The organism is Arenibacter hampyeongensis, from assembly GCF_002909255.1.
GTDB classification, from domain to species: domain Bacteria; phylum Bacteroidota; class Bacteroidia; order Flavobacteriales; family Flavobacteriaceae; genus Arenibacter; species Arenibacter hampyeongensis.
The window spans coordinates 1-57,671 of sequence record NZ_PIOB01000010.1 but is presented as its reverse complement, the minus strand read 5'-3'; the positions used below and the strand labels follow the sequence as shown (position 1 = coordinate 57,671).

The 57,671-nt window shown below is 38.5% G+C and carries 32 protein-coding genes and 1 pseudogene (1 of these 33 running past the window's edge); 26 read left to right on the top strand and 7 right to left on the bottom strand.

From position 1 onward, the window contains the following. Positions 1-1,085: the start of a transcription-repair coupling factor gene (gene mfd / locus CWD91_RS19030; RefSeq protein WP_394335736.1), read on the bottom strand. It extends 2,299 nt beyond the left edge of the window; 1,085 of the gene's 3,384 nt are visible here — the first part of the coding sequence; its start codon is at positions 1,083-1,085; the stop codon falls past the left edge of the window. 452 nt (positions 1,086-1,537) lie between these two features. Here mfd and CWD91_RS19025 point away from each other — a divergent pair, with 452 nt between their 5' ends. The 6 genes from CWD91_RS19025 to CWD91_RS19000 all read left to right on the top strand — a co-directional run bounded on the left by CWD91_RS19025 (position 1,538) and on the right by CWD91_RS19000 (position 7,003). Next, complete coding sequence (locus CWD91_RS19025) at positions 1,538-1,972, top strand: c-type cytochrome (protein ID WP_103442562.1); 435 nt, start codon at positions 1,538-1,540, stop codon at positions 1,970-1,972. Positions 1,973-2,077: 105 nt separating this feature from the next. Then, positions 2,078-3,418, top strand: a complete 1,341-nt coding sequence (locus CWD91_RS19020; RefSeq protein WP_103442665.1) for a cbb3-type cytochrome c oxidase subunit I — start codon at positions 2,078-2,080, stop codon at positions 3,416-3,418. Positions 3,419-3,533: 115 nt separating this feature from the next. Then, entirely contained in the window at positions 3,534-4,367 is an 834-nt protein-coding gene (locus tag CWD91_RS19015; RefSeq protein WP_205164663.1) for a CbbQ/NirQ/NorQ/GpvN family protein, read from the top strand. A 37-nt stretch (positions 4,368-4,404) separates the two neighbouring features. Further along, a complete protein-coding gene (locus CWD91_RS19010) occupies positions 4,405-6,174 on the top strand; it encodes a nitric oxide reductase activation protein NorD (protein ID WP_103442561.1) in 1,770 nt (589 codons plus the stop codon). Between the two features lie 4 nt (positions 6,175-6,178). Continuing rightward, positions 6,179-6,760: a cytochrome c oxidase subunit 3 gene (locus CWD91_RS19005; RefSeq protein ID WP_103442560.1), complete on the top strand. Its 582-nt coding sequence runs from the start codon at positions 6,179-6,181 to the stop codon at positions 6,758-6,760. Positions 6,761-6,769: 9 nt separating this feature from the next. Continuing rightward, a complete protein-coding gene (locus tag CWD91_RS19000; RefSeq protein ID WP_103442559.1) occupies positions 6,770-7,003 on the top strand; it encodes a cytochrome C oxidase subunit IV family protein in 234 nt (77 codons plus the stop codon). 63 nt (positions 7,004-7,066) lie between these two features. Here the strand turns inward: CWD91_RS19000 and CWD91_RS18995 are convergent, their stop codons facing one another. The 4 genes from CWD91_RS18995 to CWD91_RS18980 all read right to left on the bottom strand — a co-directional run bounded on the left by CWD91_RS18995 (position 7,067) and on the right by CWD91_RS18980 (position 11,496). After that, the gene (locus CWD91_RS18995; protein ID WP_239985869.1) at positions 7,067-7,771 is read right to left on the bottom strand and encodes an SCO family protein; all 705 of its coding nucleotides are present in this window, start codon (positions 7,769-7,771) and stop codon (positions 7,067-7,069) included. 4 nt (positions 7,772-7,775) lie between these two features. Continuing rightward, on the bottom strand, positions 7,776-8,579 hold the full coding sequence (locus CWD91_RS18990) for a formylglycine-generating enzyme family protein (protein WP_394335735.1): 804 nt from the start codon (positions 8,577-8,579) through the stop codon (positions 7,776-7,778). 19 nt (positions 8,580-8,598) lie between these two features. Continuing rightward, on the bottom strand, positions 8,599-10,005 hold the full coding sequence (gene nirK / locus CWD91_RS18985; RefSeq protein ID WP_394335738.1) for a copper-containing nitrite reductase: 1,407 nt from the start codon (positions 10,003-10,005) through the stop codon (positions 8,599-8,601). Between the two features lie 228 nt (positions 10,006-10,233). Further along, positions 10,234-11,496 carry an alginate export family protein gene (locus CWD91_RS18980; RefSeq protein WP_103442661.1) on the bottom strand — a complete coding sequence of 421 codons (1,263 nt, stop codon included), beginning with the start codon at positions 11,494-11,496 and terminating at the stop codon, positions 10,234-10,236. 445 nt (positions 11,497-11,941) lie between these two features. On the opposite strand from CWD91_RS18980, the gene CWD91_RS18975 reads away from it, so the two are divergent. The 17 genes and pseudogenes from CWD91_RS18975 (at position 11,942) to CWD91_RS18900 (ending at position 49,959) form a co-directional block, all read left to right on the top strand. Continuing rightward, a complete protein-coding gene (locus CWD91_RS18975; RefSeq protein WP_205164662.1) occupies positions 11,942-14,287 on the top strand; it encodes a hypothetical protein in 2,346 nt (781 codons plus the stop codon). Between the two features lie 631 nt (positions 14,288-14,918). After that, positions 14,919-17,720, top strand: coding sequence for an NPCBM/NEW2 domain-containing protein (locus CWD91_RS18970; RefSeq protein ID WP_205164661.1), 2,802 nt, complete (start codon positions 14,919-14,921; stop codon positions 17,718-17,720). Between the two features lie 138 nt (positions 17,721-17,858). Then, the gene (locus tag CWD91_RS18965; protein ID WP_192877700.1) at positions 17,859-20,747 is read left to right on the top strand and encodes a two-component regulator propeller domain-containing protein; all 2,889 of its coding nucleotides are present in this window, start codon (positions 17,859-17,861) and stop codon (positions 20,745-20,747) included. 413 nt (positions 20,748-21,160) lie between these two features. Then, a complete protein-coding gene (locus tag CWD91_RS18960; RefSeq protein WP_192877699.1) occupies positions 21,161-22,285 on the top strand; it encodes an alpha/beta hydrolase family protein in 1,125 nt (374 codons plus the stop codon). Positions 22,286-22,395: 110 nt separating this feature from the next. After that, complete coding sequence (locus CWD91_RS18955; protein WP_103442555.1) at positions 22,396-23,673, top strand: alpha-L-fucosidase; 1,278 nt, start codon at positions 22,396-22,398, stop codon at positions 23,671-23,673. Positions 23,674-24,180: 507 nt separating this feature from the next. Continuing rightward, on the top strand, positions 24,181-27,384 hold the full coding sequence (locus tag CWD91_RS18950; RefSeq protein WP_103442554.1) for a SusC/RagA family TonB-linked outer membrane protein: 3,204 nt from the start codon (positions 24,181-24,183) through the stop codon (positions 27,382-27,384). A gap of 8 nt (positions 27,385-27,392) precedes the next feature. Continuing rightward, on the top strand, positions 27,393-29,201 hold the full coding sequence (locus tag CWD91_RS18945; protein ID WP_103442553.1) for a RagB/SusD family nutrient uptake outer membrane protein: 1,809 nt from the start codon (positions 27,393-27,395) through the stop codon (positions 29,199-29,201). Between the two features lie 311 nt (positions 29,202-29,512). Beyond that, a complete protein-coding gene (locus tag CWD91_RS18940; protein ID WP_103442552.1) occupies positions 29,513-31,972 on the top strand; it encodes a hypothetical protein in 2,460 nt (819 codons plus the stop codon). Positions 31,973-32,216: 244 nt separating this feature from the next. After that, positions 32,217-35,579 (top strand): VCBS repeat-containing protein, encoded by a 3,363-nt coding sequence (locus CWD91_RS18935; RefSeq protein ID WP_103442551.1) that lies wholly within the window; start codon positions 32,217-32,219, stop codon positions 35,577-35,579. 2 nt (positions 35,580-35,581) lie between these two features. Further along, positions 35,582-38,917: a VCBS repeat-containing protein gene (locus CWD91_RS18930; protein ID WP_103442550.1), complete on the top strand. Its 3,336-nt coding sequence runs from the start codon at positions 35,582-35,584 to the stop codon at positions 38,915-38,917. 222 nt (positions 38,918-39,139) lie between these two features. Then, the gene (locus CWD91_RS18925; RefSeq protein ID WP_157943843.1) at positions 39,140-41,233 is read left to right on the top strand and encodes a glycoside hydrolase family 172 protein; all 2,094 of its coding nucleotides are present in this window, start codon (positions 39,140-39,142) and stop codon (positions 41,231-41,233) included. A 30-nt stretch (positions 41,234-41,263) separates the two neighbouring features. Continuing rightward, a complete protein-coding gene (locus tag CWD91_RS18920) occupies positions 41,264-43,336 on the top strand; it encodes an alpha-galactosidase (RefSeq protein ID WP_103442548.1) in 2,073 nt (690 codons plus the stop codon). A 50-nt stretch (positions 43,337-43,386) separates the two neighbouring features. Next, entirely contained in the window at positions 43,387-45,825 is a 2,439-nt protein-coding gene (locus CWD91_RS18915; RefSeq protein ID WP_103442547.1) for a hypothetical protein, read from the top strand. 379 nt (positions 45,826-46,204) lie between these two features. After that, positions 46,205-46,533 (top strand): annotated as a pseudogene (locus CWD91_RS23220) (hypothetical protein). A 15-nt stretch (positions 46,534-46,548) separates the two neighbouring features. After that, complete coding sequence (locus CWD91_RS18910) at positions 46,549-47,313, top strand: SDR family NAD(P)-dependent oxidoreductase (RefSeq protein WP_103442546.1); 765 nt, start codon at positions 46,549-46,551, stop codon at positions 47,311-47,313. A 76-nt stretch (positions 47,314-47,389) separates the two neighbouring features. Continuing rightward, entirely contained in the window at positions 47,390-48,265 is an 876-nt protein-coding gene (locus CWD91_RS18905; RefSeq protein WP_103442545.1) for an SMP-30/gluconolactonase/LRE family protein, read from the top strand. A gap of 68 nt (positions 48,266-48,333) precedes the next feature. Continuing rightward, a complete protein-coding gene (locus CWD91_RS18900) occupies positions 48,334-49,959 on the top strand; it encodes a sodium:solute symporter (protein ID WP_103442544.1) in 1,626 nt (541 codons plus the stop codon). A 134-nt stretch (positions 49,960-50,093) separates the two neighbouring features. Here the strand turns inward: CWD91_RS18900 and CWD91_RS18895 are convergent, their stop codons facing one another. After that, on the bottom strand, positions 50,094-50,978 hold the full coding sequence (locus CWD91_RS18895; RefSeq protein ID WP_103442658.1) for a dienelactone hydrolase family protein: 885 nt from the start codon (positions 50,976-50,978) through the stop codon (positions 50,094-50,096). Between the two features lie 566 nt (positions 50,979-51,544). Between CWD91_RS18895 and CWD91_RS18890 the strand changes: the two genes are divergently transcribed. The 3 genes from CWD91_RS18890 (at position 51,545) to CWD91_RS18880 (ending at position 55,350) form a co-directional block, all read left to right on the top strand. After that, the gene (locus CWD91_RS18890; RefSeq protein ID WP_157943842.1) at positions 51,545-53,290 is read left to right on the top strand and encodes a sensor histidine kinase; all 1,746 of its coding nucleotides are present in this window, start codon (positions 51,545-51,547) and stop codon (positions 53,288-53,290) included. Further along, positions 53,283-53,708, top strand: a complete 426-nt coding sequence (locus tag CWD91_RS18885; RefSeq protein ID WP_103442542.1) for a response regulator — start codon at positions 53,283-53,285, stop codon at positions 53,706-53,708. The genes CWD91_RS18890 and CWD91_RS18885 overlap by 8 nt, the downstream gene beginning before the upstream one ends. Before the next feature lie 427 nt (positions 53,709-54,135). Continuing rightward, positions 54,136-55,350, top strand: a complete 1,215-nt coding sequence (locus tag CWD91_RS18880; protein WP_103442541.1) for a site-specific integrase — start codon at positions 54,136-54,138, stop codon at positions 55,348-55,350. Positions 55,351-55,483: 133 nt separating this feature from the next. On the opposite strand, the gene CWD91_RS18875 is transcribed toward CWD91_RS18880, so the two are convergent. Beyond that, positions 55,484-57,671, bottom strand: a 2,188-nt coding sequence (locus tag CWD91_RS18875) for a relaxase/mobilization nuclease domain-containing protein (RefSeq protein ID WP_157943841.1), incomplete at its 5' end; no start/stop codon positions are given.

Genomic DNA, 57,671 nt, shown 5'->3' with positions numbered 1-57,671 from the left:
GTGGCGCAAAAGAGATAATTAGTATACCCGTTTTTGTAATTATCGTTTAGGTTTTCAATTAACAAATCGAATTTTTTGTTAAAGGAAGGTTGTGGCTTTGAATTGAACACAATGGTTTCAGGATCGTTGGAAGATTTTGTGCTTCCATCGATTTCTATCAAACCAAAATCTGCCAACTGTTGTTTTAACAAATCGGAATTAGTGAACAATTCCTGGGGTTTGGCATGCTTTATTTCGTTGGACAGTTTTGTAAAGGACTCTTCGGCCTTTTCAAAAAATGAATCCAACCTAGCATAGAGCAAACTTAGGTTCTTGCTAAAAATTAGGGTGTTTGGTGATATGTATTTTAGGAAACTTTCCCGGTTCTCATCCAAAAATTTGTTTTCAACATTGGGGATGATGGTAATCTTTTTCACCTTTAGGGTAGACAATTGTGTTTCCACATCAAAAGTTCTAATACTCTCCACCTCATCCCCAAAAAATTCAATTCTATAAGGTTCATCGTGGGAAAATGAAAATACATCCATTATTCCTCCTCGAACCGAAAATTCTCCTGGTTCGGTAACAAAATCTACCCGTTTAAATTTGTATTCGAACAAAACCTCATTTAAAAAATCGATCGAAAGAGTATCTTCCAATTTAATTTTAAGGGTGTTTTTCTCCAGTTCCTTTCTGGTCACCACTTTTTCAAAAAGGGCGTCTGCATAAGTGACTATGATTGCAGGTTTTTTTCTTGAGTTAATACGATTAAGTACCTCGGCACGCAAAAGCACATTGGCATTGTCCGTTTCCTCTATCTGGTAGGGCCTTCTATAACTTCCTGGATAAAATAGTACGTCGCTATCCCCAATGAACTGTTCCAGGTCGTTCAAGTAATAGGCTGCTTCTTCCTTGTCGTTTAAAATAAACAAAAATGGAGATTCGGATGCACGAAAGATTTCGGCAATAACAAAGGATAAAGCGGAACCTGTAAGTCCTTTGATATTGGTTGGAGTCGGGGAAGTCGCAGAGGTGTTATCTTGAAAATCGGCAATACGGGACCTCAGTTTTCCCAGTTGGGGAGACTGTGCGAACAGTTGTAACATAGAAGATTTTGTCAACCGTAAATTTTATTGCAAATATAAAGCTTGGATAAGCTATTCACAAAATAAGCCTCAATTAATTGGATCCAAATGAATAATATAATCTGGGGGATAGATGTCCAATAGGCAATAATCTGCATTTCCACTTTGGGTCGGAAACTCATGGTGTCCTAGTCTATAGGTTCTCGGGGGATGTTGTGATGGGCCATTCTTTCCTGTTACATGGATTATAATTGCCACTAGAATGATATTTCTGCAGGCCTATGCTATGTAAGATGCATTGTAATAGTTCAATCTTTTTAAAAGTAAGGATTGAAGGTGTACTTTATTGCTCGGAATAAAGTGATAAAATAATACTTATAACATGACATAAATCATGTTTTGAAATCTTGTGATGCATTTATTTTGTATTTAATACAAAAAGGTCTTAAAATATTAATTTAACCAACTAAATTATGTTATCTAAAAAACAAGCACGAGCCTTTTTCTTGGGAGGCACTCTGGTCACATTCCTGGCATTTATAGGTTTGACTATTTATTCCTTTAGTGATCCCCAAGACCAAACCAACCATGCCGCAATCACCGAGCAGGTAGTTAGAGGGAAAGATTTATGGGAATCCAATAATTGTATGGGATGCCATACCATTTTAGGAGAAGGGGGATATTATGCCCCTGAATTGACAAAGGTATTGGACCGCAGAGGTCCTGGTTATGTCAAGGCTGTATTGATGTCCCCAATCCCTTGGGAACCCAATGGGAGAAAAATGGTGGCCTACGGATTCTCAGAGGAGGAAGCTGCAGATCTGATCGCATTTTTTGACTGGATAGATGATATAGATCTTAACGGTTTTGATAGGGTAGTATCACCATTGTCAAAAGATGATAAGTAGGATTAATCGAAATATGTAATGAACCGCATTTACTCATTTTTGGGATTCGCAGAAATGAATTTGGCAAATAAACTTCACCAACTAATTCAATTTAAATTTAAACAGATGAAATATAAATCACAAAAAGTGGCCTATTGGTTTTTTGCATTCTCAATGCTGCTATTAGTTTTACAGATTACCTATGGTTTTGTAATGGGCTTTGCGCGCATTGGTTTGGATGGTCTTCACGATTTTATACCTTTTAATACCGCCAGGGCAGTACATACCAACCTTTTGGTCGTGTGGCTCCTGTCAGGTTTTATGGGCGCGGCCTACTATATTATTCCCGAGGAAGCGCAGCGGGAATTGGTCAATGTTAAATTGGCGTATGTACAGTTAATTTCCCTGGCCATTGTGGGGGTCACTGCAATAGTTGGCTATCATTTTAATTGGTGGGAAGGCCGTAAGTTCCTTGAAATTCCCAGGCAATTGGATTATTTGGTGGTAATCAATGTTTTGTTGTTTTTAGGATTGATTTTGACAACGCTCTTTAAAGGGAAGCGCAAGACCACAACCGCTTTGGTTTTATCCATGGGATTGTTGTTTGCGGCCTTATTATACCTTCCGGGAATGTTGCCATTTGATAGTCAGGTTACAGATTCATTTTTTCGCTGGTGGGTGGTTCATTTGTGGGTAGAAGGTGTTTGGGAGCTCATTATGGGTGGTATCCTCTCCTTTTTATTGATCAAACTAACTGGGGTTGATAGGGAGGTCATAGAAAAATGGCTGTATGTTATCGTTGGACTTACCTTCCTTTCAGGGGTGTTGGGAACAGGACACCACTATTATTATATAGGGGTAAACAAAATTTGGTTGGTAGTTGGGGGTATTTTCTCCGCTTTGGAACCTCTTGCATTCTTGGCAATGGCCTTATTTGCAGTGAATATGTACAGAAAAGGTGAAAAGAAACATCCCAATACCCTTGCCTTATTCTGGACCTTGGGCTCTGCCATTGTATCTTTTATAGGGGCCGGACTATTGGGTTTTGCCCATACCTTGCCTCAAACCAATCTTTACACCCATGGTACCCTAGTAACCGCAATGCATGGACATTACGCCTTCTGGGGTGCCTATGCCATGATCGTTCTAGCCATAATTAGTTATTCATTGCCCAATTTAACCGGCAGGAAACTGTACGAAAGTGTAAGAGGTAGAGCTGCGTTTTGGTTATCCAATATAGGTATGTTGGGTATGACCGTGGCCTTTGGTGTTGCAGGAGTGGTACAGGTTTATTTGGAACGTAAGTTAAAAATGGAATTCATGGAGGTGCAAAATGAAATAAGCATTCACTTTGTGGTGCTGCTCCTATGTGCCACTTTGTTTACCACTGGAATTGTATTGTACATAATTGACTTTATAAAGCATGGTAGACCAAGTGATGAAGCTTTGGAAACTATTAAAAATTAATAATACGAAATATTTAAAAAAGGCCTAAGAAGAAATTGATGATATTAGTTTTGGCTATACATCGATACCCCCCGTTCCCCTGACTTTTTAGGCCTTCTTAATTAAATAAATTAACATGAATACTTTAACCCAAAACTCCTTGACAAAATCACAGACCGATATGCCGTTTTTAGGAGACGATATTCCCTTTTATAGACCAATAGCAAAAGAAGTTGATGTTTTTGTTCAAGCCTATAAATGTAAGATACCAATCCTCTTAAAAGGACCTACAGGCACCGGGAAAACCCGTTTTGTGGAGTACATGGCCCATCAGCTTAATAGACCACTTTTCACTATCTCCTGTCATGAAGAAACCTCCTCTACCGATCTAATTGGTCGTTTTATAATCAAGGGTGCGGAAACTGTTTGGTTGGATGGACCTTTGACCAGGGCAGTAAAGCAAGGGGCAATATTATATATGGATGAGATTGCGGAGGCCAGACCAGATGTAATCGTGGCAATACACTCCCTTACCGACCATAGGAAGGAATTGTATTTGGATAAGTTGGGGGAAACCATAAAAGCCGATAAGGATTTTATGTTGGTCGCTTCCTTTAACCCAGGGTACCAAAAAGGATTTAAGGAATTGAAACCGTCGACACGACAGCGCTTTGTAGCCCTATCCTTTAATTATCCCAGTCCAAAAGATGAGGCGGAAATATTGGTGAATGAAACCGATCTGGAGATGTCCGTTGCCAAAAAACTGGTAAATATTGCCAATAAAATTCGCAATTTAACAGAATTGGGCCTTACTGAAACTGTATCTACGCGATTGTTGGTGGATGCGGCCAAATTGATCCATTCCGGTTTGCCAAAACGCTTGGCCGTCAGGGTAGCCGTTGTAGAGCCCCTCACCGATGATCTTGAGATAACTGAATCGCTAGCTGATTTATGTGACCTAATGATTTAACGCAATTGCCACTTTCCAATCAAGAATTATCGTTCCTATGTTTGAACCGGATGAATACTTATTTAGTAAAGTAGCAGGATTCCTTAAACGTCGTAAAAAGAAATTTCTTGCGGCTGAAGGGCATGCCGTTAGGTTAAATGATATTAAACCTCGACTTGCCATTTTTGCTAGGGCAATTACAGGCAAACCAATAGAAATTTTTGAAGCGGAACGTGAGGGTGGCTATAAAAACAATAGTTTTTTTCTTCCGGGACGATTTGCGGAATTTCCTTCAGAAATTCAGAACAAAGCATTTTACCTTTTTCGGATTGTGTATTTATCGGTCCAGAAAAACTTGGAATCCAATTTTGAAAAGGCGGAGGAGCATACCTTGGAAATGGCAAGGGAAAACGCCTATTTGGCGGCAAAAGAAGTATTGCCAATTGTGTTTAAAGAGTTTCCGATGTCCGTTACCATTCATCAGGAACTTACATCGCATTTTGAATCCTTTAAAACGGAAAAAAAACCTACGGATTATTCCTTTATTTATGGGAAATGGATGTGTAATGAGGCTGAGTTAGTCTCTGATGAAGTTCTGAAAAATATTTCAGAATTGGCCAAAAAGGCTATACAAGAAGAGATAAATACTATTTTAAAGGCCAATGCGGTAGAGGAGGTCACCACATTGGAAATTGATAAAAAGGCCCAAGAGGATTACGTTCTGTTACATAATTTTGAAAAGGTGGAAACTGCGGAGGAATGGGAGGGTGGCTGGCGCGATTTTGATGGCGAGGATGAACTGGACGACCACTCCAACGCTCTGGAAGACTTAAATATGAAACATACGGTTCGGGTAGACGATCCCGTGCATTCCATTTATCAGGCCGATTTTATGGAGAATACAAATGTCTCGGAAAGTGTGGAATTGGACTCCAAGGAATTTCATATAGCCTATGATGAATGGAATTTTTCGAAGCATGCCTATAAGCCCAATTATTGCAAGGTATACCCTAAGGCGCAAATAAAGCAGGACAGTACATATTATAAAAATACGCTTCAAAATAATGCTTCCACCTTGTTGGGATTGCGAAAAATGTTGACTTCGGTAAATAATAAATACCAACAACAAAGAAGACAAACACAGGGAGATGAGTTTGATCTGGATGCCATTACGGATCTTTTTGTGGATATACATTCCAAAAAGACGCCTTCTGAAAAAATTTATTTATCCAATCGAAAAAAGGAAAAGGACCTTTCCATATTGATTCTTTTGGACATAAGTCTTTCCAGCGATGGCTATGCCGCGGGGAATAAGGTTATTGATGTGGAGAAACAGGTATCCATTATTTTCGGCGAAATACTGAACGAATTTGGAGTTGATTTTTCCATCAACAGCTTTTACTCCAAAACCAGGAATTATACAACGTATTTAGGCTTAAAGGATTTTGATGAGGATTGGAACAGGGCCAAACACAAAATAGGGGCGGTAGAACCCTCTGGATACACTCGTATTGGGGCGGCCCTAAGACATTCCGGTGCCTTGATGGACAAGCGGGACAGCAAAAACAAATGGGTTATCCTAATCTCGGATGGAAAACCCAACGATTATGATAAATACGAAGGGCAATACGGTGTCAATGACGTTAAACAGGCACTAAGGGAACTTAATCAACGCAATATCAATTCCTATGCCCTGGCCATAGAGGCCCAGGCTAAATATTATTTGCCACAGATGTTCGGGCAAAACCACTATCAAATTTTGACTACTCCGGTAGAATTGCTACAGTCTTTGGTAAAGCTGTATGAAAAAATAAAACACCAACGTTAATATTATGGACACACCTACAATAAACCCAAAAAACGTTTATTATCCTCCAGGGGGAATTTTAATGTGGATCATTATTTTTTTGGAACTGTTTACCTTTGGCATAGCACTTATTTTTATGACGATTTCTGGCCGACAAGAGCCGGAAGTGTTTCATGCCTCCAGAATACTCCTAAATCCTACCTTTGGGGCTATAAATACCATATTTCTGTTGACCAGTGGCTTTTTTATGGCGAGAACAGTTCAATTGTTAAAGGAGAAAAACATTCATAGAGCATCATTCTTTCTGAAATTAACGATGCTTGGCGGAGTACTGTTTCTGATTTTGAAGGGATTGGAATATTGGGATAAAATTGAAGCAGGGCTAATTCTGTCCTACAATACATTTTTCACCTATTATTGGATGTTGACCCTATTTCATGTGGTGCACGTGGTTGTAGGCTTAATAATTTTATGGACGGTACTGCACAGTATGTCCAGAAATCCACAGAATTTAGAATTGGAGGATGTTGAGGCAAGTGCTGCATTTTGGCATATGTGCGATTTAATTTGGCTACTGCTGTTCCCAATTATCTATTTAATTTATTAAGTTGAAAGTATGAAAAACACTTTTTTTATTACTTGGGTATTTTTGATGCTGTTTACCTTGACCTCCGCATTTATGGCGGGTTCCAACTTTCAATATGTGGCATTGGCCATCCTGGGATTGGCCTTTTTGAAATTTATGGCAGTAGCCTTTTATTTCATGGAACTCAAAAGGGCAAACTCCTTTTGGCAGACAAGCCTGGTACTGTTTTTATTGGTGTTTATGACCATAATATTAATCGTATAATTGGAGGTTATTTTTTAACGCTAAGTGCAGATAAAAACAAAATGTCGATAATACAACGGAAGTTTACTGCACCAATTCTATAATTTTGGATACAGTTTCTTTATTGTTTACTCCCAAGCCTTCTTGTTGATAGGCCAATTCCCCTTCCTGATCAAAAACGCTTATGATGTTGGAATGTGAAAAATCCATGGGAGATATTTTCTTGTAGTTGACCGCCAGTACTGCTGAAAATTCACGTGTGTCCGCTTCCGAACCTCTTAGAAACACCCATTTTTTAGAGTCCATTTGGTTTTCCTTGGCAAATTCCTTTAAACGCTGTGGTGTATCTGTTTCAGGGTCTATGCTAACAAAAACAAGGGTAACCTGGTCCTTTTTGTCCGCGGGGATTTGTTCTTCTATACCTCGCATGTCTGCAACCAATCTAGGGCATGCCGTCTGACAAGAGGTGTAGATCATGACCATGACCAATACATCTCCTTTCAGCGCCTTTAACTGTATTTCCGCATTGTTTTGATTGGTCCATTTGGATGGGAGATTATAAATGGATAACTCTGAGATTTCACCCTCCTTTTTGTTGTTCTTGGCCAGTAGCTGAAGATCCATTTTACAAACACTACATTTATCGGGCTGGTCATAGGTCTTGTCTCCCTCGCAATGCATGGGGCACTGGTATTTTTCTGCTGTTGTTTTGGTTGAATTTTTTGTATTGCACCCTATAAGATTAACGACCAAAAGGCATAGCAATCCGGCATTGAAAATTTTCTTCATATCCTTAGTAAGTTAGGTTTTTATTGTTGGATCCATTGGTCTTTACACATCGGAATCCTAAATTCCTTATGGCATAATTAGCTTTTAGACTGCCTCTAAAAGCATAGCGCATAAAAGCGGCATAGTTCATTAAGTCCGACGCTCCAACTGCAGCGCTTCCACAAAAAAGATTACTATCCTTGTCTACATCCTTTCTGGATTCACCGGAGATTAAAACGGAATTAAAGTCCATCGTCCATTCCCATACAAGGCCGTGAAGGTCATAAATGCCCCAGTAATTTTTAAAAGTGGAACCTATAGCATTGTTAAATGTTTTTGGAGCTTCGTACCAATCTAGAATTAGCTGATTATAGGACTCTTTTTTACGCGCATCTGGATTGCTTTTATCGGCCATTGCGGCATATTCCCACTCATCAACAGTTGGTAACCTTTTTCCTTGGCATTCGCAATATTTCCTGGCGGCAAACCAAGAAACGTTGGTAACCGCTGCATCGTCGGCCAATTGATTTCCAAAGGATTCATCACTTTCCCAATTCACTAAATAATTGCCGTCGGCAAACAATCGCTTAACCGTACTTTTTTTCCATTCGGGATATTCCTGTACAAACTTTAAATACTCCTTATTCGTTACCGGGTATACGTCCATCGAAAACTCCTCTACGGTGACCGCTGTTGAATCTACACCATATAGGGGAATATAAGTCCCTCCTTTAACGGTAACCATATGCTCTGATTGGGCAGAAACAATATTTACTGCTATGATTCCTATCAGTGTAAAAGCTACTTTAAAAAAGGGACTCAATATCATTTTTTAATTTGGATTGATTCTATTTATTTCTTACACTTTTAACCATAGCCGGAGTTACGTCCTTTTTGGAATTGCCCCAACTATTGTACACATAGGTAAGTACATTGGCAACCTCTTCATCTGATAAGGTCTGTGCTGTCATAACACTATTGTATTTTTGTCCGTTTACGGTTATTTCACCTGTTTTTCCGTGTAATACTATATCAATGGAGCGATTAACATCGGCATTAAGGTAGTCCGATTTTGCCAAAGGTGGAAATGCATTGGCAATACCCTGGCCCTCTCCTTGGTGACAGGCAAAACAGGTCTGCATATAGGTCGCTTTTCCAAATTCCATCTTTTCCTCCATGGATTTGGCCGGAATTTCAGATTCCACAACGCCGTTGTTCGAAGGCATTTTTTGAATACCACTACCTTCAGGTTGGTAAATACCGTCTTCAAGTTCTCCTGAATAGATAGTCTTGTTTTTTTCGCCTTCTACTTTTAACATACCCAATGCTCCCTTGTTAAAGGCCCTGAAAATGGAATGGTCTACCAGTATAAATGTTCCCGGAACATCTACCTTGAATTCTACAATGGCGGCTCCGCCAGCTGGGATTAGGGTAGTTTGTACATTTTCATTGATCAAATCGCCACCTTCAACATGTACCTTGTCGAAGATTTCACCAATAACATGAAAGGATGATACTAGGTTTGGTCCACCGTTGCCAACGAACAGGCGTACTGTTTCTCCTACCTTCGCAGTAATGGCATTATCCCCTGTCAAGGCTCCCATTTTCCCATTAAATACTACATAATCTGCCTTTTCATCAACTGCTTTTTGCATATCAAAAGGCTGCAAACCTCGTTCACCGTTCGATCCTTTAGTGTAAAAGTCGCCTTGCATAATGTAATATTCTTTATCTACCAATGGTAAACCTCCTTCGGGTTCTACCAATATTAAACCATACATACCGTTGGCAATATGCATTCCTACAGGTGCTGTTGCGCAGTGGTAAACATACAACCCGGGGTTTAGAGTTTTAAATGAGAATACTTTCTCGTGGCCAGGGGCTACAAAGGAGGACTCTGCACCACCACCGGGACCAGTAACGGCATGTAAGTCGATATTGTGGGGCAATTTGTTTTCAGGGTGATTTTTTAGGTGAAATTCTACTTCGTCACCAACCCTTGTTCTTATAAAGCTTCCCGGTACCGTACCTCCAAAAGTCCAATATATATATCGAACACCGTTGGTCATTTCACCTTCCTGTTCCAATATTTCCATATCCACTATAAGTTTTTTGGCCTTTCTTTTACCAACTGGGGTTGGTACATTGGGAGGGGATGTTAATTCTGCAATCATTTCACGATTAGCAGGAATATCAGCAGCGTCTTCATAAACTATCTTTTCCTTTTTTGCACATGAGAGGATAAGACTGCCCATTCCTACAGCCATAATTAGGGAGAGGAATATTTTTTTTGTCAATTTTGAATTCATAATGATTTGTTTAGGTTGCTTATTGAAATAATAAAGGATTTTCAGGTCTTTAATTCAGGCAAAAATAGTTTTGAAACTGCTACAAAAACATGATAACTGTCATATTGTAGAATTTCGTTCAAATGGATAAATTATGTCGGGAAACATCGTTCTTGGGTTAAGTTTTTCTTTGGATTAATCCTTATTTGTAAACAAAACAGGGTTTATGGTCAGCATTATCCAACCCCAATTATTGGTATTCCCATCGGAGTTACCTTTTATGGTTTCCATGCCTTGAGAGGCAAAAAGATGTGAATATCCTGCATTGATACCTATTTCTTTTTGAAGTTTATATCCGTATGCGATATCCAGTTCAGACCCCAATTGCTTTTCACTGTTTGGTCCTATTTCTGCTGCAGCTGAGAAGTTGTGAATAGCAATATTTAAATTGGATTTCTCATTCAACACCACCTTGGCATTGGCGTAAATATCCAAAAGCCCTACGCTGCTGGTGTGGTTCCCGACGTAGAAATAATCCATGAGTCCGTTAAACTTATGATTGGTTCCATAAAAGGGGTTAAAAGCTTTGTTTTCTTGGCTGGAAGGTAATCCATTGTCATTACCGCTTAATAGTTCCACCCCAAGTCCCAATGTGGATTTAGCTGTAACTGTATAGTTGCCCTCAAGAGATAGGAGAAATCCACTTAAATCATTGTTGGCTATGTCCTTACCGAATTGGTAATAGAGATTTGAGGTCAACTTCAAATTATTGGCCTTATAATTTAAATGGGTTCCGAGCGTTTGGCTAAACCTGGTTTCGTGGTTGTCGGGATTGATACCATCAATATATTGCAGACCATTGTTTAAGAAAAGAAAACTTGCCGAGAATTTGTTCCATTCATTATGGGCCCACAAATATTGTATGCTTTTATAAGTTCCTGGGGTGGTCAAGGTAGTGCCGGTTAAATTTTCATCACTTTGGTTAAAAGCAAAGCCCAGATCCAAATTGAAGCTGGAATTTTTATATTCCAGGCGGGCGGCATCGTGACTTCTGGCCTGCTGGGCCCAACCTACATCTCCAAAAATTCGGTGGTCGTCATAAATAATTTCTTGTCGTCCCACCTTCAGGAAAAAATTTGGATCTAGCTGAATTTCCCCCCATGCCTGATGTATTCCGACCCCATTTTTATCCGAGCTGTTAAGTTGAGGTACATCACCCCAGATCCGGACATCCTGTAGACTCAGGTAGAAGGTCAGTTTGTCAATTTCATAATTGGTATTCAGTCTGGTCCGTTGTGAAACAAAGGCGGCTGGGTCTTCATTATCAGGGAATAGGGTTTTAAAGCCATGTCTATATTCGAACCTTGGACGTAATTCGGCATCTATTGTCAACTGTGCCTGGGCTTGACTGCATAAAAGGATAAATAAAAGAATTTGAAGAGGTTTCTTTAGTTTCATAATTGCTTTGGTTGATTTTTCCGAGGCAAAATTCAGGCGGTAATAATTAACATAATATGACATATGTCATTTAATGGGATATTGGTGTTGGTTCCCAATGATTCAGTTTTAATGCTACATTCTTCCTTCCAATAATGGCCTCTGGCACTTGGAAAATTAATTGTCCCAATAATAATTGGGCCGTTGTTTTTATCAGAAATTGTCCTAAGTAATTTTTTAGGTCGATTAGTGGTGATACTTTCCTTATACTTGTGTGTAGCTTTTCGTGGAAAAGGTGATAAATTGGGGGCAATTAAAAATGAAGGTATGACATAGAAATTGGGAATATGAAATAAAAGTGAATGTCACAATCCCTGCCAATGCCTATTCGCAGTGGGCCATAGTGTGAGGGACAAAATAGATTTTGCCCAGTGTAATATTAAGTTTTCAGTAAAAAATGAAACAAATGAGCTTCAGTTTTGTAAACCAGAGTATTAGCTTTCTTTATTGTAAAAGGATTCATTCCATTTTGTTCAATAATAGAGGTAGTATCCTTTTAATACCCTTTTTGATTTTATTCTTAAGTTGTTCCAATAATGCCCAAACCAATTTTAAGACCAAGTATTTGGAGGTAAGTTTGAATGCCCAAGGGCGCATTTATAGCCTAAAGGATATTACAAAGCAACAAGCTCGGGAATTAAGTCCGTCTGATAAGACATCATCTTTGTTGTCCTTGTATAATAGTAAGCTAGATACCATTTACGAGCCACAAAGTGCAAAATATAACAAGTCTGAAAACACTATAAAGCTAACCTATCCCAATAATTCCGTAGCTGAGATCAAGGTTGAGCCCAAGGACAAGTACCTTAAATTTACCCTACTTTCATTGACTAACCGCGAGGATATTGAGGGAGTGCAGTGGGGTTCCATCCATACCAATATTACCAATCTTTTTGGAGAAATTATTGGGGTGGCACGTGACACTAGTGAAACTATCAATTATGCCATAGGGATGCTCGCCCTTAACGACAATACCCTTGGCGGAACTTCAAGGACCATTGCCGACGCGGCCCCTTTTCAATATGTCATTCACTCCCCTGATACTATCCAATACCCATTGCCCATGGACCTTCATGAAGGACAGGTTTTTACCCTGGGTGGTAATGGAATCAGTGATGTGGCCTTTTACGCCCATAAGGAGCCCTATTATAGGATTGTGTACGGCAATGCTGCTGAAGTAGATGATAAGGGAAGAATATCCATTACATATAATTCAAGGGATAGGACTAAAAAAAGGGAAGTGTATTTTTCACTAATTCCCAATATGCCTGCTAACATTCCCAATCATATTGATGTTGAACCGATACCTGGGGTGGATTATATTGGGTCATCGGTAGCATTATGGGGGAGCCCAGATCATACAGCACTTATGGATGTTATTCACGACATAGTAAAGGAAGAAAACCTGCCATACCCTACCATCAAGGATAAATGGGTCAAAGATCCTACTGCCTTTGTACCTGATGTACTTACTTACGGCAAGTTATATGATAGTATTATTTCGTACACCCACCAACTTGGTTTTAAAACCATTAGTTTATATGACCAAGGATTTGTTCGTGCAGATCGCGGTAATAAGGGATATTTGGATGGTTTTAATTTTGAAAAGAAACCAATACGTTTAACTTCAGGCAATGTGTCTCACAAAGAATATGCGGTTATGGCCGCAAAATACGGAATTTCTATCGGAAGAACACCTATTAGCACAGCACTGGCTCCTGGTACCAAAGATGCCAGTCCCGTTCCAAGCGATAGTTTGTGTTATCAGCAAAAACGCTTGTTGGTGAAAGGCATCAGTCCAACCGATACTATTATAATTGTGGACGACCCAAAATATATGGATGAGATTGCCAGTTGGGAAGGCCATGCCGAAAACCTGAATATGGTAAAAATAGGGAAGGAGCTAATCCATTATTTGGGTATTTCCAAAGAGGAACCATACCGACTTTTAAATGTAAAGCGTGGCTATTGGGACACAGCTCCCACCAACCACCAAGAAAATGATACCATTTATAAACTACAAGTAACAATTAATTATGGGTATGACGGGCTGATTCCAAATCTGGCACTACAGGATGAAATTGCAGAATATTACGCCGACGTATGCAAAATAAATGGTCTTGGCTATTACGATTTTGATGGACAGGAGTTTTTATTCAATAATGGGCATGGTTATTACTCGGCCAAGCGCTTTTTTCGAAAAATGTTCGAAAGGGCTGAGTCACATGGAATTCCTCCCATTCGTTTTACCGGAGCAACCCTATCCGAAGGCTCATGGCACTACCAGAGCATCTGGAATGTTGGTGGAGGTAACAACCTATATGATTTGGATACTAGGGAATGGGGAAGTTCAACAAGTCAAGGTAAAGATTTAAGGGATGTTACATATGCAAACTTTTTCCCCGTTGGTGTTGGTGGTAATTTTCCAATTACGGCCAGTTCTACAGCTGAACAATACGAGCACATTATGGCCGTATCCTGTGGAATGGGTATGACATTTAGTTTAAAGCTAAATCAAAACGATGTGGAGAGTTGTCCACAGAAATTTGACATTTTTAAGGTGATTAGAACTTGGCAAGAAGCCCGGGAAGCAAATACCTTTCCGAGGGATATAAAAAAACTTTTGGTAAAACCGGAAAGAGACTGGCAGTTGGAGCAGGTTGACGATAACAATTGGAATCTATTTCCAATAATAAAAAATACAAGGGGCGCTGTTATAAAATTATCCAGGGATTATGCCGGGGATAATTAATTGCACGTAGTATGGTGTAATTTATAAATCCATAAGATCAACGTATTCATGAAACTTGGATTAGGGCTGTACATTCATTTGCTGGATAGAAATTATTTTGCTTTTGAAAAGTAATGTGGTTTTGCCCATGTAGTTGTAGACCTAGTGGATTATTTTAATAAAGGAAGTCATACAAATACACGGGAAGCTAAAGATATTGATATTTTTGGAACGCCATATTTGGTAGATGGTTCAGTTTTTTTACTCAGACCATACCGTATTACCCAAGGATTATGGTATTTAATTGCTGGACTATATAGGAAATAGTGCAGGATTAAGGTTTAAAATGGCTGTAGAAACAGGAATAATCTTGTCGGTAATTCAGAGTATTCGGATTTTCGGAATATAAAACTTAAACAATTCTTCTCTGATCACGTAAAAGGGTGAAAAACAGTGTCCCAATGATAATTGGGACACTGTTTTACTCAGAAATTGTCCTATGAATTTTTTTAGGTCGATTAATGGTGATTCTTCCCTTATACTTGTTTTTAACTTATCATCTATTAACGTTCAATTCTGGGTTTTTTACAATTGCCAGTGTAGATATCTATGGGTAAGGCGTCAATATTTAGTATAAAATAACCAATTAAGTATGATTCAAGTTATAAGATTTAAGGGGATAATATTATCGTTCATTTTTATTATTCTAACATCGGTTGCAACATCTGCTCAAAATTTTGTTGATGTTGGGGAAATGCAAATTTCTTTAGGGCTTCAAACCTATAGTTCTCCAGTAAAGAATAAAGCTGTAACAGGTGAAATGTTGTCAATAGCAGGTGTAAAGTTTAAGAAAGGAGTAGGAGTTCATTCCCAATCTAGCCTGAAAATTAAAGTTAATGATGGCCATCACTTTACGGCAAAGGTGGGGATAATTGACTCCAAAATAGATTACGGATCGGAGCAAATTACGTCTATTCCATTGACAGATGGAAAACGCATTTATTATGAAATCACCAATACTGAAAAACAATTTGTTGGTGTTGAAAGTCGTAACGGAGGAGTAGATAATGGTAGTGTAGTATTTGTTTTGCTTCACAATGGCAAAGAAGTTTATAACAGTGGAATTATGAGGGCAGGTGATTCCGCGAAGGACGTGGACATTAAATTAAAAGGAGGGATTCTTGAAATGGTAGTTGAGGATGCTGGTGATGGTGTGAGCGGTGACCATGCTGTTTGGGCTGATCCACAAATTAATTTTTTTGAGGTGCCTCCAATCATGGTTGGTTACGATTATCAAGGTGAAAGTTCGGTTCAATCAGAAGAAATAAGTGCAAAACTTAAGGGTTCAATTACTCAACTTCCTGAAATTGAAATGCCTTTACAGCAACCGGATTATGATTGGCTAATCAATAATGATCAGGCCAAAGCCGAAGTCTACAGATCTTCCAATGGGAAAGATATTGTTATATCCAATGGTTTGATAGGTAGGGTTTTTAGATTGTTTCCCAATTTGGCCACCATTGATTATGTAAATCAAATGACAGGGGAGAGTCTTTTAAGAAGTGTTTCCAACGAAGGTGTTTTAGTGATAGATGGCAAAGAGTATACTATAGGAGGGTTGAGCGATCAACCAGAGTACGGCTATACATTAATGGAATGGGTAGATGACCTTTTGGTGGCTCCGAATTCTTTTTTGATCCAAGATTTTGAAGTCAAAGAAATTACGGATCGCTTAGAATGGAAACGTGTTCGTTGGGCATCCAATTCCAATATGCCAAGGGGCAAGGAATTGATTTTTACATTGTCCAAGGATAATATTTTGGTAAAAGTCCACTATGCTTTGTACGATGGTATTCCCACCCTTAGTAAGTGGATAGAGATAATAAATAAAGGCAATATAATGGTTCAATTAAATGAGTTTAAATTGGAGCAATTAGCAATGGTAGAAGGGGAGAATCTTGTAGATGTTCCCAAGTATTTTGATAAGCCAAATATCCACATTGAAACGGATTATGCCTTTGGGGCAATGCAACAAAAAACTTCTGATAAGACTACCTTTTGGGAGACTGACCCCCGCTACACATCACAAACCAATTATGCCATGCAATTACCGGCAATGTTGGAAGTTAAACCGCCGTTAGGGCCAAATACGGCCATTGCTATAGGAGATACCCTTACCACTTTTAGGGTTTGGGAGACCCCATTTGACAGTTATGATAAGGAGCGGAAAGGGTTGTTTATTAGAAAAATGTATAGGACAATCTCACCATGGTCTACTGAGAATCCTATTTTTCTTCATCTTACATCTACAGATCCCGCAAAAATAAAGACCGCTGTTGACCAATGTGCCGAAGTTGGATATGAAATGATAATTTTAAGTTTTGGAAGTGGCTTGGATATGGAAAAAGAATCATCGGAATATTATGCTAAATTCAAGGAATTGGTTGATTATGCAAAATCCAAGGGTATTGAATTGGGCGGCTATTCATTATTATCCAGTAGATGGATAAGTGATGAGGTGGATGTAATAAATCCGGAAACAGGAACCCGTGGGGGAATGATCTTTGGATCTTCACCTTGTTTAAGTTCAGATTGGGGGTATGATTATTTTAGAAAAATTAAAACATTTTTTAATGAAACAGGGATGAGTGTTTTTGAAAATGATGGTTCATATCCTGGAAATGTATGTGCTTCAATGTCTCATGCCCACCATAATGGCTTGGAGGATTCCCAATGGAAACAGTACGCCCAGATTCAGGGTTTGTACAAGTGGATGAGGTCTCAAGGTATTTATATGAATGTCCCCGATTTTTACATCAATTCAGGAACCAACAAAACGGGAATAGGGTATAGGGAAGTTAATTGGTCACTTCCAAGGGCAAGGCAATTGGTATTGGGTAGACAAAATTTATATGACGGACTATGGAAGACAATTCCGAGCATGTCCTGGACTTTTGTTCCACTTACAGAGTATCATGGCGGTGGGGAGGCTGCTACTTTAGAGCCATTAAATGATCACTTGTTAGATTATGAAAACCATATGATGCAAAATTATGGATCAGGAGTGCAGGCATGTTATAGGGGTCCAAGGTTATATGACACACCAAAAACCAAGGCTGTAGTTGCCAAGGTAATTAAATGGTACAAACAATATAGGGATATTTTAAATAGTGATATTATTCATTTAAAAAGACCTTCAGGAAAGGATTGGGATGGATTTATGCATGTTAATCCGAAATTAAAAGAAAAAGGATTGGTAATGGTTTTTAACCCATTGGATAAGGAAATAGTTAGAGAAATAAAACTACCGCTATATTATTCAGGTTTGTCCAAAACGGCTTTGGTTCGTGAAAAGGCCGGCCCTTTGAAAAAATATGGGCTGAACAGGGAATATGAGATAAAAGTGAATGTCAAAATACCTGCCAATTCATATTCGTGGTTGGTCATAGAATGACGACTAATATAGATTTTGCCCAATCATATATAAATTTTTCAAAAAAAATAGTTTTAATAACTAAGGGTTGATTTCGCTGGACTCGTGTATTGAAAATGCAATACAAATTGTATCTTGTTTTCAAAAGTAATTATGAAGATGCAAAAAAAATATGCTGCTCTAATTTTTATTTTTTTGATAGCCTTTTTTGTAGGTTGGTCCCAAGAATATAAATTTCAGCATATAACAACGGTAGATGGGCTTTCCCATAATGAAGTACGAAGGATTGTTAAAGACAGCCATGGATTTTTATGGTTTGGAACTCAGAACGGACTTAATCGATATGATGGATACCGATTCAAAATATTTAAGAATATCCCTGGTGACAGTACCACAATCATTGGTGATAAAATATATTCTTTAACAGCTACTGAAGATAAACTATGGATTGGAACCATAACCGGCTTAAGTGTTCTCAATACCACAACATTAGAGGTAATCCCAACCCTCAATATTCAGAATGCCATAGGGGAAAATAGCGTCCTTCAACTGTTTTGCGATGGATCCAATAAGGTTTGGCTTTCTACGGAGAATGAAAATTTTGTAATCGATTCTGAGTCTCTGGAAATCGTGCCAATTTTAAAGGGTTATAGAATAGCTTCAGTTGCCAAAGGTTTTGACAACTCCTACTGGGTAGGTACGGACAAGGGATTGGTCCGTTTTGATTACGATAGTGCCACAATAATCAAGAATTATGACATAGGTTCATTGGCTGTCTATGGCTTGGATGAAATTTTCACCAATTCTTATGGAGAAGTATGGATTACCCTTGGAGATAAAATCCTAAGATACCAATCGGAAAGGGATAGATTTATTGAAGTTAAAAGATCCAAGTCTTTAAATGCCATATCGGAAAATATTGAAGGGGATATTTTCTTTGGTAGCTATGGAAATGGCCTTTTGAAATATACAAGGGATACCGGAGTATTCGAATCACTATTGGCAAATCCAGAAAACCATTTGTCTATAAGTAGTAATGATGTCTATGATGTTTTTGTAGATAATGAAAATATTATTTGGGTTGGGACCCAAGAAGGGTTGGATTATTATGATTATTCTAGACATAGATTTAATAGTTTGGTTCATTTGCCTGGCAATAAGAATAGTTTGCGGAGTAGTTTTGTACAAACAATGTTTCAGGATAGGGACGGTACGTTTTGGGTCGGGACACGTGAAGGAATAGATTGTGTAGATTTCGAAAATGGATACTCCAATCCTAAGATAACTCATTTGGATATGGGCAGCAAGGGGTTTGAGTCCCTGAACAATGATTATGTTACAAGCATATATAGGGATTCAAAAGATAGGATGTGGATTGCCACCATGAACAATGGATTATATTTGATTGATGAAAAATACAATATTTTTAAGCAATTTCTTCAAAATGATAGCGAAGTAACGAGTATTGCATCTTCTTCAGTTCGAGCAATATTAGAAGACCATTTGGGAAGAATGTGGTTTGGTACTGGAGGCGGACTGTCGTTATTAATAGAACAAAACGAAACTAATTATTCATTTGAAAATTTAGGATATTCCAAGTTGAATACCAATTCTTTGCCTTTGAACGATGTTTATTCCGTGTTCGAAGATAGCAAACATAGAATTTGGATTGGAATGAATAGAGGAGGAGTGAGTTTGTTACAGGAAAAAGGAGGGAGTAAGAATTTTCTTCGGTTTAATCATAATCCTTCAGATCCTAAATCGATTAGTAACGACGAGGTTTTTGTTATTTATGAGGATGTTAAAAAACGTGTTTGGTTTGGCACCTCGGCTGCTGGGTTAAATCTTTTAAAAGAGGACGGCAGATCGGATATTAATGACGGTTACTATTTTCAAAGTTACACTGAAATTGATGGCTTATCCGATAATGAAGTAAATGCTATATTGGAGGACAATGAAGGTGACCTTTGGGTTGCAACAAATACGGGTTTTTCAGAATTCAACGCAAACACAGAAACCTTTACCAATTATTCCACCTATGATGGTGTGCTGAAAGGAAAGTTTAGGAAAAATGCTAGATGGAGCACGAAAGATGGCACTCTTTTTTTTGGAGGGGCCGCTGGTATAAATTATTTTAATCCCAACAATTTTAAATTTAACAAAATTATTCCGGAGCCAGTTTTTTTGGATTTGTTGATTGATGGTAAGGTTATTGAATTTGGGCAATTGCTTGATGATAGCATAATAATAAGTGAACAGCTAAGTTCTGGGTCCTTTGTAAGGTTGCCTGGGAAAGATAATCGATTTCAAATTGAATTTACCTCCTTGTCTTTTGCATCGCCATTCCGCAATAAATATGCCTTTAAATTGGAAGGATTAGATGAGGGTTGGAGATATACAACAGGTAAAGACCCAAGTGCTAGGTATTCTAAATTGAAGGCGGGAAGCTACCGTTTTTATTTAAAGGCTTCAAATAATGATGGTGTTTGGAACGAGAAGCCCATTTACCTTGATATTGTTGTGAGAGCTAATTTTATGGACAAGAATATCGTTAAAATTGGAATCGCTGTTTTGTTTCTTATGTCTCTAATTTTTGGTATGCTGGCCTTTAAAAAACATAAAAGTCGTGTCCAATCAAAAGAAATTAATCCGAAGATCAAAAAATCACATAAGCCTATCGACCCTAATTTGGAAGTAGAAAATTTAGAAAAAATCAAGGAATTAAATCTTTTGATGGATATGGATAAGGTTTATTTGGATTCGGAACTGGGACTTGCCCAATTGGCTGAAAAAATTGAAGTTAGTACTAATCATTTGTCCTTGCTGCTTAATGATTATATTGGCAAGAATTTTTATGATTACATAAATCATTACAGGGTAGAAGAAGTTAAAAAGAGACTTAAAGATCCCAATTATCAAAAGCAAACATTATCCTCTATTGGGGGCGATTGCGGCTTTAACTCCAAATCTGCTTTTAATAGAATTTTTAAAAATTTAACAGGTAAAACACCAAGTGAATATCAAAGCATGCCTACGGCAAGAGATTGATTATTGATGAAGGTGACTCAACTTATTGTGCAATAATTTAAGTTTTTGGGGAAATGTGTTTTGTCTCATAATTATTTTGAATTCAAATTTGTCTCTTTCCTTGCTTTAGGTCGATTGCCAATTAAAATAACCTTAAGTTGTTATATGATATCGTTTAGGAGGGGCTGAACCTACTTATAAAATATAAATCGAATATGGTTAGGTCAAAGATTGAGAAAATGGTTTTTTTTGGGCCTAGTTTAAGGACATAAATCACTAATTGTTGGGAGTATAATATGGATGGAAATCATATTTCGTTTTATTTTTTTAATATTTGTTGCCTTACACTTGTGGCCATAGTGCTTGCTTCATGTAAAAATGAAAAAATATTGCCAATCCCAACTATTGATAAATCTTTGATAAAAGTAAATGATTTGATTTGGGATTTGGACCTTCTTCAGCAGACACCTGAATTTACCTATTTGGATAGTACCTCTAGAGTAAGACAAATTCTTTTCAAGGGACCAGATCATAAGGATAAGAGCACCCAAGTATTTGCCTATTATTCCAATCCGGATATTTTGAAAACCGGTAAAAATCAAGGAAATACATTTCCAGGTGTTGTTCTAATTTCGGGTGGTGATCAAAGTGCTATGAGCGAGTGGGTGGAACGTTGGGCCCATGAAGGGTATGCAGCAATAACCTGTGATTACGGGAATACCAAATTGCAGCTTGGAAGGGGTCCTGTATTGAATACCTTGGAGGAGCGACTTGCCATAATCTATGATTCGATTGCTCAGGGCCCCAAAGTCGTAAGGGGGTATAGAACGGCAGGAATTGCTATATTGGCTCATTCCCTTCTGCTTAGTTTTCCGGAGGTTGAAAATAATAAAACTGCTGTTACGGGTATTAGCTGGGGTGGTTTTCAAACCTGTATTGTATCAGGAATCGATAATCGTTTTAAAGCTGCTGCGCCTGTCTATGGTTGTGCATTTCATGACGAGATAATATTTAAGAAGTATTTCAAGAATTTGACCAAGGAAGAAAAGTCCCTTTGGATGAGTAAAATAGATCCCAAAAATTATTTGCCGTTTTCCCAATGCCCAACCCTTTTTATTAATGGGAACAAAGACGGTTGTTTTGATATTGTTCCATTCGATAAAACCACAAAGCTGATTCCAGAGAAAAACAGGTTCGTTAGGATTACTCCTAACATGGGTCATGACCATCCAGTCGGGTGGAGACCTCGCGAAATAGCGGCCTTCTTTAACTCAATTTTTAAAGGGAGTATTCCCCTGGCTAAAATCACTGGTATAGAAAAATGGGACTCCGTTATAAAATTTGATTACGATAGTAAGGTAACCCTAAAAAATGCAAATTTTTATTATACCAATGACACTCTTAATATAAATGCAAATCGAACCTGGAATTCTATTCCAGCAAAGATTTCAGGGGGTGGGATAGTAAGTCCCATCCCGCAAGAAGGTTATGTTATGGGCTTTCTTTATGTTACAGATGTGATGGATTTAGGAGTATCTAGTGAATTGATAATCAACTAAAATATTACGAGGGTTATCACCTTAAAGAATTACGTCAAATGATGTTCGAATAACGAATTAGATATTAAAATAATTCTACCCATTCATAACCTCATAAATAAACTCAAAACATGAAAAAAAGATATTGGACTCTGGTGATTTTATTAATTATGTTATCCTCATGTAAAAAAACAGAAAAAATCAATATGATATTTTCTGGCGATTTGTTTGCAAAGAATGTTATAAGTCTTCAAGGGGATATCCCAGGGCAAATTGAAAATCCTGAATATTCATGGTACATCTCTTCCTCACAAAACGGTGAATGGAACCAATTGCCAGGGATTTGGACCAATGAAATTATTTTGCTCACCTCCTACGTGGGTAATTTCATCAAATGTGAAATCACCTATAAAGAGCAAAAAAGTGATAAAAAAGTAAGCGTCTCTGTAATATCATCCCAACCAGTAGGATTTAAGTGGAACACCAACACGGACTGGTTTAAGGAGGCCGGTTTTGGTGTAATGGTGCATTATTTAAAAGAGGCTATCATCCCTGTAGGTGGAGCCGATGAATGGAACGAGACAGTAGATAGTTTTAATGTGGATAATTTTGCTAGTCAGGTCAATGAAGCTGGGGCCGGTTTTGTGATGTTTACCTTGGGTCAAAACTCTGGATATTATTGTTCTCCAAATAAAGCATTTGATAAAGCTGTAGGAATGGAGGCCGGTAAATTATGTTCCAAAAGGGATTTGCCTATGGATTTAATAATAGCCTTGAAAAAATATAAAATTCCATTAATTCTGTACTTGCCTAGTAACCCTCCTGTTAACAATAAATATGTTTCCGAGAAATTAAGATATGCTTTCCAAAAGGATTCGGCCACAAGCCAATTTAATCAGCCCATATTGGAAAATATGATAGAGGAATGGAGTTTACGCTATGGTGATGGAGTTAAGGGATGGTGGTTTGATGGGTTGTATTCATGGAACGATATTAGAAGTACCCGTATGGACATGTCCCTTAAACACAATATAAGTACCCATACCTTGGCTGCAAAGGCAGGGAACAAAAATAGTATTGTTACTTATAACAGTGGTTTTGGAAAGATTCATGGCAATACTCCTTATGATGATTATACTTCAGGTGAAAAATCTACCATTGATGAGTATCCTTCAAGTAGATGGGCAGAAGATGGTGTGCAATGGTTCTTATTTACCTATTTAGGTGAAAAATGGGGTGGTCATGGGCAACAGTTTATTACCGATTCTTTGGTGAACAAGGCCGCTACTATTGTTGATAATAATGGTGTATTGTGCCTTGAGGTGGTAACCGATTCCAAGGGAGAGATTCTCCCTGGCCATTTCGAACAGATCAAAGCAGTTAGTGATAAACTGGGACATCTTAGGTAATGCAATTGCCGTAACATTATAACATTTTTTAATTTTCCAAGATCTTTTTAGAATGAGGGCTTACTTTGTAAATTCACATTTCATAAAAACTTCAATAACCCTAGTGCCCTGGGCATAGTCCTTGAATAGAGTCCTGAAGTATAAGAATTCGCGTTTTTTTATCCCATAGAATCAATTTGGTGTGTTTTATCTTGCATAATTGTCTTGCTATAGCAATGGTTTTACCATGTCCTAATGCTCATTAGGACTATTTTTTTCAATATTTCCTTGTCTCAATACTCCCTTTAGGTCGACTAACAGTTAATTATATGTTAACATCGTAGTGGATAATCCAAACGGATATTCGATTCTAACTAATAGTGTTAAAAAACTAACTAATTAAAAAAAGTATGATTTATGGTTTAATTTTTTTTGGATGGATAATAATCCCCAATGACTAACTGGTCAGAGATATTCTGAAATATGAATATTCAATTAAAGGAATAACTAACAAACAAAACCTTAAGAATGAAATTAAAAAACTTAAAAAGGCACAAAAAGATCGGTGCAAGTTGGGTAAAGATATTTCCCCTACTGCTACTTGCATTCACATCAATTTCTATGATGGGCAATCCGCTGACCAATGGGTCACTGGAAATAGTGCAACAAACAATTTCCGGAACTATAACGGATGACACTGGCTCTCCCTTACCTGGAGTAAACGTATTGGTAATAGGTACTTCTAACGGTACCCAATCCGATTTTGATGGGAATTACAGTATTTCGGCTAACCAAGGCGATATACTACGGTTCTCTTATCTGGGACTAAAGAGCATAGACCATGAAGTTGGCAGCGCAACTACCTTAAATGTCACCATGGAAGAAGATATCAATTCTTTAGATGAAGTAGTTGTTGTGGGATATGGCACCACAATCAAGAGGGAGTTGACCAGTTCGGTCGTTACTGTAAGTACTGAGGAATTAAATGAGATTCCGGCAACCTCATTGGGTAACGCCATTGCGGGTAGATTGGCTGGAGTAAATATAGCACAGTCCAATGGTAAGCCGGGAAGTACATCACGAATTATTGTAAGGGGAGCAACATCTGGACAGTTTGCCGGGAGTAATGAACCGCTGTATGTAATAGACAATGTAATTGCGTCCAAGTCAATTTTTGACGCCCTGGATGTTAGTGAAGTAGCGAATGTAACTGTGTTAAAGGATGCGGCTTCCGCTGCGGTTTACGGGGCAAGGGCAGCGAATGGTGTGGTATTGGTAAATACACATTCTGGGAAATCAGGTAAAACAGTTATAAACGTTACATCAACTGTTGGTACAACCGAACCAACAAATGTTCCCCCTATGACAACTGCTTTTCAACAGGCAGGGATTATTGAGGCACAGAGAGATTTTAATGGTGTACCTCAAGATGACCCCAGTAGATTTAGTCAGGCGGAAATGGACTACCTGAGAGCAAACGATTGGGGTTCATTTGCGGAGCAATCGGCTACAGATCCTCTTTTAAATAGAGTGGCAATTACAGCGTCCGGAGGCTCTGAAAAAATCAACTATTTTATGTCAGGGTCCTATGTTAAACAGACAGGGGATTTTAGCAAATTGTCCTATAAAAAGACAAACTTTAGGGCCAAAGTATCAGCAGATATTACAGAGGATTTAAATGTATCCATTAATATGAATACCAATAACGATGTCCGAGATGAATTTTATTGGAGATGGAATGGAAGTGATGAAGATTTTGGGGACTTCTATAGGACCGCGAATAGGACCGGGGCATGGGGCCCAGGGGTTCATAATGGCGAATATGTGGCCAACTTCAATGGTTGGAATCCTGTTCATTTAGCAGATGGAGGTGCTGGAAATAGAGAACGCACTTCCAGAAACATGGGAACTATAATAGATTTAAACTATAAGGTACCATTTTTAGATGGACTCACACTGGGTGCTACCTATAACAAACTTAATATAAGAACCGATGAAACACTTTTAAGAAAAGTGGTGGAAGATGTTACATTTGGAGTAGACCCTAACAATAGATTTTTACTAACGGATGAGGTTCTTGGAGTGCGGGTGCGTAGTGATGATGGGGCTGATTCTGACAGCTTGGAAGAAAGAACGGCAGAGGAAGATTCATATCAGTTTAACGCTCGAATTGGGTACGAAAATACCTTTGGTACCGATCATAATGTAAATGCATTTCTAATTTATGAGGCATGGGAAAGAAATGATAGGAATTTTTGGGCCAGAAGAAGAGGTTTGCAAACCGAATTTGTAACCCAATTATTTGCTACAGACCCTGCCGTTGAAAGTCAATTTGCCAATGGTGGTGGGGCAGAATTCGGTAGAGCTTCCTACATTGGTGGTTTGGGGTATAACTATAAAGAAAAGCTATTTTTAAATTCATCATTTAGATATGATGGGTCTACAAAATTTGCAGAAGACGAACGCTGGGGCTTTTTTCCTTCCGTTTCCTTAGGATGGATCGTTACCGAAGAGGAATTTTTCACTAGTAAAGTAGATTTTATTAATTTCTTTAAAGTGAGGGCTTCATTTGGTACCACTGGAAATGATGATGTTGGTAATTCTAACTTTCCTTACATACAAAGTTATAACGTTGGGGGATTAGGACCCGTTTTTGGAGAAAATGAATCTATATCCAATTCAGCGGTAATCGGTGCACAGCCAGATTTGTTCATTACCTGGGAGAAACAGAGTTCCTTTAACTTAGGGTTGGATTTTCAATTATTGAAGAGCCGATTATCAGCTTCTTTTGATTTCTTCAGTAATAAGAAAACCGACTTGTATGGTAGCAGGCAATTATTTATTCCAAGCTCTTCAGGTTTAACTTTAGGGCCAACTAACTACGGAGGTATAAATATTAAGGGTTTTGAAATGGTTACTTCCTATAAGGATAAGTTCGGGGATGATTTTTATTATGACATTGGCTTTAATTTAGGATATGCCAAGGACGAATACGCAACCTTGGATGAGCCAGAAACACGTAGACCGTATGAATTGTTAAATGGGCATGGTACCAGTAGGTTATTTGGGTACACTTCATTGGGTATCATTCGGGATCAAGCGCAATTGGATGCCTTGATAGCTTCTGGTTATAAAATGAACGGAGCAGATCCTCAAATTGGTGCCTTGTATTATAGGGATTTAAGGGGAAATCCCCAAGTTGACCCAGAAGGGAATACACCCGATGGTGTTATTGATGGCAATGACCGAAGTTATATAGGCTCGGCTTCTAGCCCCCCAATAAATTACGGGATTAGACTTAATCTTAATTATAAACGATTCACTCTGCAAACTTTTGCACAAGGATTTGCAGGACATCAAAGATACCAGCCTGCCAACAATATTTTTCAATTTGGGGATATTGGAAACTCTTCTCATACCCAGTGGTTGGATGCTTGGAGCCCAACTAATGTCAATGGCGCATTGCCAAGGTTTGGGTCACCTTCAGCTGGTGACAATTCAAGCTTTTGGCTACAGGATGCAGATTATTTAAGGTTGAAAAATGTAAATTTAGGTTATGATATTCCTGATAATATAGCCTCAAAAGTTGGGGCAGAACGGATCAATTTATTTGCTAATGGTACAAATTTATTTATGATTTATAGTAAGATCGATCAGTTTGATCCGGAAACAATCGGGAGAGGTATTCCTGTGAATAAAACTTACAGTTTAGGAATCAATGTTACATTTTAAAAAATAGTATGATGAAAGCAAAAAATATAAGTAAAATTTGGATACTGTGTTCGTTACTGTTTTTGCAATGTAGTGAAGACGTATTGGATAAAAAGGATTTAGGTGCAATTAGTTCGGATGTTATTTGGAACGACGAACATCTTGCGGAGGGTTTTTTAAATAACATTTATTTAGGAGCCTTGCCAGGATGGGATGTTAATGCCTCGAGAATGACCGATGATGCCCAAGGCCCGGATGCCCTAATGTATGGAGAAGCTTCACCCAGTTCACAAGGACGTTATTCGGGGAGCTATAGTACTATTAAGGACATTAACCTTTTGTTAAGGGATGTAGGTACTGGAAGTATCAGCATAGAAGATCAAGACCTGATGAAGGCACAGGCCTTGTTTTTTAGGGCATATCTGTATTTTAAATTGGTGTCCACATATGGGGGTGTGCCCTTAGTACTCGAAGTAAAGGACCAAACTGATGTCCCAGCACTTCAAGTGCCTAGAAATAAGACGTCAGAGTGTATGAGTCAAATACTTTTGGATTTGGATGCAGCTATGATCGATTTGCCGGATAGTTATGATTCATCGGATTATGGTAGGATAACCAAGGGAGCAGCTATGGCCTTTAAGGGTAGGGTGTTGTTGCACTATGCTAGTGAGCAATTTGATCCAGCCCAGGATAAAGGGCGTTGGCAAGCCGCTTTCGATGCGAATAATGCTGCTAAAACTTATCTGGAATCTATTGGTAAAGGGTTACATCCAGATTATGCCGGACTGTGGTTTGAAGAAGGGACTAGTAACGTAGAGGCTATTATGGTAAAAAACTATTCTTTGGATAGACCACACAATAGAGAGGCCGGATGTCGTCCTTTTATAGTTGGGACCAATGGGGAGTCTTATGACAAGCCGACTGTGCAATTGGTAGATGCATTTCCTATGAAAGATGGTAAAGCAATTGATGATTTAACATCTGCCTATTCCTATGACCCTACCGCACTTTGGGTAAACCGAGACCCAAGATTTGAAGCTACCATTGCTTGGAACGGATCAATATGGCCATTGAACAACCCAGCACCGAATAGGACAAGTGATTTGGAATGGACTTTTCAAGAAAGTGCTATTGAAGGGCAAGCAAACTCGAGAATCACAGCAACCAGTTTTAATTGTAGGAAAGCAGTGGATGGAACTTTGGAAGGTGGAGCTGCCAGTTTGAGCTCACCTACAGATTGGATCGAAATTCGTTTTGCGGAAGTGCTGTTAAATTTAGCGGAGGCAGCAAATGAGATTTCCAATTCCGGCGTAGCGTATGAGGTTCTGACACAAATTCGTTCTCGAGCAGGTATTGAAGCCGGTGGCGATAACCTGTACGGATTACAAGCTGGAATGAGCCAAGATCAACTACGTGATGCCATTATGCTCGAAAGAAGGTTGGAATTGGTTTTTGAAGGTAAGAGATCAGCAGACTTAAGAAGGCGTAGAATGTATGAAACACTTAATGGCTCGCACAGATTTGGGTATGAAATCCTTAGGACAGCTGCTTTTGATGCCCTTAGCCCAACTGCTGAAATTTTAGATGACAGGAAAGTATTGGAAGCTGGTGTCTTAGATGGTAGTATCAATTTAGATGACCCAGCCGTTTATAATACCTATTTCAGTACAAAGTTAAGAAGTTTGGAACGCTTTGGAAGTGTTGATGCCGATGGTGATCCAATCAATTATTTGGACAATTATTACTTTTATGATATCCCTCAGGATGATTTAAATAAAAACCCAAATCTACAGCAAACTGCAGGTTGGCCTGGAGGGGATTTTGACCCATTGCAATAAGAAATGTAATTTATTGAGTTGATTGTTGAGTTATACTAGTATTGAGTGAGTTGTTTAAAAAAAGGGGCTGTAATTTTACAGCCTCTTTTTACAATACAAGACATTTGTTGCCTGTATGGGAAAAGGTGAAAGCGAGTAGCAAATTTGAAAAATAGTGAGCTAGAAATCAAAGTATAATTCCAAACAGACCGTCTGGAAGGGTTTTGTTTTTCTATCTCAATTAAATGAAAGTCATGGAACTTTGATAACAATATGTGTTATTTATTAAAAAATATAAGCAATTAAGAATCTTATAAGTACAATATAAAATTATGATCAAACTATTTTGGATTTTTTTATCTACAGTATGTATAATTGCCTATGCCAATTCTCAGGACAAGGGATTTCTTGAAAATGAATTTGTCAAATTAACCCTAGATAACCAAGGTAAATTAACGGAATTATTAGAGAAGGAAACAGGTAAAAACCTATTAATTCAAGGTTATAGTAAATCTCTATTAACCGTTCAAAGTAAAAGTGTAAATTATCCTATTACAAGCTGGAAACGTGAAGGAGAGATATTGAAATTAAAATTTAAGGAACTAGGTGCCGAAATCAGTGTAAATATTAATAGTAAAAATAACTATTTAACCTTTGAAATTGTTAAAATTAAAGGAGGGAAATTGATTGATCAAGTTATTTGGGGACCCTATGATGTCTTGCCTTCAGAAAAAATAGGTCAATCCATCGGGATAGCCTATGATGATAATACGGCTATCGGATTTATGGGATTAAATCTTAAAAGTCGTGGTGGATTTGAAATTGCAACGAGAGAAAGATTTGGAAATGCTGCCAAGAAAATTGAAGGAGGTGCAAGCTTAACTGGTTTTGTCCGTGATCGCTCCAGATTCCAAACTGTAGATAATTGGGAGCAAAAGTTAGGACAGGCAGTACCTGTTAAGGATAGCGATGCTGAAATAGTAGGTGCCAAATTTGCTTTCTATTGCGTGCCTTCCAGTAAATTATTGGAAGTTGTGGAGGAAATCGTTTTAAACGAAGACCTACCTTACATTAAAACCAAAAATGTCTGGAATAAAGTTTCGAAATACTCTAGTTCGTCAAAATTCATTATGTCTTACAATGTGAACAACATTGAAGCCTGTATCGATGTTGCGGAAAAAGCGGGTATTTCATCTGTCTATCATGGTGGCATTTTTAAAACATGGGGAACTTTTATATTGGACGATAAAGAATTTCCCAATGGTTATCAATCGGTTAGGGAGTGTTCCGATAAAGCTGAAAAGCATGGTATAAATCTTGGAGTTCATACATTAACAAACTTTATTACGACTAACGATCCATTAGTTACTCCTAAACCTGATCCGGGTCTAGTTTTGGCTGGAATCACAAAATTAGAAAAAAGCATTTCTGTTGCTGATATTGAATTGTTATTGCAAGATGAGCAGGTACGCCCAGCATATTATGAACCAAATATTGATAAAGTTAATCCAAGGTGGCGCGAGCATACGGCGGTTCGAATTGGGGATGAAATTATAGAGTATTCTTTTGCAACTGCCGAAGGAAAATTGGTCTTAAAGGATTGTAAGCGCGGTGCCTTTGGTACTAAAGCGGTTAAACACAAAAAAGGAGAAAAGGTAAGTAGACTAATGTCCCATGGTTACAAAGTATTTTTCCCAGATATAAACTTGCAAGATCAAATGGCGAAAAATCTAGCTAAATTCTTTAATGAAGCTAATCTGATGAGAATTAGTTTTGATGGTATTGAAGGTGGGCTTGCTTCTGGACACGGACGCTATGGAAGTGATCGCTTTGTAAAAGTTTTCTTTGATCATTTAAAGGAACCAAATATTGTAGCGAATTCATCGGATGTTACACATTTTGGTTGGCATTACTTTGCGAATGAAAGTTGGGGCGAACCATGGACATCCGATAATTTTAGGGAAGCACATTTAGACCATAGATTAAGTGTCCAACAAGCCTTAAAAGAAGACTTGTTACCTCGCAAAATGGGACAATTTAGTATCAATGCAAAAACTACAAAAAAGGATATTGAATGGGTAATGGGCTTGTGTGCTGGTTACGATGCGGGCGTGGATTTTTACATTAGCCCTAATATTGAAGAAATTAATAAAGAAGCTAATTCCATTTTAGCAGAAATTAAAAAATGGGAAAATGCAAGAATGGAAGGCCTTTTTACAGAAGCGCAGAAAGAAAAACTTCGTGATCCGTATACTTTTTATGGTTTGGAGCAAAATAAGGGGGGTGTGAGTTTAGTTTTTATTGAATCGTGGGCCCCTGAAGGAGGAAGAACTCAAGGAGAACATGATTTTAATAGTTTGCCATCTTCAATATTAAAAAGCAGTCCAGAAGCTCCTGTATCTTTAGATTATAGGCATACAAATATGACTACGGAACCAGGACAGCCCACGGCTGCTATTTGGAAATATTTTTGTGCAGGACCCAAGCAAAAAATGCAATTCGTAATTCGTCTTCCTAAAGAATCGAATGAAAGTGTAAAAGGTATCTACTTAAAGGTAGGATCAAAAAAAATTGTCTTGCCGTTTACATTGGAACCAGGTGATTTTATTATAAATAAAGGAAACGATACTTATAAACATTTTTCCGAGGACCTTCAAATTACGAATGAGGTTATCATAGACGAGGGATATTTTAAAGTGGCAGAAGGTGAAAACCTTATTGAATTTGATTACCAAGGCAAAGGCAGGAATGCGGGCCCTGAAGTGATTGTAAATTTCTGTACAATAAAATAGTTTTACATTTATATAATATCCTCTTGGTATGCCAAGGAAAATTGGTCCGGGAAAGTGCTAAATATTAAGGCTTGTAGCGTGTTCAGGTTCCAGTATTTATTAAAAGGAGGATGATACACAATCTGTTAACGATGAGGTAATTTGCTGAAAAAATCCAAATTAATGTGAACGGAATTTATGGTTCATTTGGCTGATATCAGGGGGATTAATTCAAAGGCTAGTTAGAAACAATAATAAACATAACATGGGTAGAGGAATTGCCATTATTCAAACGATTTCGATTTTTGTTCTTACTATACATTGTTACGCACAAGATTTGGGAGCAAATAATAGCGGGGATACTGTATTTTCTTTACTAGATCCATCTGTTTCGAATATATACTTCAATAACCAGCTTCACCAAACCAATGAAGACAATATTTTTGTTTACAAGGGTTTTTATAAGGGAGGTGGAGTAGCAATCGGCGATATCAACAATGATGGGCTTTTGGATATATATTTTACAGGGAATCAGGTTGGTGATAAGCTATATCTTAATAAGGGAAATCTAAAATTTGAGGACATTACAGTTGCCGCCGGGATTTTGAATAGAGGGGGTTGGTCTACACATGTTAGTATAGTTGATATCAACAACGATGGCTATAAGGATATTTATGTTTGTAAAAGTCTATATGATGATAAGGAAGATTTACGGGCCAATGAACTTTACATTAATAATGGGGATAATACTTTTACTGAATCTGCAGACAATTACAATTTAAACGACAGGAATAGAACTACAGAAGCTAATTTCTTTGATTTTGACAGAGATGGAGATTTTGATGTTTTCTTGGTGAATCAACCTAAGAACTCTTCGTTTATGGCTCCAGCAAACGATGAAAAAAAAATTGTGCCCACTCAAAATTATAGATTGCTCGAGAATATTGATAATCATTTTTTTGAAACTCCCAACAATGGAGGAGTAAGCAATTTCGGATACGGTTTAAGTTCCAGTGTTGCAGATTTTGATAATGATGGTTGGCAGGACATTTATGTGGCCAATGATTATTTGGGTCCAGATTTCTTTTATATCAACAACCGAAATGGAACTTTTACCAATAAAATTTATGAAAACATTAAGCATACATCTTATTTCAGTATGGGGACAGATGTTGGGGATATTAACAATGATGGTTGGTTCGATTTTGTGGTCCTCGATATGGTGGCTGAAGATAACTACAGACTTAAAAGTAATATGAGTTCCATGAACCCCACCGAGTTTTGGAATAATGTAAGTAGAGGTGGGCATTATCAATATATGTTCAATACACTACAACTGAACAACGGTGTTGATGTACATGGAAATATGCTTTTTAGTGAAATAGCACAAATGGCGGGTATCTCCAGTACGGATTGGAGTTGGTCCCCTTTATTGGCCGATTTTGATAATGATGGTCACTTAGATCTTTTCGTCACCAATGGAATACGACATGAAATTGGTAACACCGATGCTCTTAAGAAATTGGATGAATATGTTGGGGATATCGATACCAATTATAATAAGGAGGGCGACAAAAACTTTGACGTTTGGAAATATGCCAACTTGGAAAAGATGCTATCCTTTTTTCCTTCCGATAAAATTCAGAATTATATGTATTGGAATACCAATGGACTGAAATTCGAAAAAGTATCCGATAAATGGGGGCTGTCCCAAAAAACGTTTTCCACTGGTGCTGCCTATGGGGATTTGGATAATGATGGGGATTTGGATCTAGTCCTAAACAATATTGATGAAGTTGCTTATATATATAAAAACAATATCTCGAAAAATAAGGAGAATAATTATTTAAGGATAAAATTCAAAAAAGGAAAGGTGGATCAAAGCTTTTTTGGAACAAAAGTTTCCTTGTTTCACAAAAAGGGTGTGCAAATCTCACAATTGACCAATGCTCGTGGAATCAACTCCAGTAGTGAGGAAGTACTGCATTTCGGATTAAATCAAATCAATAAAATTGACAGCTTAAGAATAGATTGGTTTAACGGCCAGACTTCAATTTATAAAAACATTAAGGTAAACCGAACTTTGGAGTATGATCTTAATAGCGCTAAAAATAACGGACAATCTAAATACAAATCGGATTTGTTACTATTTGAAGATATTTCTGATACCGCCAAAATAAATTATGTACATAAAGAGAATAAGTTCGACGATTTTGGGCGTGAGGTATTATTGCCCCATCGCATGTCTACCCTAGGCTCTGGAATTGCTGTCGCAGATATTGACGGCAATGGATTGGAGGATTTTTATATAGGTGGTCCAAATGAAGGGTTAGGGAAGCTTTATAAGCAACAACCCACGGGCTCATTTTTAGAAAGTCCCTTGAAACTTATTCCCGACCTAAACAGGGAGGACATGGGGTCCGTTTTTCTTGACGCCGATAATGACGGAGATCAGGACTTATATGTGGTTTCTGGCGGAAATGAATATGAATTGGATTCGGAAAACTATCAGGACAGGTTGTATCTAAACGATGGGAAAGGCAGCTTTCAACTATCTATAGGTACCCTACCCATTATTAATGCTAGTGGGTCTAGGGTCAAGGTGGCGGATTATGACAATGATGGCGATTTAGATCTGTTCGTTGGTGGGAGGCAAGTGCCAGGACATTATCCAGAACCTGCGGATAGTTATTTGTTGAAAAATCAGCTGGTGGAAACTGGGTCATTAGGTTTTGTAAAAACCAATGCAAATGTATTGGATAAGTTGGGTATGGTGACAGATGCTGTTTGGACGGATTTCGACGGGGATGGTGATTTGGATTTGTTGGTTACTGGTATGTGGATGCCCATTACTGTTTTGGAAAATGTTGAAGGGCTATTTAAGAACAGCACTGATAAATTTAATTTACAAAATACCACTGGGTGGTGGTTCAGTATTTCCAAAGGGGATTTGGATGGCGACGGGGATGAGGATTATGTGTTTGGGAATTTGGGATTAAACTACAAATACAAGGCAAAAGCAAATGAACCATTTTCCGTGCACTATGGTGATTTTGACGAAAATGGCAAGAACGACATAGTGTTGAGTTATTATAACTACGGAACACAATATCCGCTCAGAGGAAGGTCTTGTTCCTCCCAGCAAATTCCAGAAATAAAAAAGAAATTTGCAACCTACAATGAATTTGCATCTTCGACCCTTCAGGACGTATATGGAGATTCCAAATTGGATAATGCCCTGCATTATGAAGCCAAGACCTTTGCAAGTGTTAGTATGGAAAATTTAGGGAATGGTGAATTTGAAATTAGGCAATTGCCAGATTTGGCCCAGGTTTCCAATATCAACAGTTCAGTGATTTATGATTTTGACAATGATGGGATAATGGATATTGTTGTCGCTGGGAATTTATATGGATCTGAAATAGAAACAACAAGAAATGATGCGAGTCTGGGCTTATTTCTAAAAGGTAAGGACAAGTTTATTTTTGAGTCAGTACCTATGGGGAAATCTGGACTAAATATTTCTCAAGATGTAAAGGAAATAAAACTCATTGGTTATGGAAACCAAAAGGCCCTAGTAATAGGGGTAAATAATGGTAGTGCAAAATTCATTAAAATAAATAATTAAAAATGGAAAAGGTAAGGGCATTGGGCAATTTACTTTTTATATGTTTTTTCTTTATCTGGCACCTAGGTTCCGGTCAGGGGAAAGACCCCATTTTTAATAAAATTAATCCGGAGCATTCCCAGTTATATTTTGAGAATTCAGTTGAGGAAACCCCGGACTTCAACTACTATATTTTTATGCATATGTATATGGGAGCCGGGGTGGCTACCGGGGATTTTAATAATGATCAATTGCCAGATATCTTTTTTAGTTCCAATAGGGGGTCTAACAAAATGTTTTTAAACAAAGGGGATTTAAAATTTGAAGACATTACTGATAAAGCTCAAATTAAGGGAGAAGGTGGCTTTTACACAGGCATTACTACAGTGGATATAAATAATGATGGCTGGTTGGATATCTATGTTTGTAGGTCCGGACCTGATACTGATGTTTTTCAAAGTAACCTGTTCTTTATTAATAATGGGGATCTAACATTTACAGAATCTTCAATGAAAATGGGTCTGGCAGAAATTAATAGTCATTCTATCCAATCCAATTTTTTTGATTACGACAATGATGGCGATTTAGATGTTTATATTGTAAATACGCCTGTAGAATTTAAATTAGCAAATGAAATATTTGATCTTGAAAAAATAAGAAATAACGGGTCACTAAAAAAATATGGAGGTTCGGACAAGTTGTTTAGGAATAATGGCGATTTGACCTTTACCGATGTATCGAAATCTTCAGGAATATTACCCGATTTATTTTTTGGCCTTACGGCATCCGTGGCAGATTTTAATGATGATGGCTATCAGGATATTTTTGTGGCCAATGATTTTGCCGGCCCGGATTTTCTTTATATGAACAATGGGGACGGGACGTTTGAAGATAAAGCTGGTCAATTTTTTCAGCACACTTCAAATTATAGTATGGGAGCGGATGTGGCCGACATAAATAATGATGGTTTTCAGGATTTATTTGTATTGGATATGTTGCCAGAAGATTATAAGAGGTCCAAGACTTCGATGACCATGATGCCTAGGGACGTCATGTACAATATGGTGCAATCCGGTTATCAATGGCAGTATATGCATAATGTCCTGCAAATTAATAATGGAATTTTTTCAGCCGACAAACCTCATTTTAAAGATTTAAGTTATTTTTCTGGGATTGAGAATACCGATTGGAGTTGGTCCTGCTTACTTGCAGATTTTGACTTGGATGGGTTTAACGATGTTCATGTAACCAATGGTATTCTAAGGGATGTAACCAATGTAGATTCAAGGATTAAGGAAAAGGAATATGTGGCGGAACTAAAGTCGGATCAAAATGCAGTTGTTGGTTTTGATCAATTAAAAAAGGTAAGAGAACTTTACCCTTCCGTGAAGTTGTCAAACTATTTATTTAGGAACAATGGTAATTTCACTTTTGAGGATGTCAGTACAGTGAAAAATGTGGGTTTGCCATCATTTTCCAATGGATCTGCTTATGCCGATTTTGATAATGATGGAGATTTAGATCTAGTTTGCAATAACGTCAACGATAATGCCTTTTTGTTTGAAAATTTATCCTCTAAGAAAGGAGTTCACTATTTGAAAATTAGGCTGGATGGGCAGCCCAATAATCGTTTAGGACTTGGGGCAAAAGTGAAGCTATTCACTGATGATAAAACGTTGCTGAAAGAATTGCATACTACTAGGGGGTATTTTTCAGCTTCTGAGCCTATTATACACTTTGGATTGGGAAAAACAAGAAGAATTGAAAAAATAGAGGTAAAATGGCCCGATGGTAAAATACAAGTTATTCAGGATATAAAGGCGGATCAAGAACTGGTAATCCATTATAAGAACGCTATTATTCCCGATTCAATAAACCATGATCGGAAGACAGTTTTCAAAGAAGAACCCGAACTTTTGGATTCACAATTTATTCATTCAGACATTTCCTATGATGATTTTAAGGATCAATTGTTATTGCCCCATAAATTGTCCAATGAAGGCCCATGCATATCCGTTGGCGATTTAAACAATGATGGTTTGGAGGATTTTTTTGTTGGAGGTGCCGCTTGGTTTTCAGCGACAGTTTATTTTCAGCAAAAATCGGGAAATTTTCTACAGGCAGATCAGCCCGCTTTTGAATTGGACAAAATGAGTGAAGATACCGCATCCCTTATTTTTGATGCTAATGGGGATGGATTCTTGGATTTATATGTGGTAAGTGGTAGTTATGAGATGGATAGTGATAGCGCCGCGTTAATGGACCGATTGTATTTAAATGATGGCCAAGGGCAATTTACAAAGTCTGATCAGCTACCATTTTTGAAAAATTATGGCTCGTGTGCCACGTCAATAGACTTTGACAAGGATGGAGATATGGATGTTTTTGTCGGCGCAAGAACGGCGAAAGGGGAATACCCCTATGCAGCAACTAGTTATCTATTGGTAAATGACAATGGAACTTTTAGAAATCTCAAAGGGGCGGAGGCCATTGAAATAGAAAATCTTGGAATGGTTTCCGATGCGGTAGTTTCGGATTTTGATAATGACGGGGACGACGACTTGATCGTAGTAGGGGAATGGATGCCTATAACATTTTTGGAAAACGACAATGGAGTTTTCCGGGATAGGACAAAGGATTATGGTTTTGACCGCACTTCAGGTTGGTGGAACACTATAAAGCAAGTGGATATTGATTTGGATGGGGATATGGATTTTGTTGCCGGGAACTTAGGATTAAATTATAAGTTTCATGCGAGTAAAGAAAAGCCATTTCATATTTATGGAAGTGATTTTGATAAGACCGGATCTGTGGATATTGTGTTGGCAAAAGATATTGACAACGAATTGTACCCGGTTAGGGGAAAGATGTGTTCAACTGAACAAATGCCATTTATTGGGGATAAATTCCCATCCTTTACTGGTTTTGCCGAGGCCAATATTATAGATATATATGGATCTTCTAATTTAAGTGAAGCACTTCACCTAGAGGTTCAGGAATTCAGATCAGTTATCATTAGAAATAACTCAAAAGGTAAATTCACCTTAGAGCCTTTACCTCTCGAAGCACAATACGCACCTATAAACGGAATTGTTTGTCACGATTTTGATAATGACGGGTATCAGGACTTATTATTGGCTGGAAACAAATTCGAGGTCGAGGTGGAAACCAGCAGAGCCGATGCGGGAACTGGATTGATGTTAAAAGGGAATAAAGATGGGGTGTTTGAAACAGTTACAAGCAGGGAAAGTGGATTTTTTGTTCCAGGCAATATAAAGGCGGTGGAAAAAGTGGTGACAGTTACTGGTGTCGTGGTTTTGGTAGGGGAGAACAACGGACCATTGCTTGTTTTCAAATAATAACTGAATAGGTTTTATTAACTGTTTGACTAATTTATCCAATTGTTTGATGGGAATTGGTTTGTGTAGTTTGAATTATTCTTAAACAGTCTCAATGGTAATTAGGTTTCTTTTATAAGGATTAGTTTGTCCTAATCCTCCCTTAAGGTCTAAAATCAAAGTTTTGTTTATTAAACTTGTTCAATATGCCAATATTAATCAATCACGTTAAAATTTTAGTTGGTGAACAATAGAATAATGTTATTTGGATTTTTATTAAATATAATTTTTTTCATTTCTAGTGAAGGACTTTATGCTCAGGAAGACGAGGTGAATATCTCTGGTCTGTTGGAGGAAATAGTAGATCGCGAAAAGATTACCCAATTTCCAACATCCAACTATCAATCCAAGCAAGCAAGCAGTTATAATAGGGAATCGGTTTCCCCTGATTTGCCGGGCTGGTTTGCTGATAGTGATGGAGTTTCTTTCAAACGGGTCGAGGAGATAAACGGTAAAAAAGAGTGGGTGCTGATGGAAGATTCAGGCCCGGGTGTTATTACTAAAATTTGGGCGGTCTGTTTTTACTATGGGTTAGACAATACCGAGGGTGCAAATATAAATATTTATCTAGATGGCAATCTAGAGCCCGTGATTTCCACTAATTTCTTTGACCTAGTAAAAGGGAATGATTTTGTAAAACCGCCTTTTGCCGATTATTCAGCAAGGGCGGGCAATCTTTATTTTCCAATACCTTATGCTAAAGGGTGTAAGATTACCATGGAAAAGAAAGCTTTCTATAATATTATTAATTATAGAAAATATCCCACGAGTACCAAGGTTAAAACCTTTACCATGGAAGATTTTGAAAGGACCTCGAAAGTAAGAAATGAAGTGGGTAAAATTTTAACGGAATACAGGTTGCCGAAAGGAACTAAAAAAGAACAAGAAAAATCGATTGACCCCTTAGAATCTATAATTTTTGACCTTCCTAAAGGAAATAATTCCGTTCAGGAATTTCAATTCAAGCTTACAGCTGCTTCAGATATGACTCAAGCCTTACGTTCGGTGGTATTGCAGTCCAATTTTGATGGTGAGGAAACTATATGGGTCCCGGTGGGCGACTTTTTTAACAATGTAGGAAAAATCCAAAGTTATGATATGTGGGAGCGGTCGGTTACTGAAGACGGCAATATGATATGCCGTTGGGTAATGCCATATAAGAATAGAGGTCAGTTGGTTGTTAAGAATCTTGGAAAAGAAAAAGTAAAGGTTAAAATGTCCGTTACGACTAAGAAAATGAAATGGACGTCCAATTCCATGCACTTTTATGCCACCTGGCAGATGGATGACCCCACGCCTACATTTCCGTTATATGATTATAATTTTTTAAGTGCAAGTGGAAAAGGAGTCATTGTTGGTGATGAGTGGTCAGTACTTAATCCCATTGAAGGATGGTGGGGTGAAGGTGATGAGAAAATCTACATAGATGAGGATTTGGAAAGAAATTTTCCTTCTCACTTTGGAACTGGAACCGAGGATTATTATGGATGGGCAGGAGGCATTGTTCCTACCCCAGCGGATCAGTTTTCGAAACCCTTTTTGGGGAATATAATAGTGGGTGAAAAATCCAAGGGTTATAACGTTTGTACTCGAACCCGGGTATTGGATGCCATTCCTTTTAGAAATCAAATAAAATTTGATATGGAATCCTCTTGTGGCAAACGTAGTAAATCCCATTTCTTACAATATGCACAGACTACTTTTTGGTATGGGATTCCGGGTGTAACTCACAATAAACCGGCATTACCTTCCTTTGCAGCTACTAAATTACCAACAATAGAAGATTTGGAAAGGGAAATAGAAAAAGCTCAGGGATCTCAGTATGTGGTGGACGGAGCTTTAGAGGCAGAGATACTCCCAATTGTTGATAAAAGTGCAAAGGTTAAGGAAAACTTCAGTGAAATTCCAATGTGGGGAGAGATAAGCTCTGGGGCACTTAAAAACATTTGGTTCGAGGAACCGGGCGACTTTGTCGAGTTTAATATTACCGAACAATTTGAAACCTCTCTAATTTATCTGTGTACTGCTGTTGGGCCTAATAGCGGCATGTTTGATGTCTATGTAAACGGCATTAAAAAAAATAGTCAAGATCTCTATTCCAAACATGAAGGGGTTACGAATCCATATCTAAACCTAGGAGAATGTAAGCCTGTAAACAATGCTTATGTTGTGCGATTTGAATTGGTCGGCAACAACCAAGAATCTAGAATGACCAATAAGAAGTTTGCCTTGGGAGTCGATTTCTTTCTTATAGAGAACAATTTTCTTAAGGACTAATATTATAAAACGCCAATTAAATAATTATCAATGAAGTCTATTTTAAAGCTTTTTACTCTTATAATCCTATTTATAACGGTAAGCTGCAAAACCAAAAATGAATTTACGTTGGAAAACGAATCTGTAGCAAGGATTATAAATGTAAGCTCTGACGGCCATCTATTTACCTCGGAAGTCCTTAATAAAATTGCAGGCAAAAAGTTAATTCCAAAGGACAAAGAGGAATTTAGGTTAAGAATTTCCCAAGGTACGCACATAGAAGGGTCAGATCTAGTGCTAAGCTCTGAGGATTTCAAATTTATAAAAGTACTCCAAGAAGACAGTAACTCCCTTGGCTTCCTATTAAAAAATAAGGAACACCAATTGGAAGTTGAGGTTTATTACGAAGTAGGAAAGGACGATTTTTATATCCATAAATATCTGAATATAAGATCGACTAAACCTGTTACCCTAGAACGGATAGATGTTGAGTCTTTGTCCCTAGAGGATATTTATCAGCCATACCAGATCAAACAAATAACCTCTCAAGGTGTAGCCCAATGGCGACCCGGTCTTGGTCAACCCTTGTATGGATCAGAATCGGCCACCTTTTTTGGGATAGAGTTTCCCGGAGCTAACAATTATGTAGAAAATAAAAAGGGCTATTGTGGCTATTTATGGGGCAAGGAAATTAAGGCAGATGAAATATATATTTCCCATAAGGCAGTGATTGGTGTGGGTGATGATTCCGAATACATTCAAGAGACATTTTTTAATTATATAGATAGGATTCGGATTAGGCCTCTTAGGTTACAAATCCAATATAACAGTTGGTTTGATTTTTATAGTGGTGTAGACAAGGCAAAATTTAACCAAAGTGTGTCGAAAGTTCAACAAGAACTAGTTAAGGAAAGGGAGGTTGATCCGCTTAATGCATATGTCATTGACGATGGTTGGCAGGATGTAAGTGCTGATTGGTCTGACAAAGTTTGGAAGGTAAACTCAAAATTCGATGCCGATTTCTCTACAAGTTTCGAAAATGTAGAACTTGCAGATTCAAAACTTGGATTATGGATGAGTCCAGGATGTCTTTTGGGCGGAGAACCTGCGGTGCAAAAGCTCAGGGAACAAGGCTTTGAAACCCTAGGAAAATGGATGTCCATGGCCGGACCCAAGTATATGCAATTGTTGGAGGACAGGATGTTGGAGTTGACCAATAATGGAGTTAATTACTTTAAACTCGACGGGATTTTTGGACATCTCAATACTAGGGAATTTGAACTTCATGGAGACCAATACGGCATACCTTATATGCCACAGTTGGGAACTGAAGGTTTATCAGCATCGGACCCAATCCTGAACGATTCCAAATTTGATGAATTAAAGACGTACTATCTCGTTGCCGGAACCGAGCGGTTAATGGAACTTTTTAGGAAACAACACGCCGTTGATCCTAATGTTTATGTTGTAATTTCCAACGGGGCTTACCTTAGTCCATGGTGGCTAATGTACATAGATGCCGTGTGGATGATCAATGCGGGGGATGCAGCTGGGGGAAGCAATAGAACAGAGGAATTGGTTTATAGGGATGGAGTTTACTACGAAACATGGCAAAAGGAAAACACTCAATTTCCCATTAATTCGGTGTTTAATCATGAACCAAAAAAGGTAAAATCAGGGGAAAGTCCGGAAGTATTCTCACAATATTTATGGATGAATCTTTCTAGGGGAACCGGTTTTGTGGAGCTCTATATTAAAACTCAGGAACTTTCTGAAAGCGATTGGGATGTTTTGGCTAAAGGCCTAAAATGGGCTAAGACCGCATTTCCATATTTTAAACGAGCTAAAATACACGGAGGTAATCCAAAGGAATCGGAAATATACGGATATACGGGATGGAATGAAGATGGCGGGTATATATCTTTCCATAATCCCTCAAATCTGCCACAAACATATAGCGTAATACTCGATCGAAAGTTGGGGCTAATTGAAGGGAAAAATAAATACTATGTTTCCTCCCCATTGGAAAACGCCACGGAATTTGTCCAAAAGGAATATATACATGGATCTGAGGTAAAAATACTTCTAAAGCCAAGAGAAGTAAAGATTTTGGATTTTAGATAATAGTATTGGAAATACTAAAGAACACAATTGTAAAACCATATAAATACCACATGAAAAATAAAGCTTTAAAAATTGTAACCTTCTGTTTGTTGGCACTATTCTTTGGATGTAATAAGCATACCGATAATGTTTATCAAGCGGGAAACCTGAATATTGGATTTGATTCAAAGGGAAAAATTACGGGTCTGACAGATTCAAAAAATAATAACCAGTATGCTTATGCCACCAAAGATCCCAAATCTATTTTGGCCATCAGGGTTAATGGGGAAATTGAATATCCTTCCTCTTTTGAAATTAAGGAAGGGGAGGATGTTATATTGTTGAGCTATCCAAAAAATGATGTGAGGGCAGAGGTTAAAATCCTAAAAAAGGAACGGTATCTTACTTTTGAGCTAATCTCAATTACTAAAGAAAGTGATATTGAATTAGTGTTATGGGGGCCTTTTGAGACCAACATTAAGGAAACTATTGGAGAAACAGTTGGTGTGGTTCGGAACAGGGATTTTTCCATAGGTATTCAGGCCTTGAACAAAAGAACGCTGGGCGGATATCCTACCAACGAGGACGATTCCACACCATCCTACGATATATTTGGAACAACCAGTTTGGTAGATATTTCGGATTCCTTGAATATACTTTACAGAGGCCATACAGCCTTGCCTAAAGATTATGGCAGTTCATTGCAGGCATACACAAGGAATAGGGATAAAGAAAGGATTGTGGCTACCATGGGACATGAACATTACGTGGCCCCAGCCTTTAAGGATGAAGGAATTTTAGGTTCCAAAATAGCCTTGTTTGGTTGCGCCCCGGAAGAAGTCTTGAATACCTTGGAGGTGATAGAGTTGGCTGAGGGATTGCCGCATCCTACCATAGATGGGGTCTGGAGCAAACGGGCCAAAACTGCTACAGCTGCATACTTGATTCAGGATTTTGGAACCGCCACCATAGATGATGCTATAGCTTTAACCAAAAAAGCCGGACTACAATATTTGTATCATTCAGGGCCATTTTCCAATTGGGGTCATTTCGAATTACATAAAGATGCATTTCCAGAGAATTGGGACAGCATGAAAGAATTTGTGGATAAGGCGGAACAGGAAGGGATTAAATTGGGAGCTCATACTTTGTCCAACTTTACCACTACAAATGACCCTTATGTAACTCCTATTCCAGATGAAAGACTGGCGAAAGTAGGATCTAGTGTACTTGTAAATGATATAAGTGAAAAGGAAAAAAATATTGAAATAAAAGACCCGACTTATTTTAACCAAATGGGCAACAATAGCCTGCATGCGGTAGTAATCGGAAGTGAAATAATTAGGTACGAAAGTGTTTCAGAAACTGCACCTTGGATATTGATCAATTCCCAGCGCGGGGCATTTGGAACCCAAGCCAGTAGTCACAATAAGGAGGATATCATATCCAAATTGGCAGACCATGCCTACAAAACCTTTTTGACCAATACCGACTTGGGAGTGGAAATGGCCACAAGAATAGCTGATTTATATAACAAGACTGGATTACGGCAAATATCCTTTGATGGTTTAGAAGGAAATGCTTCAACGGGAATGGGAAGCTATGGAGAAGTGTTATTCGTAGATGCCTGGTACAATAATTTATTGCCAGAAGTAAAGAACGATTATATTATGGATGCCAGTAAGCCAGGACATTATTTTTGGCATTTGTTTACCCGTATGAATTGGGGTGAACCTTGGTATGCCGGATTCAGGGAGAGTCAGACCTCATATAGATTATTGAATCAGGATTATTTTCGTAGAAATTTCATTCCATGTATGCTGGGATGGTTTAGTATGCGGGACAATACCAGTTTGGAGGATATAGAATGGATGTTGGCCAGAAGTGCCGCTTTTGATGCTGGCTATGCCTTGGTTACCTCAGTGGATTTGGTGAATAAGAATGGATTTGGTGATGAAATTTTGGAGAAAATAAAAGAATGGGAAAAAGCAAGATTGGGAGGAGCTTTTTCTGTAGAACAAAAAAAGAGGATGGAAAATATTAAGGATGAATTTTCCTTGGAAAAAGTGTCTGAAGATAGTTGGAATTTAATTCCCTTTGCTGTCCAGCGTTTTGAGCACGAATTGAAAATTAGACAACCTGGAGAGCCGGTTTGGTCCGTATACCAGTACAAGAACGAGTTTGCTACACAACCGATGCAGTTTATATTGACCACAAAGAACACCAAGGTCTCGGGGATAAGTATTGAGTTGGATGATTTCAAAAAAATCGACTTGGACATAACCATTGATAAGGGCGAGAATCTTAAATACGATGGCGGCAACGAGGTGGTGCTTTATGATAAATCCTGGAACAGAGTAAAAAGCATCCTGATCGACCCGGAAAAGCTGAAAATAAGTAGTGGTGACCACAAGATAAAGGTCGACTGTATTTTTTCTGCCAAAGAGGAAGCAAGTCTGAAATTGGAAATTAAAACAGCTGGAAACCCTGAGAAAGTAGCGATTAAATAATCTGGTTTGGGTGAAATAGAAATTCATTTTTAAGTCACAAGAAATATGAAAGGGTTGGACTAAATAGTAGCCAACCCTTTTTCAATTGGCAGATGTAATATTTTTTCCATAGCTACTTGCGCAATTATGTAAATTCCTTAAAAAACGACCTATTTATTTCGGAAAAGTTCACGATATTGAAGCCTGCAAATAGGGATTGAGTGAAATACTCACAATAAAATGAAGATTTATAATAATGAATTCCACCAAAATATTATTAGGGAGGAACCAAAGCTGTATTCTTGTACTTAAAAATGTTGGGCCCAAGGGGTATCCCGGAATGCCGGTGGCAGGAAATACGGTATTCTCCTAAAAACTTTTGGAAAAAGGAGTCAAGGTTATGGTCTGTATTTTGGATGGCCGGATGAGGGGAACCGGTTTTGGTACCGTGGTGTTACATGTTTCACCGGAGGCTGCCATGGGAGGTAATTTTCAGTAATTGAAAACGGGGATCTGATTACCCTTGATGGTCACAATCGTAGCTTAACTGTATTGGTGCAGGATGAAGAATTGGAAAGACGCAAGAAAAAGAGTGCAGTGCCACCTCCAATTGTGGATAGGGGCTATGTTAATTTGTATGTGAACCATGTGCAACAGGCCCATTTGGGAGCGGATATGGACTTTTTACAAGGGAAATCGGGAAGTGAAGTCCCTAGGGATTCCCATTAATACTATTGTTTGATTATGGATTTTAAGGGTAAAGTGGCCATTGTTACAGGAGCGGGACAGGGAATAGGCTTGGAGATTTGTAAACAATTGGTAGCCAAAGGGGCCAATGTTATACTGAACGATTTGGATGCCACTTTGACAAGGGAAGCTGTGGCAGGAATGGAAGGGGAGCAAGGGCAATGTATTGGCGTTTCCGGAGATTCAAGTGAGATGTTGGTTATACGGCAAATGGTAGATACAGCGGTTGCAGAATATGGTAAACTGGATGTAATTGTCGCCAATGCCGGCATTACCCTTTTTGGGGAATTCCTGACCTATACCCCGGATTCATTTTTTGATGTTATGAAAGTTAATTTGGGGGGGAGTTTCTTTTTGGCCCAGGCCGCAGCCAACCAAATGAAAAAGCAAGGTTATGGTGGATCTATTCTTTTTATGTCTTCGGTAACAGGGCATCAGGCACATGAAAATTTAGCGGCCTATGGCATGAGTAAGGCGGCCTTGGAAATGCTTGCCAAGAATTTGGTTATAGAGTTATCGCCCTATAAAATAAACATCAATACCGTGGCACCCGGTGCCACCTTGACCGAAAGGACTATGAGTGATAGGGACTATTTTGGAACCTGGGAAAAAATTACACCCATGGGCCGTCCGGCAACGGTCAATGACATAGCCCAAGCGGTATTGTTTATGGTTTCCGATAATGCCAAGCATATTACGGGTCAGAGTTTGGTAATCGATGGAGGTTGGACAGCGGTTAGTCCCTCTCCTTATAAAAAATAGCTGTTTTCCCTATGTTTATCGATTTAAATTTAATGGGACCTTTTATTGGTCTAGCAATAAAATGACATTTCTTACTATGAATCCAGAAGTTGTATGTGAAAGAATAAGCCAATTAGGGGAGGGCCCGTTGTGGAACCCTTCCAGAAAATTGATATGTTGGGTAGACATCCTAAATGGGCATATCCATGAATGGTCGCCAGTATCCGAATCCCTTAATACCCTTCAGGTAGGTCAAATGATCGGGGCTATGGCGGTTTGTCAGGATGGAAATTATATAGCAGCCATGAAGGATGGCTTTGGATTTGTGAATCATAAAACTGGAAAGGTAGACATGATTGCAAATCCAGAGGTTCATTTGCCGAAAAATAGATTTAACGACGGCAAATGTGACCCCGCTGGTCGCTTTTGGGCTGGGACCATGCCAATTTCCGAGGATGAGGATTCCGGCAGTCTATATCTATTGGGCACTGATAATAAGGTGGAAAAAAAAGAAAGCAAAATTAGTATATCCAATGGCTTGGCTTGGAGTTTGGACCATAAGGTTTTATATTATATAGACACGCCCACCCTAAAGGTAGTAGGATATGATTTCGATATTAAAAATGGAAACATTTCCAACAAAAGAACCATTATCAATGTTCCCAAGGAAGAGGGATTTCCGGATGGGATGACCATAGATCGCGAGGGAATGTTATGGATAGCCCATTGGGGCGGTTGGCAGGTGACCCACTGGAATCCTATGACCGGGAAAAAATTATCGGCCATTAAATTGCCGGTTTCCAACGTTACCTCCTGCGCTTTCGGGGGCGAATCCATGGAAGATCTGTACATTACTTCGGCAAGGAAGGGTCTCAGTAAGGAGGAATTGGAAAAGCAACCCTTGGCCGGTTCGTTATTTGTAATTAGACAATCTGGTTATACTGGTATCGAGGCATACAAATTTAAGAATTGAGTTTTTCGGATTTCATAAATACTTTAATCCAATAGTTTATTAAGTAATACCAACTAAACCAAATTAAAATGAAGGGATTGGACGTTCTGGATTGGGTTGTGATCACCGCGTATTTCGTGATACTTCTTGGTGTCGCCTGGTGGGTAATAAAACAAAAACAAAAGAATACGGAGGACTATTTTCTGGCAGGTAGGAATATTGGATGGTTTATGGTAGGTGCCTCCATTTTTGCTTCCAATATTGGGTCCGAGCATGTAGTTGGATTGGCAGGCAACGGGGCAGGGGATAAAATGCCATTATTGATTTATGAAATGCATGCCTGGATCGTTTTAATGTTGGGTTGGGTATTTTTGCCTTTCTATGCCAGAAGCGGGGTTTTTACAATGCCGGAATTTTTGGAAAAGAGGTTCGATGCACGTTCCCGTTGGGTCCTCTCCATAGTATCTCTGATTGCCTATATCCTTACCAAAGTATCGGTTACAATTTATGCAGGTGGGGTAGTGGTTTCTGCCCTATTGGGTATACCTTTTTGGATCGGTGCGGTGGCAACAGTGGCGCTTACGGGTCTGTATACCATTTTGGGTGGAATGCGGGCTGTAGTCTATACCGAGACCATACAGGCCATAGTATTGGTGCTTGGGGCAGGAATCCTTAGTTTTATGGGACTTGAAGCTGTAGGGGGCTGGGGAGAATTAAAGGAGACCATTGGGGTGGATTATTTTAATATGTGGCGGCCCAATTCGGATCCAGATTATCCATGGCTTCCATTGTTTTTAACAAGTACCATTGTTGGTATCTGGTATTGGTGTACCGATCAGGTTATTGTTCAAAGGGTGCTTACTGCTAAAAGTATTAAAGCTGGTAGAAGGGGTAGTATCTTTGGTGCACTTTTAAAATTAATGCCCGTTTTTCTTTTTTTGATTCCGGGAGTTGTGGCTTTGGGACTTAAAATACAGGGAAAACTGCATTGGGACAATCCTGACGAGGCCTTTCCTGTTTTAATGAGCAACCTTTTACCTTCCGGTCTGCGTGGTTTGGTAGCGGCAGGACTATTGGCTGCCCTGATGAGCTCTTTGGCTTCCGTATTTAATTCATGCTCCACTTTGTTTACCCTGGATATTTACAAAAAATTGAAGCCCGAAAAGCCTGAGGAAGAATTGGTAAAAACAGGTAGGATCGCCACCTTTTTTGTAGTGGGGCTAGGGTTGTTGTGGATACCGGTGATCACAAGACTTTCGGACGGACTTTATGAATACTTGCAGAACGTACAGGCTTACATTTCGCCACCGATCACGGCGGTATTCCTGCTCGGAATATTTTACAAACGTATCAATGCCAACGGTGCCATTGCTACTTTGGTAGGTGGGTTGATCATAGGGTTTTCCAAACTGACCTTGGAAATCATGAAATCCAGTTTTTCCGAGGGCAGTTTTTTGTTCAATATCGCTGATATAAACTGGTTGGTGTTTGCCGCCTATTTCTTTGCGCTATGCGTGGCCATTGCCGTTATAGTGAGTATGTTTTATCCGGCCCCATCGGCAGCACAATTGTCCGGTCTAACCTTTGGTACGGTTACAGATAAACAAAAGGAGGAAAACAAGGCCAGCTATACTATTTGGGATATTGTGGCCTCGGTACTGGTAGTGGTCATAGTGGTCTATATCATGATATCTTTTAGTACGCTTTCCCTATAGTTTGAGATATAAACCAAGCGATCAAATATAGTCCATATTATAATTGATCGCTTGGATGAATATAGAAGTACGAAGAGTATTCTTACGAATCAGAAGTTTTGAGTACTGTTTATAGGCTTTGGTTCTGAATGGCCTTATCCCAGCTTTTCTTTAAAAAAATCAATTGTTCGCCCCCAGGCCAATTCGGCAGCCTCCCTATCATACCTTGGTGTAGTATCATTGTGAAAGCCATGATTTGCGTTGGGGTAGATATAGGCCTTATATTCTTTGCCATACTTCTTTAAAGCCTCTTCATAGGCTGGCCAACCTTCATTGACGCGTTTGTCCAATTCGCCAAAATGGAGTAACAGGGGTGCGTTTATTTTTTCAATATCTTCCGTTGGTTGTCCCCCGTAAAAAGGAACGGCTGCCCCTAAATTCGAAACTTTTACCGCCATCATATTGGAAATCCAACCTCCGAAACAGAATCCTACTACACCAACTTTTCCGGAGCATTCAGGGTGGGTTTTCAAATGTTCAAAGGCGGCTATAAAATCCTCCAACATTTCATTGCGATCTCGCTTGCCCTGTAGTTCGCGTCCGTCATCATCGTTTCCGGGATAACCACCCAAGGGTGTCAAGGCATCGGGAGCCAAAGAGATAAATCCTGCAAGGCCGGCTCTACGCCCTACATCTTCGATATGAGGATTTAACCCACGGTTTTCGTGTACTACAATTATTCCTGGAAGTTTTTCTTTGGCATCTGCGGGCCTTGAAAGCAGACCCTTTATGGAACCTCCGCCCTTGGGTGAATTGTAATGGATAAATTCCGATTTCAGTTGTGGATCACCTGGCTGAATCTGGATTTTTTTTACATAATCTGGAGAGATAAAGCTAAGAAGCGACGCTACCGTGAGCCCTCCGACCGCATAGGTCGATAATTTATCCATAAACAATCTCCTACTTACCCTGTCGTGGGCATAATCGTCATAGAGGTCGAAAACCTCCTGCTTAATGTCCTCTTTTTTTAATGGTTTCATGAGTTTAGTTTTATAGTTGAATATCCTTTTGGTCTTTTTTAATGTTAAGGTCGGATTCCGAACCATAGGTTTTTGAGCAGAATTTAAAGAACATAATTAATTCATTAACACCATGGGATAATTTTTTAATACCAAGGCCGACATTGACCTGAACTTATTAAAAGTATAAAAATAGTTTTAACTATGGATGGAAATTATGAAGACAAGTCAACTTTTACCCATAATGATGAAAAAAATATGGGAATGGGACATAATAAATAATGAATCCCTTCGCCGGCTCTTTAAATATAGAATTTCAACAGTCCAAGTTTAATCAAGGTTTTGAAGGCAATTGTATTAATGGAATTTAAAATTAAAAATGATTTATAAGGCATAGTTTTACCTATATTTGATTTTCAGTTTATTGCTAATCTGAACCATTAAAACTTCCCCCAAATAGATTTATTGCATATTGAGCTGTGCTTCCATTTTAGTGCATGTTTTAACCATTAATAGCTTTTAATTTGATTAAACGTTTATCTTTAAAATTTGTCAAATACTACCTCCCAGTACTTATATTGAGTGTTTTGGCAGTTTTATGGATTTATGGAAAAGAGCGCAACAATTTGACCTCTTTACAGCAAAAGGAACTCTCCAATAAGAAACAACTGATCGTTGAACTTTTAAAACCCATGATAGCCAACCTCTATTATTGGGAGCAATACCATTTTAGTGAGAACGATTTTAATCCGGATAAAAATGCCCATCTAGATAAGGATATTGGTGATTTTTTAATTGGAATGGACAGTTATAGTCAATTTAGGCTCATTAATTCAGCAGGAACTGAGGTATTTAGACTTAATCGGAAAGAGAATGGGAAAATAGTCAAAAGTGTCGAGCTCCAAGATAAGGCCGATAGGGATTATTATCGGGTGACCAGAGATCTTAAAAAAAATCAAATTTACTTATCCCCATTAAACCTTAATCAAGAAAATGGCATACTGGAATTGCCCTATAAGCCCATGATTCGTGGGGTAGCCCCCATATTGGATACCTTAGGCAATAAACTGGGTATAGTCGTTATAAATTTCAGTGCAGTAAAACTCCTCGATTTGCTGAAAAAGGACAACCAATACCCTTTTATGTTGTTGGACCACCAGGGTAATTATTTGGTGAGTAATGACAGTAAAAAAGAGTTTGCCCATTTAATTCCTAACAGTGGAAATATCACTTTTAAGGAGGGTCGTCTTCAGGTATGGGATTCCCTGAATACCAAAGAATCCATATCCTTGTTCAAGAACGGAGATTTGTGGGTAAAAACCGGCCTGGATTTTACCAATGAACTGTCCCAAACACCATTATTCCAGCACAAGTTTGCCGATATTATAACGGCCAATAAATGGATGCTGTTAAAACATATAGATTCCAAGCTTATAAATGCTCGGATAAAAAGGGAAATCATTTCGCTTTTGCTGATCAATCTGTTGGTGATATTGGCTATTTTTTGTATTTCCTTTCTCGAAACAAAAACTGAAAATTCCGAAAGGGAATATTTTAAGGCTCTAGAATTAATGAACAACGAGCTGGAGATTAAAAGCTCGGAATTGGAAAATAAAAATAAGATCCTGGCAACCATTCAGAATAAGTTGGAGGTGCGTAATGCCCAACTCATGGGGTATAATAATATTGTTGCCCATAATTTAAGAGCACCCACAACTAGTGTGTCGGCCTTGGTGTCCATGCTAAAGGAATCTAAAAACTACGAAGAGGCCAAGGGTTATTTTCCTAAATTGCACAAGGTAACCCTTGCCATTAACACTTTAGTGGATGATCTTCTTGTCTATGTAAGGATTCTCAATGATGGCAATCAGGTTAGATTGGAAAATTTAGCATTGGAACCTATTATTATGGCCTCATTGGATCTAAATGTAGAAACCTTGGACAAAGAAACCATTGAGGTGAAGACCGATCTTAGTGAATGGAAAGAAATAGAATTTTCAAAGATCTATATGCAGAGTGTAATTCAGAACCTAATATCCAATGCCATAAAATATAGAGATCCGGACAAAAAGTCCATTATACATATCCGGACATTATTGGAAAACAACAAAAAGGTATTGGTATTTGAGGACAATGGCCTTGGGGTTGATCTGAACCGTTACGGCAGTGACATATTTAAATTGTACAAAAGATTTCATCGTGAACTTTCCGGAAAGGGAATGGGTTTGTTTTTGGTGAAAACGCAACTGGAATCGTTAAATGCGAGCATTGAAGTAACTAGTGAATTAGGACAGGGAACCAAGTTTAAAATATTATTTGACAACTATGAATAAATTACATTTTTTTCTAATAGATGACGATGAGATTTTTCAGTTTATCATGAAGAATACAATTGCAGAAGTCAACCCGGATATAAAAATTCAATTTTTTTCCGACGGTGAAAAGGGAATCGATTTCTTAAAGCAGAATCTAGAAGCTGCAAACAATCTTCCGGATATTATCTTATTGGATGTAAACATGCCCTTTATGGACGGGTGGGAGTTTCTTAGTGAGTACAAATCGTTCCAAACTGACATTAAGAAAGATATTAATATTTACCTTCTAACCTCGTCCAACAATCCCCAGGACATAGCCAAGGCACAGGAAATAAGTACACTTTCAGGATATTTGGTTAAGCCAATATCGAAGGATGGCATCAAAAACCTAATAAGCCATTTTCCAACAACGGAGTGGTATCAAAACGAATTTTAGTTTGATGGCTTTTTGATATTGCAAGGGTATTTTTTAAAGAAAGGATAATTGCCATACTTCACCATATTCACTCTCAAGGATGGGCTTTTAGTTAAAATGGGGTTTTAGTTATAGTACCGGTCAAATATTGCAGAAGGCCATTGGAAACTGGTACTATAAAGGATATTGTGTTGGTTCTAAAGCAAAAAAAAGCCGAGATGTAGATCTCGGCTTTACTAAGTACTCGAGGTGGGAATCGAACCCACACTCCAAAGGAACTGGATTTTGAATTCAGAGTATTTTGATGTTATATGTAGTTAAATATCTCATATTAAGCTATTTGCATTTTTACAAAAAACAATAAAGACCACATAAAACCATAAAAAACCACCATTTGTTGTACCTATGTTGTACCTAGAATTCGTATCTTTAGTTTAAATAGTAAAGTATGGGGTCAAGTATAAAGGTAACTCTTCGCAAGAAAGCGAACAAACAAGGTCTTTTTCCTTTAGCGGTTCGCATAACTAAAAACAGAAAAACGACCTATCTTTATATAGGGCATTACATTGCTATTAAATATTGGGATGAAGGCAATCGCGAGGTGCGAAAATCGCATCCCAATTACATACGCTTAAACAATCTTCTTATCAAGAAGTTGGCTGAAGCGAATCAAACCTTAATTGATTTACAGACTCATCAAAATGATATCTCGTCAAAACAGATAAAAGAGGAAATTGCAACTCCGCTTACCAAAATTAGCTTTAAAGAAATTGCCGATAATTATTTAGATAATTTAGAAAAAACAAATAAACTACAGCGTTTATCTTCCGATAAAGCGCGAGTCGGTCATTTTATAAGATTTGTCGATAATGATGATTTAAGTTTTCGAGAAATTGACGAGGCTTTATTGCGTCGTTTTTCACTCTATTTGAAAACTACACGAAAAGTATCTCAACGCTCGGTCATTAACAACTTAATTGTAATTAGAACCCTGTACAATAAAGCTATACGATTAGGAATTGTTGACAGAAAATTGTATCCATTTGGAGCGGATAAAATACGCATCAAATTCCCCGAATCCGAAAAAGTTGGGCTTACCATAGAAGAAATTCAATCAATCGAGGCTTTGGAGGACTTAACGGAACAGCAATCTCATGCGCGAAATGTTTGGTTGTTTAGTTTTTATCTTGCGGGGATGCGTGTTGGTGATGTTCTTATGATTAAGTGGAGCGATATTTACGATGGCCGGTTACACTATCGTATGGGGAAGAACGAAAAATTATTATCCTTTAAATTACCAGAGAAAATTACATCACTTTTAAGACGATATGATGAGGACAGGAGATCCAGTGAGGATTTTGTTTTTCCTGAAATGAACAATGCTGACCTGAAAAATCCGAAAGATGTTTTTAACAAAGTAAAAACCGCCAACAAAAAATTTAATAAATATCTCGTGCAAATCGCAGAAAAAGCGAAAATAAATAAAAAGCTCACCATGCACATTGCGCGTCACAGTTTTGGCAATATTTCAGGCGACAGAATTCCTATTCAGATGCTGCAAAAGCTATATCGTCATTCCACCGTTACAACTACAATAAATTATCAAGCCAATTTTATGCATAAAGAGACTGATGATGCTTTAGAAAAGGTTATTAATTTCTAAATTTTCAAAGTTTCAAAAAGTTCAGCAAAAAAGGAAAGTTAATACTTAGCGCATTATTATTTTTTCTCCCTATCCACGAAAAAAAGCACCTTTTGCGGTGTCAATTACTATAACTCAATCACTTCTTAAAAAGCTACATTGAAATCCCCTTACCCTTGTACTTCGACCAATCCGTGAGTTCATCCTTAAACCCATTGTAAATCTCCTCTTGCCCTTTTTTGCCCCTATTGCCCAATAACGAACTGATGGCATAAACGCCTTTTCGCAACAAACGGTTTTGTTCGATGGAAGATTTCCTTTCCAATGTTTTAGTTATACTATTCCGAAGTCCGTTGTCCATATGGTGCTGTGCTTGCCAGCCATGCAGGTTCGGGTAGACCTTTTCCGCTGTCAGCATAAAGGCGGCCCTATCGTACATTCCCCTTTGCATTAGATGGCCAGCCCAAAGGTTCTTGAGATCGTTCCTGCCATCTTTGATCAGACCGTTGATAACGGTCTGCTGTTCCAATAATGTTGCGGTGACATCGGGAATGGAATTCAAATAAAGGTTTGTTCTTTTGGGCAAGGGGCAACTTGTCCTATGGTCCGTATAAATGGATCTGACCTCGAATCCGTCCTTCCCTTTATCAAAATAGAATCCCTTTGCGTTGAAAAGGGCTATATAGTCCTTAGGAGATTTTTCATATTGGGCGTGCATCCGCTCGGCATGTTTGAGATATGATCCCAATGCGGCCTTCTCTAATTGTTGCCTATAACCGATTTCCATTATCCCGTACAGTTTTGGAAAGACCATTGGTAGAAAAAAGGCGGATGCCGTTAGTTTAGGGCCGGTGTCGGAATTCAGTGCCGTCAACATTTCCAGCACCGAATGGTTTTGACGGACGAAACCGGTGGATACATTCGTGTCCATGTCCTTAGGGTAGGGAAGCTCGCCCAAACGAACGGGGACCGTATGTTTGTTGGAACCGGAAAAGGACAATCTGTTATCCTGATACTTTACTCCCAAGGATAGGAACAGACGATGGACACTCCCTTTTTCCGTCCCGACATCGAAAATGCCGTTTTCCAATATCCTGCCGATAAGCCGGAACTTGCTTTCCAAGGTTTCTTTTTCCTTTTTTTCCTCCAATTGGTATAGCCTGTCCCTCACCGTCGGGAACTCTCTTTTAAGTGCTTCCATCAACAAATTTTTTGGATTTCTTGGAAGATAGCGTTCAAGATAAATGTAGTTTTTTGATATTTTTACATACGGAAGGATATCCATTAGGTTCTTGGCCGTTATGTTCTCCGAGAGCAGTCCGTTCCGTTCTGGGGATTTAAGATGGGATGTTTGGAATGCCTTCTTTATCAGTTTTCGGATTTCAAGTTTGAACTGTTTGCTGTCGGTATCAATCCCTGTAGGCTGGTCGCCGTTCCCGAAAATTTCCGGTCGTTTCACCATTCGGATATTTTGGCCCAGCTCCCTATGATTGAACACATAGCCCGATCTGTCATAGATGGTATATCCCTTGATGATATCCCCTTTTCTGTCCAGTTTTATATCGATGTCCTGATATTCCTTAAGTACTTCTGTCATTTCCTTGGGCCGAATTGTCTTGAAGAGGCCATAGGTAGTTTCTATTTGTTTCAGCAAGCGTTTGCGGTACATCGGAAGCAGTTTCGACTTTGAATTGGCCTCGAATACCTTTTGCAGTTTCGGGCCGCTCAAGCTTCGGTGTACGGTGGAGCCGTTGATGAACCGGGTCCTGTAGCCTTTTTGATTGTCCAGTCCATAGGCTACCCCTATCCTTCCCGATTGGTTTTTAGTTTGCTTTATTTCGATGTGATAGGGCCTGACCAGTTTTGCCAGTTCTTGAAAGCTCCGCACCTTATGTTTTTGGAGTATGCCGTTCAGTACGTCCTGTAAATAGAACTTCGTACCCTGGGCAGGATCTATGCCGAAATGGAGTTCTGGCGACCTGTATATTGGGAGCTCCCTCTGCTGTGTGGTACGTGGCGAGGGCGATAGTCTAAACTTTTTTTCAAGGTATCGTTGGGTCGCCACATTCCTTCTATAGCTGTTAAAAATTCCGAGGACCTTTCCATCATCGTCCACATTGGTCGTTATAATATGGACGTGCTCATGGCCGGTATCAGTGTGCCTTACCATTACAAAGGGCTGTTCGCCATAGCCCATTTGCTCCATGTATTCCCTTGATACTGCTTGGAAGGTATTGTCATCTAGGTGTTCCCCTAGGGGAAGGTTTAGGGTAATATGGGCATAACGGTTCTTGGTGGCATTGCGCTGTCCCTGAAAGTGGAGTACCTTCCAGAAGAATTTT

Bases quoted from the DNA above. Each gene is read 5' to 3' on its own strand.
- CWD91_RS18905 (WP_103442545.1), top strand. From the start codon at position 47,390: ATGAATCCAGAAGTTGTATGTGAAAGAATAAGCCAATTAGGGGAGGGC.
- CWD91_RS18965 (WP_192877700.1), top strand. From the start codon at position 17,859: ATGCAAAAAAAATATGCTGCTCTAATTTTTATTTTTTTGATAGCCTTT.
- CWD91_RS18970 (WP_205164661.1), top strand. From the start codon at position 14,919: ATGATTCAAGTTATAAGATTTAAGGGGATAATATTATCGTTCATTTTT.
- CWD91_RS18945 (WP_103442553.1), top strand. From the start codon at position 27,393: ATGATGAAAGCAAAAAATATAAGTAAAATTTGGATACTGTGTTCGTTA.
- CWD91_RS19020 (WP_103442665.1), top strand. From the start codon at position 2,078: ATGAAATATAAATCACAAAAAGTGGCCTATTGGTTTTTTGCATTCTCA.
- CWD91_RS18950 (WP_103442554.1), top strand. From the start codon at position 24,181: ATGAAATTAAAAAACTTAAAAAGGCACAAAAAGATCGGTGCAAGTTGG.
- CWD91_RS19010 (WP_103442561.1), top strand. From the start codon at position 4,405: ATGTTTGAACCGGATGAATACTTATTTAGTAAAGTAGCAGGATTCCTT.
- CWD91_RS18880 (WP_103442541.1), top strand. From the start codon at position 54,136: ATGGGGTCAAGTATAAAGGTAACTCTTCGCAAGAAAGCGAACAAACAA.
- nirK (WP_394335738.1), bottom strand. From the start codon at position 10,005: ATGGGCAGTCTTATCCTCTCATGTGCAAAAAAGGAAAAGATAGTTTAT.
- CWD91_RS18975 (WP_205164662.1), top strand. From the start codon at position 11,942: ATGAGCTTCAGTTTTGTAAACCAGAGTATTAGCTTTCTTTATTGTAAA.
- CWD91_RS18980 (WP_103442661.1), bottom strand. From the start codon at position 11,496: ATGAAACTAAAGAAACCTCTTCAAATTCTTTTATTTATCCTTTTATGC.
- CWD91_RS18930 (WP_103442550.1), top strand. From the start codon at position 35,582: ATGGAAAAGGTAAGGGCATTGGGCAATTTACTTTTTATATGTTTTTTC.
- CWD91_RS18910 (WP_103442546.1), top strand. From the start codon at position 46,549: ATGGATTTTAAGGGTAAAGTGGCCATTGTTACAGGAGCGGGACAGGGA.
- CWD91_RS18995 (WP_239985869.1), bottom strand. From the start codon at position 7,771: ATGAAGAAAATTTTCAATGCCGGATTGCTATGCCTTTTGGTCGTTAAT.
- CWD91_RS19015 (WP_205164663.1), top strand. From the start codon at position 3,534: ATGAATACTTTAACCCAAAACTCCTTGACAAAATCACAGACCGATATG.
- CWD91_RS18920 (WP_103442548.1), top strand. From the start codon at position 41,264: ATGAAGTCTATTTTAAAGCTTTTTACTCTTATAATCCTATTTATAACG.
- CWD91_RS19025 (WP_103442562.1), top strand. From the start codon at position 1,538: ATGTTATCTAAAAAACAAGCACGAGCCTTTTTCTTGGGAGGCACTCTG.
- CWD91_RS18885 (WP_103442542.1), top strand. From the start codon at position 53,283: ATGAATAAATTACATTTTTTTCTAATAGATGACGATGAGATTTTTCAG.
- CWD91_RS18895 (WP_103442658.1), bottom strand. From the start codon at position 50,978: ATGAAACCATTAAAAAAAGAGGACATTAAGCAGGAGGTTTTCGACCTC.
- CWD91_RS18990 (WP_394335735.1), bottom strand. From the start codon at position 8,579: ATGATATTGAGTCCCTTTTTTAAAGTAGCTTTTACACTGATAGGAATC.
- CWD91_RS19000 (WP_103442559.1), top strand. From the start codon at position 6,770: ATGAAAAACACTTTTTTTATTACTTGGGTATTTTTGATGCTGTTTACC.
- CWD91_RS18935 (WP_103442551.1), top strand. From the start codon at position 32,217: ATGGGTAGAGGAATTGCCATTATTCAAACGATTTCGATTTTTGTTCTT.
- CWD91_RS18915 (WP_103442547.1), top strand. From the start codon at position 43,387: ATGAAAAATAAAGCTTTAAAAATTGTAACCTTCTGTTTGTTGGCACTA.
- CWD91_RS19005 (WP_103442560.1), top strand. From the start codon at position 6,179: ATGGACACACCTACAATAAACCCAAAAAACGTTTATTATCCTCCAGGG.
- CWD91_RS18940 (WP_103442552.1), top strand. From the start codon at position 29,513: ATGATCAAACTATTTTGGATTTTTTTATCTACAGTATGTATAATTGCC.
- CWD91_RS18955 (WP_103442555.1), top strand. From the start codon at position 22,396: ATGAAAAAAAGATATTGGACTCTGGTGATTTTATTAATTATGTTATCC.
- CWD91_RS18900 (WP_103442544.1), top strand. From the start codon at position 48,334: ATGAAGGGATTGGACGTTCTGGATTGGGTTGTGATCACCGCGTATTTC.